Source organism: Sulfitobacter sp. AS92, assembly GCF_038900015.1.
GTDB lineage: Bacteria > Pseudomonadota > Alphaproteobacteria > Rhodobacterales > Rhodobacteraceae > Sulfitobacter.
Genome location: NZ_JBBMQL010000020.1, coordinates 1 through 51,258 on the forward strand (window position 1 = coordinate 1; position 51,258 = coordinate 51,258).

Genomic DNA, 51,258 nt, shown 5'->3' on the forward strand with positions numbered 1-51,258 from the left:
ACTGTTTTCACGGCATAAGGCCGAGGCTTTTACGGTACTCGATTGGGCTTCTGCCACCAAGGGACATCTTGATGCGCGTTTCGTTATACCAATGGATGTAGGCGTCAACCTCGTCAATAAACTGGGCCACGGTGAACGCCCGCCAATCGCGAGGATAGAAGAACTCAGTCTTCAGGCGTCCGAAGAAGCCTTCACATGCGGCATTGTCCTGCGAGCTCGCCTTTCGTGACATCGAGCGAACGAGCTTCGCTGCGTCGATACGTTCCAGCCAGCCAGGCCAGCGATAGTGGCCTCCGCGATCGCTGTGGACGATGGGCCGCGCTTCGCTGTCAGCGATGGTCTCTACCGCTGCTTCAAGCATGGTATTTACAAGGTCGGCATCCGGTCTGGTCCCTATGGTCCAACTTATGACGAGGCCGTCGAAGCAATCGATGATTGGGGAAAGATAGACTTTTCCCGCTCGGATGTGGAACTCGGTGATATCGGTCAGCCACTTCTCGTTTGGCGCTGCCGCCTGGAATTTTCGGTTGATGATATTCTCCGGCGCAGGACTAATCTCACCCAGATATGAGCTGTAACGTCGGCGCTTCGGCTTTGGGACGATCAAAGCTTCCTGTTTCATCAGGCGCCGCACCACTTTTTCGGAGATCGAGATGGATTCCCGCGTCATATATGCTTTGAGGCGGCGGTACCCGTAGCAGCGATGATTGCTTTCGAAAGCCTCCTTCATGGCGTATCGAATGGGAAGATACTTATCTTCCAGATTCATGCGAGCGCGGTGGTAAAAATAAGAGCTGCGCGCGAGACCGAGCCGAGCCAACAGCGCTGGTGTCTTATACCGGTTTTTTAGGGCGACGATGAGCATGGTCTTTTCCCGATTGCTCAGGCTCCGCAAATCGCCGCCAAGTTCCTTTTTTATCATTTCACTCGCAGTCTTGAGCAGATCATGCTCAATCTGGAGCTCGCGGATGTCGCGCTGCAGGGCTTCACGCTGACGCTCCAACTCTTCAAGCTCTGGGGGAAGGGCACTCTTCTTGCGTTTCATCATGGCAGGAGCCTCCGGGCCAAGGATCTGTGTTTTCCAAGCATAGAGCGTCGGCCGACTAACTCCGAACTTTTCGGCCAGGGCCTGGGCACTTTCTTGACGGCTATATAGCCCGACCACAGCAGCCTGCTTCACGGCGTCAGAGTGGTTGCCAGGGCCATATGCCGCGTTGGAGGCCGGCTTCATGTCAGGAAAGGCCTCGCGTACCCAAGCCGTCATTGTGGCTCGGCCTGGATAGCCTAAAGCACTCAGCGTCCATGAGATGCAGCGGCCATGGGTTGCATAATGTTCTAACGCCACCTGCTTTTGCGCCAATGAGAATTTAGGCGGGCGCGGCACCGACCGTATCGGCAAGTCCTGCAGACGTTGGTATTCTCGATGCCACCCTTTCAGGGCGTTCTTCGTTGGATACCCCAACTCACGGATGGTGGCCTGCACGCGCTTGCCGAGCTTGATATAAAGCTTAACCGCGCGCAGTCGTTCTTCGTAGCTGTACATGGACTATCTCCAAGATAGTCCAAGTTTTCGTCCGCACCCCCGCCGGGTCAGTTCTCGGTGACAATCAACAGCATTGGCCTGCCCGCGCTATTGGGTCTTGTCTCAGAAAGCGGCCGAGCGAACGGTCGGGGTCGGCTGTCTTATCATGTCGGTTTTCGTATTACTGCCCATTCCATTCGCCAATGCCTTGCCGGCTCTCTCGGTCATTATGCTGGCTTTTAGCCTAGGCGAGCGCGATGGCCTTTGGCTTCTCGGCGGCGTGCTTATCGGGCTCGTTTCGATTACATTGGTCTTTGCTATCTTTGCGGCAGGCGCCTTTACCGTACTCAGCTTTTCTTGAACCGTCACAGTGTTTTCAAGACCCACACGTCTTGGGCTAAGGGACAGTCCCGCGGTGCTAGAAAAAACTATGCCCTACCAGATGTGTTGCATAGGCGAGCAAACGACGCGGGGCGTCCCGCTTGGAGACAAGAACGCCCGCGCAGAGTGTTGCGAGTGCGTTGATGCCTGTGTCCACTCAGCTCAGCGAAGTTGGCATTCTCAGTAAGGTTTTGTGCGCGATAACCCCTTTGGCCGGGCGGCTTGGCCAAACTCAGGGCGCAGCGCGAAGGGCGGTTTCAATCGCAGCGATGTCGATCTTTTTCATCTTCATCATGGCCGCTTGGGCACGTGCTGAGGCCGCGCGGTCTGGGTCCGAAAGCGCTTCCATAAGCACGCGTGGCGTGATCTGCCACCGATAACCCCAACGGTCCTTGCACCAGCCGCACATGATTTCCGCGCCCCCGTTGCCGACGATCGCGGTCCAAAGCCGGTCTGTCTCCGCTTGGTCCTCAGTGTAGACCTGCAACGAGTAGGCGTCATTCGGCTGCACCTGCGGCCCGGCGTTGAGAAGCGCATAGGGGAGGCCAAGGAGGGTCATCTCGACCACTTGAACCGTGCCCGCGGGGATGCCGGGAACGCCCTCGGGCACGCGGGTGATATTTTCTATTTCGGTGTCGGGAAAGGTAGCGGCATAGAACTCCGCAGCCTGTTCGGCCTCAGTATCGAACCAGAGGAAAACGGCGGCCTTGCGTTTGGTCATCGGCATTCTCCTTGCGGCGGGTGGCGAATCATTCGGCGGAATTTGTGCTGGCTTCGAAGACGGGGTTGAAGCCGCCCCAAACCATCCGCTTGCCATCGAAAGGCATGGAAAGCTCCTGCCAGCGGGGGTCCGTTTCCATAGAGGCCCCACAGCGGTCATGGCTCTCCTTGTCTGGCCAGACGACCCACGAAAAGCAAACGCTCTCGCCCTCTTCCAAGGCCACAGCGCGCTTGAAATCTGTTCGCGTGCCCTCGGGGATTTGGTCGCCCCAGCATTCGATGGTCGACAGCGCGCCGTAGTCGCGAAAAAGCGGCCAGGCTTTGCGGGCGCTTTCGATATAGGCCTCACGATTTCCATCGGGAACGGGGGTGAGGAAGCCAGCTACGTAGGTCATGACAGGTCTCCTGTTTTGCGCCTTAGTCCAATTCCACGTTGGAATTCGGTTCCGGGGGCGTCTAGGGGCTATGATACGTCTAATTAGGGTCGGTGGGTCTGCTTGGGGCGCCGCGATACGTGGTCCAGGCCGCGTCGTCGGCAGATATTATCCAGCATTAACCGAACACCGCACGGGCCATGCCGGGCGTCTTTAACGAGACGGGCCGAATAACCCCTTGGTGCGGATAAATGTATCGTCTCCTACATCGACAAGACCGTACGTCTCCGTCAGAAGAGATTGAGCTTCAGCTACAGAAACATCGCTGACCGTATGAGTGCCTCCCCGCGGGAAGTGCAGGGTGTTTCCTTCCAGCATATAACCGACTTCATAGAACCCACATGCACTGAAGAAGCGGTGTTGCATTTGGCCCTGTTTCGCAACTGGTTCGACCTGCTCATAGGTGCAGGCGGCAGAGGCTGTGCCAGCCCATCCAGCAGCCATGAAAGTAGCGAGTAAGATTTGTCTCATGGGGGGATCCTATGCATAATTCAGAGTGCTATTTTGATCATAACCTTGGTCCGGCGACACGCCTATCAGCTCGTTATTCATCAGCGAGATTTGACTTACACAAAGCGCTCTCAATGCCGTGGCGGTTCCCAAGCCATGCACATACCCCTCCAACGCAAAAGACCTCCACCGTTTCCAGCAGAGGCCCTTCATCAGTTGAGACACTAATGAGATTTACGCCACCAGCTTACTGCCGTAGTTCAATTTTGGCCAGTTTTTCTTGCAAAGCCCGTGCATAGGCATTGCGTGTTGTTTGAGCGATGGCTTTTTGAACAAGGCGCTGAAGCCCCACATCCACAGCTCGAATGTCCGTCAAGCTGTCCTGTCTTAGGATTTACCATCATTATCAATTTCTTGGCCGATCTCCATCTCTGCTTTTCTTACATAGGTAAAGGCCCCGCAATTATAAGATAACGGGACCCTACTTTTGCGGGCGGGCTAGATTTACGATCCTATAATTGCGATCTCGGGGCAGACCCATATACGGTATTCCATGCCCCTGGCGTCACCTGCTCTCGTCGTCATCCACAGAATGACCCATCCCGTGTAGGCGTCAAACCATACAGCGCATCTTCCAGTGATTTTTTTGGAGGTGCCTACCTGAGCGTGACCAGCGTCTCTGTATGATTCCAGGACATCTTGGAATCGCCCCTTATAAGGTTAGGCCAAACCATAGCTGCTCCAAAGCAAAAAGGCCTCCACCGTTTCCAGCAGAGGCCTTCTAGCAGGTAAACCAGGCAACTAAGTCTACAGATGTAACTTACTGTTGCGGCTCAACTTTAGCCAGCTCTTCTTGCAAAGCACGCGCATAAGCATTCCGTGCTGTCTGAGCGATAGCAGTCTGTTGTTGCAGCCGCTTTAGTTCAGCATCCACAGCACCGATATTCCCCAGTTGGCTCTTGGCTTCGTCTGTCAGCTTGTCCAGCTCATAGGACTTACCGTCGATGTCGATTGTTTGGCTGTTTGCCATGATTGCTCTCCTTACGTTTTCTGCAGAACCAGGTGGGGCAAGGGCTGGATTGAACCAACCCGGTGTTCAGAACTTCAAATACCAAAAGAGGGGACCCGAAGGCCCCCTCTCTGTCCAATCCGAGGATCGGTATTTAAGCGTCTTAGATGACGAAGTTGCTAGCGTCGAGATCGGACATGGAAATGCCTGTCAGCTCAATCAAACCATCTGTGGCAGAGAATGCACCATCATCGTCAGAGTCTGTGTAAAGGTATGTATTCCCATCAAACTCAAACACAACCGCTTCATCATTGCCGCTCAAGTTGGATGTGAAGGTAGCTGCATCGGTTACCGCGTCGAACAGATCATCGCCAGCGCCGGAACCGATGGTTGCCTGCTGAACGTTGGTCAGAGCGATTTGCGTCAGACCGGCTACATCCAGCGTGTCATCGTCCACGTTGAAATCAGCAATTTTGAAGATGTCGCTCTGGAAGTTTGCTTCAGCAGCGTCTGCGATGTTGGTAGTAGCACTCAGATCAATGAGGTCGTTGCCTGCACCAAGTGTAAGCGAGAGGCCTTGCTCAGCACCAGCGCTAACGAAAGTGTCGTCGCCAGCACCAAGGTCAACAGTCGCATCGTTCTGACCAGCAAGTGTTACCATGTTGTCGCCGGAACCCATGGTGACCGTAAGGTCTTCCACTGTTGCGGAGCTTGCAGTGTCGCCCGAACCTGTGAGGTCAACATCAACATCACCTGTAGCAGCCGATGCATTGAAGACTTCCAGAGTGGCTTCAGCCAGTGCGGTTCCGCCAACAGATTGGATAACGGCGTCGCCAGAGCCAGTAACGTTTACAGTTTGAAGACCATCCAGGTCGGCATCCAGGTTAACTGTGGTGGCACCGCCAGCAGCAGCGTCTACCGCATCAACGGAAACATTAACAGTTTCAACTGCATCAGCATCTGCTGTGATTTCAAAAGTAACCGCACCAGCTGCAGCAAGATCGGCAGCAAAGGTCGCCGCATCGCTATCGCCAGACAGATCATCTGCGAAAGCGATGTTCGCTGTTGAGCCAGCAGTGGAAACGCCGAATGCGGTAGCAAGCATAGCATTGGTGTAGGTACCGGCTGCGCCTGTTGTCCAAATCTGTTTGGCGCCAGTAACGCTCTGCAGATCAATTGTGTCGTCTTCACCATTGTTGATACGTTCAACGTTCTTGATGACCGGTACGACGGTAGTTGCGGCACCCGAAGAGATCGCGTCATCGGCAATGTTCAGCACATCGTTGCCTGCGCCACCGTCAATGATGTCAAAGCTCTCAAGCGAGTCATTAACAACAGCACGGATTGTGTCGTTGTTAGCTGTGCCTGTCAGCTGATCAACACCTGCAGTGAGCGTGAAGATGTCGCCCACAGTACCTGGACCTGGCACTGTGCCATCAGCGACGTACGCGTCTGTAGCTGCTTTAGCTTGAGCGACGGTCGCTTTGTCTTCGGTCACGCCGTTGACTGCGGCAACAGCTGCGGCTTTGGCTGCGGCGTCAAATTCGAAGCCAGCAACATTGCCTGTTTCCAGAGCAAAATCCAAACCAACTTCGACTTTGTTGTCCAGAACGGATTTGTCGAATGTACCGGCGGCTGCATCGTCACGTGCGCCCATGATGATTGCTTCGATCATGTCGGCGACGGAAACGCTACCGTCTTCCAGAACGCCAGTCCAGAATTCCAGACCTTCATCGTCAGGTGTGCGGCCGAACAGGTTCGCGTAGATATTTGTGATGAACGCGGCAGGCGAAGAAACGTCTGGCGTGGTCAAGTAAGGGTACAGCGCCACGGCTTCAGCGGAAGCTGCGAAGTCAGCTGCGATTGTGTTGAACTCACGACCGTTGTCGATTTGGTCAATCCAGAACTGAAGACCTGCTGGATCAGGAGCGCGGTCAAAGTACCCTACGTAGAGGGCTGTAATCGCATTGATTTGCGTAGAAGTTGCCATGTTTGTAATTCCTGCTTTGTGAAGGTTCACGATTTTCTTTTCACGAGCGACCGCGCGGCAAAAATCTTCCAAATAAGGCATTGTCGCCAGATCGCGGAATGATCGCTAATAGCGAACTAGCAAATTATCCGTCATCGAGCAAGCTTTATGTCCAGTAAAAAGTATACCAACTTCTTTCATATGATGTTATGGATACGGACAGGCATAGAACCGCCCAAAAATAACATCGGCAGCTCTTACTTCAGCTGCCGCAAACTTGGCTGGGTCCCCTATATAATGGGGTTTCACCGCGAACAGAAAGCTTCGTATGGCACACGACAAGATCACCCCTGCTGTCTCGCGCGATAAAGATGCGCGTACTGAATTGGGAAGCTGGCTGAGGACTCTGCGCGAAGCGCAGGGCTTATCGCAGCGTCAGCTCGCTGATGTTCTCGACTTGGACTACTACACCTTTATCTCTCAGCTTGAGACAGGCCGCGGCAAAATCCCAAGCGCGCGGTACCGCGATTGGGCAAACGCCCTTGAGCAAGAGCCTAAAGCCTTTATGAAAATTCTGCTGAAGTATTATGAGCCAGAAGCCTATGGGATGCTGTTTGGCGATGCAGAAAACGCCTAAAGGTCCGTTCTGACAGGCGCGGAAACTGTCTCGAGACGCTTTTGCAAACTTGGATGTAAGCCGCGTGCCGTTTGCTGCTCAAACCTCAACCGAAAGGCCAAGTCACGACCGGCGTTCAAAGAGGTTTCTTTGGCCAAAGAGACGATGCCTTGCGCATAGGAAGCGGGGGCATGATGCGCCTCGAAATAGGCCCGGCCTGCGGCACCAATCTCGTCCCCCGCGCGGCGATCAGCGGCAAGTCTCAAAAAGAGCGCGTGCAGTTGAGCGGCTTCATCGTCCACATCTACAAAATAGACCACGTCTTCAGGCAATCCCGCATACCAGCCTTCCCGGGTGACGACCGATGGCGCCCCCGCATTCCAGATGCGCAGCTGGCTGCCAGATGCTTCCCCCATGCTGGGATGGCGCAGGTTCAACACCAGATGGGCCTGGCGTAGCGCATCGTCCAAGACCGGCTCTGGGACAAACCCATGCAGATGTACCCGGCGGGCCAGGTTCAACTGGGTCAGCTTGTCATGTATGATGTCCGGGTTCCAAACCTTGCCCATCACGTCCAGCCGGTAGTCAAAATCCTCCGGCATCTGCGCCAAAACGTCCAAAACTTGCTCGAGCCGCCGGTTGGGGCCGATCCAGCCGAATTGCAAAAGCCGGACCGGGCCGCTTGAAGCCCGGCGCTGCGAGGGCGGGGGGCCTATTTTGAAGGGCAAGGGCAACACTTGGCAGGGCAAGTGAGGCAACCGTTCTTGCACCGCATTCGACGCAAATTGAGTATGTGTTAGCACGCCAAGCGCCTTGTCCAACACCAGCTCAAAGCCCGGCAATTGGGCAGAAATGACAGCCCCTTTTTCTTCTCGTTGCAAGCAGGCCTGGCCCTTGCGCCAGCCTTCCGCTCCATACCACTTTTCCAGCCCGGCCAAGTAGCTCGGCGCATCCCATTCGTATTGCCCGACGGCTTCGATCATCAGTTCTTGAATCGCGAGATCATGTAAGACCACAAAGGTGGGAATGCGTTGCGCGAGGCGCAAAAACCCCGCGTGGAAGACCCAAGAGTTCCCGATGTGCAGAAAGAGGATCTCTGGTCCTGTTCCGCAGCTGGCCGCGGCAAAATCTCTCGGCAAGACCGTATCCGGGTCAAACTTCTTGACCACACAATACCGCTCCAAGGACAGATCCCATTCCTGCGCATCAGTCCACAGAACAACCTCCGCCTTAGCGCTGAGCGCCGGCAGGATGCGTGCGGTGTAATGCGCAATATCGGTTTCAGCCGGGGGAAGGGGGCTGATCCAGTGAATTGTGGGGCGAGGCTCTGCGCTGCTCATCAAAGGGCTCGTTTGACTAAGGCCAAAAAGCTGGCCTCAGAACAAGACAGCTCCAGTGTGTTGGCCCGTCCCGTGCCAGTAAAAGCACCAACACCCGTCTGGAAAAGATGCAGCCGCAGCGTACCAGGGCCCGCCATATCAGGATCCCGGCGGAAGCTGAATGTGGTCTCCGCTCCCGGTGCCACGGCTTCGCTTAGCGGCAGAATGACATTGGTATGAACAAGATAATCCTCACCATTGATCCATTCAGCCAAAAGGGCCGTCGCCTGGTTGCCCGCAGCGGGCCACCATCCTGAAGAGGTGTTTTGGGCGGTGACTTGCGTGAGGCCGGTCTCGGCCTCATCCTTGGTCAAAACCAGTGTGCCCGACAGCCGCGCAGGATCACCATGATAAAGGCCAGCGGGCGGGGCGCTCGGCGCTCCTACTTTCCGCCCAACAAAGACGATCGTTTCTCCGCGCAGATGCAAGTCGTCCTCGCGGGCAATCATGAGGGCCGCAGTCGCCGGGTCCACGTGATCGTCGTAGACATCAGATGTCCCTAGGTAGTGGGTTTCAAAGCCGGCACCATGGGCGAGAGCTTCTACCTCATGTGGGGTGTATTCGCGGTTGTGCCGTCCATAGACCCCGCCCGTCGGGACGAAAAGGCCGAAAGAGTAGGGGGACTCGCGATCAAGCATCTTACGCACACCGCGGTGGCTGCCGACATTGGGTGTGGTGAGGATGATATGCCCTCCGGGTCGCAACACGCGGGCCGCTTGGGACAGGAAGAAATGCGGGTCCAGAGCGAGATGCTCAAAGATCTCCATGCCCAGCACCATGTCGAACTCTGCGTCCCCATAGGGCATAACATCGCGCTCGATGTTGGCGGGGCGCAGCTCGATATCAAAATCAGGGTAGGCTGGGTTCAGGCTTTTGACTGACTGCGCATAGGGATTTGGTCCTTCCCAGACCCCGCTCATTTTGACGTCCTCGAGCGCGTTGACGACCATGGCCTCAAAGGCCAGAGGTGGGAAGACCCCAACATCCAGAATATCGCGCGGGGCACAGTCTACGATATGGTGCAAAGTGGTCAGGTAACGCGTCCAATGCGAGCCCAGATATTGTGCCAATCCAGGCTCAACCGGCGCGGGACCCTCACCATTTTCTTGAGGCATGGTGTCAAAGGCATAGGCTTTCAACACGTCGGTGATAGAGGCAAAAGGCAAGGTCGGCGCTGGCGGCGGAGCCACGGCGGCCTGTACACGGGCCACTGCTTCTTCGGCCGGGGTGGCCGCGGCTTTCGCTTCAAGGGCCGCGATTTGCGCGGGTCCAGGGGCTGGTTTGGCCGTCTCCCCGGTCAGTGTTTCCACCACATGCTCCCAGGAAATGTTCAGACTATGATAGCGCTCGAGCCCGGCCTGGCCCATGGTTTCGGCCAAGGCTGCATCTTCATAAAGCGTGGTGAAAGCCTTTGAGAGCGCCTCCGCATCGGGCGAGGTGATCAATCCTTCTTGTTCGTGAGAAATGAACTCTAGCGGGCCACCGGCGTCGGTGGTGGTGATCACCGGCTTGCCCGAGAGCATGGCCTCCAATGTGATATAGCCCAGATCTTCATCTTGCGGCGTAAAGACGACGCCACGGGCCTGGGCATAGTGGCGGATCATTGTGTCATTATCGATGCCGCCCAGCCAATCGACGCGCCCCGAAATCCCCAAAGCCGCAGCCAGGCTGCGCAAGTCGTCCAGATAGGCAGGGTTCTCTGGCACGCCGGCGATGACCAAGCGCATTGGTCCAGGCGTCATGGCCAATGCGCGCAGCATCAGATCGACCCGCTTGGAGGGGTTCAGACGTCCCGGCGCGAAGAGATAGTCACCAAACGCGCCTTGAGCCATCCGGTCTGCGAGCGGTGGGGGGTGATACAAAGGCGTAGAGGGTAGACCAAGGTAAGTCTCCAACCGTCCGGCGACATTTTTCGAGTTCGCATAAATGGGGCGCGTGCTGCGTGCAAACGCCGCGCGGTCTTCAGCCCGGATCATATCGCGTGCCATCATCCCATCGGGGCTGTCCAGCAAGTCCGACGTGCCAGCATTCCACATGTCATAGGCTTGCCGATGCTGGTGGATCAACCAAAAGACCGGATTTGGGTGCCGCGCGAGATAGGCGGGGAATTTAAGCCCAATCATCATGTCGATGGGCACCCCTTCAGCTTCTGACAGGTCCACCAGCCGTGCTGATAGGATGCTATCGGTCAAGGTCTCAACGGGGTACCACTTGAAGGGCAGGGCGACTTCGCAAGCCTCATGACCATACTGCCGCAGGGCGCTCACCAAGCCAGCAGCATGGCGCTCTGCACCGCCGGTGACGAAGGGGACTTGGGTCCGAACAACACCAACCCGCATCTTAAGTCTCCCGAAGGGGTTTGTGCCCCAAGATGGCAAGATCCTGGGCGCCAAACATCAGATTGGCCAGGTCGGGGTCAAACCCTGGCTTTGCCATAAACTCAGCAAGCCTCTCATGTGGGTGCAGATGGCGCGTTTCGATGGGCTGAAACCCGATCGTTTCAAACAAGACATTCAGCACCGGATCGGTCATAGGACGCAGGTGCGTGGGATCGTTGTGAAAGGAAGTCGATCCTACCAGAACGTTGCGTGTATTGGGGGTTTCGAACAAGAGCACCCCGCCTGGGGCCAGCACGCGCATGGCTTCCCGGGTAATCCAGAGAACCTCTTCAAAAGGCAGATGCTCGATCAGATGGTGCGCGGTAATACAGGCTAAAGAATCGTCTTTGGCCTCAGTGAGCGCGCTGCGGGCGTCCCCGTAACGCGCATCCAGTCCTTCGCTCTGCACGTCTTCAATTTGTACAGGATTGGTATCAATGCCAATGGCGGTGATGCCTACATCATTCAGCAGGCCGAGCCATTCCCCGCGGCCGCAGCCGATGTCCATAACAGGTTTGCCGCCGGTGCGGATAACCGCGCTCTCAACATCGGGCAGATAGACGCGTAACCTGTTGCGGATGTCGGATGTGGTGCCGCGGTATTTGTTTTCCAGCCGGTGATAGAAACTGTCCATGACGGCCCCGAGCCCCCCCGCGTCCTTGGCGGCCGGGTCCGGCGGTGGGGGCTGTGTTTGCGTCCCTTGGGATGCGAGCAAGACCTGATCCAAGCGCCGGGAGAGTCCGACAAAATTACGCGCGAGCTCTGCATTGCGGGCCATTAGAACCTGGGTCTCGCCCTGAACCATTTGTTTGATTCCATTCCTCAACTGGCGCTCGCGGGTTTCCAAAGCATTGAAGCGCTCCTCGGTGGCTCGCATGTTGCGGTGCGCTTCTTTGGCCAAGCGCTCTGTGCGCCCGAGCTTGAAAAACGCAGCTATGTAGTCGCCAAAACGCTTGACCTTGCTCACATTATCTCCCATCGGATCTTCGGATTTTTCACCATGCCTACAGTCTATCTAGGTGTTTACTCTTCGCGCAAGCTCTTGAAAATTGCTTCGGACAGGGGGTCTAGCATGTACTGCAATACGGTCCTCTCACCTGTCAGGATCACCACATCTGCCGGCATGCCTGCGGTCAAACCCTCACGGATCTCATCCGTGAGATTTTCGTCCGGTACTTTGATACGTGCGAGGTAATAGGGCGCCTCGTTGGGGTCCTGGGTGGTCACCACATCTGTTGAGATCGATAGAACTTCGCCCAACACTACCTTTGACAGGCGGGCTTTGAAGGCCGAAAACCGTACTTCGGTTTCAAGCCCGGGGCGTACGTTATCCACATCCACGGGCGCGATCTTCGCATCAATAAGAAGCGTCTCATCGCTGGGGACGATCTCCATCAGGATTTCGCCAGAACGGATCACGGAGCCGCGGGTGGTGACGGCGAGGCTTTGCACCTTGCCGGTCGTGGGGGCCAGAATGGTTGTGCGCCGCATCTGATCGGCGGCTACCGTTAACTTTTCATTGATCTCGGAAATCTCGGAGCGCGCGGTCTTAAGCTCGCTGTTGGCACGTTCGCTATATTCTTGCTTGAGCTTGAGAATATTGAGCTGCGCCTCTCCGGCGGCGGCTTTTACTTGGGCGATATCGGACATGGCCGTCCCAATGCTGGCCTCGATCTGGATCACCTCATCTTGCATCTCAGAGAGGCGGTTGCTTTCGATCACGCCGCGCTCTTCGCCTGTGCGCATCCGCTCAAAGAGTTCGTTGCGCAGGGTATGGCGTCTTTCCACGGCGGCGAGCTGGACTTCGTAGCCTTCCGCTTGACCGTTCAACTGCTCTGCACGGAACTCGAGGATTTCAGTTTGCGACAAAAAGATTGATCGGCGGTCTTCAAAGATGTTGCGTTGGGCTTGCACCGCACTTTTCACGTAGGGGTCTTCAGCGTTAAGCAGGTCAGGGGAAAACTCGATCTCTTCATCAAAGGCCTGCTCTGCGACCAAACGGGCAATCAAGGCTTCCGAGGCGGCACGGCGCTGCTCGAGCACCCTTATTTCCGAGTTGATCTGGATGTTGTCGAGCACGAGCAGGGGGTCACCTTGCTCCACGAAAGCAGCCTCGCGCACCAAGATATCTTGAACGATACCGCCCTCAAGGTGCTGAACAACTTTGCGGTCGCTTTCCAGCGACACCACCCCAGGCGCCACAACAGCGCTGGCGATGATCGCAAAATAAGCCCAGGTGCCCAGGATGCCGAAGGTAATGAACAAGATAACATACCCTGCAAAGGAGTACTTTCGCGGGTTTGCCATCTTTTTCAGTTGGCCCGCAATCAGGGTTGATTGTGCTGTTGCCACGATTGAATCCTAAATTTCTGGTCGCTTTGTATGAATGAGAACTGTTTTGCCATTTTGACAAGGATCGGACCAGCGCCACATGTGGGTCTCGGTCAGATCCTGCCAAAGTTTACAGCTTGGCCGTGGACAGCGACAACGTTTGGGGCTGCTGCTGCGGCTTTTGTTGTTGAGGTTGCTGCTGGGGCTGCAACAGCTCCTTTGTGGCCACAAACCGCTGAACCGTTCCTTCTCTCAGGATCAAGGTGAAGTCGGTGGCACTCAGAATATTCGCCTTATGGGTCACTAGGACAATCGTCTTACCTTCACTCTTCAGTTGGGTGAGGCAACGTGCCAAGGCTTCTTCGCCTTCACTGTCCAAGTTTGCATTGGGCTCATCAAGCACCACCAGAGAGGGGTTGCCGAAAAGCGCCCGGGCCAATCCAACCCGCTGCCGTTGACCGCCAGACAAACGGCCGCCGCCGCTTCCAATTTGGGTGGCATAGCCGTCGTTCAGCCCGGAAATCATTTCGTGGGCCCCGGCAAGCTTGGCGGCTGCAATAATATCGTCGTCGGTGGCGTCGTCTATAAAGCGGGAAATGTTCTCGGCGACGGTACCCGCGAACAGTTTTACGTCCTGCGGCAGATAGCCGATGGTTTTGCCAAGCTGATTACGGTCCCAATGGGAAAGTTCCACCTGATCAAGGCGGATCGCGCCATTGATTGGGTCGCCCACACCGACCAGATGACGCGCAAGCGTAGACTTTCCCGACCCACTGGGACCAATAAGAGCCAATGTCTTTCCGGCTGGCAGATCAAAACTGACGCCCCGTAGGATCGTATCGCGGGTGCCGGGGACAACAGTCGTGACACCTTCGGCGCTGAGATGACCTTTAGGCTGGGGCTGTTGAAGACGCGTAGGCTCTTCTGCAACAGCTTCAAAGAGCTTTTTCAGGCGTGCATTGGATTGGCGCGCTGCAACAAATTCTTTCCACTGTCCGACGGCCTGCTCAACCGGAGCCAGAGCACGGCCCATCACGATAGAGGCCGCGATCATGACGCCTGCGGAGATCTCCCCTTTCATAGCGAGATAGGCACCCGTGCCGAGGATCGCGACCTGAAGGGCCATTCTGACGAATTTTGAGCTCGACATGACAGCACCGGCCCAGTCACTGGCGGTGGCTTGCGAAACGAGCATGCCATTGCGCTTGACCTGCCAACGTTGCGCCAGAGCATCTTGCATCCCCATTGCACGAATGACTTCCGCATTCTGCATCGTGGCCCCGGCAAATTCGGACGCTTGCTGGCCCTCGTTGTTGGCCGACTGCAGCGCATTGCGGGTCAAATATTCGTTGAGAAGCGCGAGGGTGAAGATGACGACCGTACCGGCCGTGGCCACCCATCCCAACCAAGGATGGAAAGCAAAGCAGAGCGCGAGAAAGATCGGGGTCCAGGGCACATCAAAAAAGGCCAACACACCTTGTCCGGTAATAAAACTGCGGACTTTATCTGCATCTCCCAGAGCGGTGCGCGCGCCACCGTTGGGATTGACTAGCTGCATCCGTGCCACGCGGTCAAACAGGGGCCGTGAGAGGATGCTGTCAAACTGCAAACCTGCCCGTACCAGCATACGCGAGCGAACAAACTCTAGCGTGCCATAGGTGATGAGAAGGGCCACTGCGACCACCGTGATCACCGCGAGCGTCATCTCGTTTCGGCTGGAAAGCACCCGATCATAGATCTGGAGCATATAAAGAGGACCTACGAACATCAGCAAATTCACAAAGAAGCTGAACAGGATCGTCGCCCCGAAAATGGAGCGAAACTTCTGGTAGGCCTGCTGGAGCGGGTTACTGGCACTCATTGGGTAAATATCTTTCACAGCCAAACATGGTCGCCTCGCTATAAACGCTTTTTTACTGAAGGTCACGCCCAGTATACGCAGGTTCAATTGCTAGGAAAGACTTCAATGTTTCGGTGGCAGATCGTCTTCAATGTCGTTTGCGAGCTCCATGGCAACCGCTTCTTTTTGAAACATGCGCGCAGATGGCCTTGCGGTCAAAATAGCCTCCGTGACGAACCAAGTGATCATGATCAGACTCGACACTGCGCGCATCAAAAGTATGCTTATGTATGACATATCTTGAAAGGACATGCCATGCCTTCAGCTGAACGAATGACAATTACGATGCCAACAGACATGGCAGAGGCACTGCGCCAGACCGTAGCTGGTGGCGAGTATGCCTCAACCAGTGAAGTTGTCCGCGAGGCGTTGCGCGACTGGACACGCAGCCGCAATGCCGAGCTGCGCGATCTTGAGGTCTTACGGAACGCGATCAAAGCTGGGCTGGACAGCGGACCGGGCATTCCGGCCGACCAGGTGTTTGTCGAGCTGCGTGCGCGTTACGCCGACAAGTCCTGATCGTGGCAAACGTCGTTATCCTGCCCGCTGCACGGGCAGACCTCATGGAGTTGGCGACTTCATCGCGCTCGACAATCGCCCTCGCGCCGCATCGTTCGTGGCCGAGATCGAGGCGAAGATTGTTGAAGTAGGCGAGCGCCCCGGCAGCTTCCAGAAGCGCGACGATCTGCACAAAGGGCTGCGTCACGTGCGGCATGGGCGTTACCTGATATTCTTCATCAAGGTAGGTGATGAAGTGCAGATCGTGCGGGTGATAGAAGGGTCGCGAGATCTGCCGGGTTTGTTTGAGCTTTAGATTACGAGACCCGTGATAGTCGTTCAAAAACGGTTCTTTGTTTGCGGCTCTGTTAAGCGGGATTGCGATATATCCGTCCGGGGTCATGGTTCTCTCCGAGGTCACGATCATCGTGTTTGTCCGCTTTCGGCTTTCCACCTGTTCCAATAGGCTCAAGCTGAACCCTCCTCACACGAGCCACTTCAAGGACCCACTATGCGTGATCCGCGTTACGATATTCTCTTTAAGCCTCTCAAGATTGGTCCTGTCACTACCCGCAACCGGTTTTACCAAGTGCCACATTGCACGGGTATGGGGCATCGATACCCGAAAGCTGAGGCGCGTCTGCGCGGGGTAAAAGCGGAAGGCGGATGGGGTGTGGTATCCACGCAAGAGGCTGAAATACATGCAAGCTCAGACCTAACCCCTGCAAATGAAGCGCGGATTTGGGAGGCGCAGGACATTCCAGCCCTGCGCCTCGTGACAGATGCAGTTCACGCACATGGCAGCCTGGCAGCGATCCAGCTGGTTCATAATGGACTTCATACAGCAAACCGCTACAGCCGAATTGCCCCCCTTGCGCCATCCGCAGCCGCCGTTGCCAGTGATGACCCGGTCCAGGCCCGGGCCATGGACAAGACCGACATCGCAGCCTTTCGCAAATGGCATGTGGAGGCCGCGCTGCGGGCAAAAGAGGCGGGGTTTGATATCATCTACGCCTATGCGGGCCACGATATGACCTTGCTGCAACATTTTCTGCTGGCGCGCCACAACCACCGTACAGATGAATATGGCGGCTCATTTGCAAACCGTCTGCGGTTGTTCCGAGAAGTGATTGAGGACACGAAAGAAGCTGTGGGTCAGACTTGCGCCGTCGCCGTGCGCTTGGCGGTTGATGAACTGATGGGCCGCGACGGCTTGCAGCACGATGGCGAGGCGCATGACATTATCGAGGCCTTGGCCGAAGAGCCTGATCTTTGGGATGTGAACCTGTCTGGGTGGTCAAACGACAGCCAGACCGCGCGGTTCTCCGACGAAGGGTTTCAAGAGAATTACACAGGCTTTGTGAAATCGGTCACCACAAAGCCTGTCGTGGGCGTGGGCCGCTATACATCGCCCGACACCATGGCGCGGGTGATCAAAAGCGGTCATCTGGACCTGATTGGCGCCGCGCGCCCTTCCATTGCCGATCCATTCCTGCCGAGCAAGATCGAGGCTGGGGAGGTCGAGGCAATCCGGGAGTGCATTGGGTGCAACATCTGCGTGATGGGCGACAACACCAGCGTGCCGATGCGGTGCACCCAAAACCCAACCCTCGGTGAGGAATGGCGGCGTGGCTGGCATCCCGAATTTATCCCGTCTCTTTCGCACCCTGACCCCTACCTAATCGTCGGCGGGGGTCCCGCCGGGCTGGAGGCCGCGCGCGCCTTGGCCCAACGGGGTGCAGAGGTCATCTTGTCTGAGGCAGGGGACACATGGGGAGGGCGTGTCACATTAGAAAGTGCCTTGCCCGGTCTTGCAACATGGGCTCGTGTTCGCGATTGGCGGCTCTGGCAGCTAAACCAAGCGCCGAATGTCGAAATGTACCTTAACAGCCCGCTTCAAGCATCTGATATTCTTGAGTTCGGCATGCCTCATGTCGCCCTTGCCACAGGGTCAACATGGCGGGCGGATGGGGTGGGTCGCGTGCATCGTCGCCCACTTGGTTTTTTGGATCCGGACCGTGTGTTGACGCCAGATGAAATCATGGCCAAAGGCGCATCGGCCGTCACGGATGAGGGGCCTGTCGTCGTCTTTGATGATGACCGTTTTTACATGGCAAGCGTTCTAGCTGAACTCTTGGCGACCGCAGGGCGCGATGTTGTGTTCGTCACACCGGCGCCCGTCGTGTCGCCCTGGTCGGAAACCACTTTGGAGCAGGACCGTATTCAGCGTCGCCTGATCGAAAAGCAAGTGCGCATTATCCCCCTGCACAGCCTTGCCGATATGTCCCCGGAGACGCTGACGCTCAGTTGTGTTTACACGGGAGACACTCAAGAGATTGCCTGCAACACAGTGGTCACTGTCACAACGCGGCGCCCCAACGATGCTCTCTGGGAAAACCTCCTTGCGGCCAAAGGGCAGTGGAGCGATTCCGGTATTCGCTCGGTAAGGCGAATTGGTGATTGTTACGCTCCAAGCCTCATCGCAGGGGCAGTTCAGTCGGGTCATACCTATGCTCGGCATGCCGGGCTTGAGGGAGAACCAGAATCCCTACGGGAAGATTTTGGACACGTGTAAAGGACCATCGGCCCCTAAAGGCCTAATTCGGTAACGCTTCCGAGGTCTTTCAATAGTACATAAGAAGGAGAATGAAGGTGCCCAATGGAGGTGGTTGAACGATGGACATCACCCTGATTAAAACGTTTATCGAAGTTGCGAATACCGGATCGTTTGTCGCTGCGCGCGACAGGCTTTTTGTCACGCAATCCGCGATCAGCCTGCGCATTCAGCGCCTCGAAGACAGCCTGGGGCATCAACTCTTCACCCGCTCGAAGGCCGGAGCTGTGCTCACCGCCGAAGGCCAGCAGTTTGAGCCCTACGCCCTCAGCCTTTTGAAGGTCTGGGAAGAAGCCCGGCAAAAAATCTCAGTTCCTCATGGCTATGAGCGTGCGCTGAGCATCGGCGCACAATATTCGCTCTGGCCGGGTTTGGGGTTTCGCTGGCTCGATGCCCTACAGGTCGAGATGCCGCAATTAAGCGTGCATGCGGAAATGGGCATGCCGGACCGCATCACGCGGTTTCTGGTCGAGGGCGTCGTGCAGGCTGCCCTGCTTTACACACCGCAACTGCGGCCGGGGTTGATCGTAGAGCCCGCCTTAGACGATGAACTGATCCTTGTGGCCTCTTATCCGGACGCAAGCTTGGAAAAGCTGTCGGGGTATGTCTCCGTGAACTGGGGGCCTGAATTCACCCACGCGCTTGCGCTCGCACTCCCGCATTTGACGGATTCAGGCCGCTCCATGGCCTTGGGGGCCCTCACGATGGAATATGTGGTCAACCGGCGATCAGTTGCATTCCTGCCCGCCCGGTCGGTAAGGCGCCATCTGGACGATGGAAAACTCTACATTGTGGCAGATGCGCCACGGTTCGCTTACCCGTCTTGGGTGGTCTGGCGTGAAGATTTGGATGAGGACCTGGCCGCGCTGGCCCGCAAGACGTTGAAGACCGTCGTACAGAAGGCTGAAAAATCTCAAGAAACTCTCGTGGGCGATTTGGGGGTCATGGCGGACTACGAGGCGGCCTCGGAGGGCGAAGCCAAAGATGAGTAATAATCTCTTTATCTATAATTCATTCGAATTATCCTCACGCTCCATGAGTCGGTAAATTGCACCCAGCAGAGATGCTTTCGGACCAGCCGCGGTTCAGATCACTTCTTTTGGGGAAGGATTGACCCATGAACATGCTCGTAAAATTTGCTACCGTTTCGACGCTGGCGCTGATCGTCGCTGCCCCGGCTTCAGCCCAAAGCACCCTGACAGGGGTGACCGAACTCAATGATCAAATCGACGACATCACCACAGAGGTAGAGCGCGACCAACGTCGTGGTGAAGACGCAGACCGCTTTGGACCGAATGGTGTGGCACAAGGCTGGCGCGGCTCTTTTGCCCTGACGGCCTCTGGCACTTCTGGCAACACCGACAATGGTGAGCTGGCTGGTGCAGGCCGCCTAACCTACGGGATTGGCGACTGGAACCACCTTATTGGCTTCGCCGTCGAATACGGCGAAGCAAACGGCACGAAGAACGAAGAGAAGTTCTTTGGTACCTATGAGGCCAGCCGCTACTTCACGCCAGAGTTCTACATGTTCGGCATTGGTCGCTTCCAATATGACGGCCTGCTGACCGATAATTCTGGTGCGATCTTGCCCGGCTCGGAAACCGATGCGTTCTTGGGCTTCGGTCCAGGCTACCGTGTCCTGAGCGAGCCGAACCACACATGGCGTGTCCAGGCAGGCCCCGGCGCGCGTTACTACAAAGATGCGGCTGGCGTATCTGACACCGAAGCCGGCTTCATCGTATCTTCGCGTTACTTCTATGCGCTCACCGATACGGTCTCTTTCACCAACGACACTGATGTTCTTGGGTCCGACACCAATACGATTGTGTCGAACGACGCGGGCGTCAATTTCAAGGTGTCCAACAACCTGTCGACCCGTCTAAGCTACCGCACAGACTATAACACAGATCCCACAGCCGGTTTGAAATCGACCGACAACACCATTGGCGTTTCGCTTGTGATGGGGTTTTAAGGACGAACGGATACCTTGGGTGGGATTTTACCTCGTGCCACCCAAGGGCCGTCAGAACAGGGAATGGGAGTCCATTCCCTGTTTTTGTTCTACGCTCTTTTTGACGGCCCGATGGTTTAAGCGATCAGCTCAACAGCGTGGGCGCACCACCTGTAGCGAAGATCTCTGTCAAACTCTCAACCTGTAGAGCCGTGCGGGCGCGGTCATGTTGCGGTTTCTCCCTCAGTCTCGATCTTCAAGGGTTCGCCGCAGTGTTTGCAGTGAATTGCATCTGTCTCATGCCGGTTCAGGCCACATTCAGGACATTTGTACTTAATCTTGGAAGGCTGGAAGATGGCACGCGCCAATTGCACAAAAAGCGCGACCCCCACGACCATGATAAATACCGATAAGAGTTTGCCGCTGGTCGTTGTCATGGTGATGTCACCAAAGCCAGTCGTGGTGAGCGTCGCCACCGTAAAATAGAGCGCGTCCACATATCCCGCGACACCTGTCTCTCCATCAAAGGCCAGCACAAAGACCAATGACGTGGTCACGAAGATGAAGACGAACAAATTGACGGCTGCGAGGATGGCATCTTCATGACGCCGAAAAAACAGACTGTCGCGCCGCAAATCGCGGAGCAGATGATAGGCGTGGATCAGCCGTAGCCCCCTCAGGACGCGGAGGAAGGCAAAGCTCCCAGGAAGAAAGGGGGCGAGCAGCAAAGACAGCGTCACGACCAGATCCGCAAGCGTATAGATGCGTGTTAGTTCCCGGCGCAGGTTGTTCGAAATCCAGAGCCGGGCCGCAAGGTCCAACGCAATGAGCAAGCCGAGCGCGGTGTTCACGCCGGTTATCGTCGGCGTTGCGGGTAGGGCGGCTGTCGCAATGAAATAAAGGATGGTCAGCGCATCAAAAATGATCAGCCCATAGCGAAACCGTCGGGCGCGCTGGCTTTGCCCGGTATAGAGCAGCCGGATTGTGCGGTGAATTTCTTCCATCTGTGCAACCTGCCACAGGTTCTTGACCGGCGCTATGCGCGGGCGCGCTTGGGCAAGCATCAATCACCACGCCCCGTTCTTTTGCGGGCAGCGAAGGGCCTAACTGCAAATGACGCAGCAAGGGCGCATAGGGCCTTTGGCGTCCAGGCAAAGGTGAAACTTTGTCCCTTTTCAGAGTGTTCATTAGGTAAGCGAAGGGGGAGAACATATGAAATACGTCCTATCAGCACTGCTTAACCTGGCCCCTTGATCAAATCCTCCATCAATCAGGACTGTCAGGCCACTCCTTCTCAGTACTGCCGGAGTTCGGCTCGGGCCATTACCCAATCCAAGTGGAGATGTGCAATACGCTTACGGATATGCGACCGCCTGAACTGCGCGCAGATGACATTGCAGAGGCCAAGCACGATATTGATCTCGCCCTGAAATTGGCTGCAGATGAGAAATAGAGAGAGGGTTGGTGCGGCCGTATTGAGATAAAGTCTGCCAAAAAGCGTGCGCCACGTCTGATATGAGATCGAAAATGCCTGATCTTTTAATCGCAAAGATGACTGACGGCTGATTTATACCGCTGCAGGTAAGAAGCACCTATCGAATAAAGCTGTGAGCCATTCGGCAACTGCAAGGCGTAGTGGCGCGTTCACTCCAAACAGAGCGCAGCTTGCGCCTGAAGGAGAAACGATATGGCCAATAAGACATTGAAGGAAGTCGCCGAACTTATGGCGCGGATCGATTTTTGCATGATGGAAACCCATAGTGAGGATGGCCTCATTGCTGCCCGCCCTATGAGCTCGAACGGCGATGTGGAGTATCGAGGACAGAGCTGGTTTTATAGCGATGAAGACAGCCGCAAAATCCGCGACCTAAGGAGCAATAACCGTGTTGGGTTGTCGTTCCAAGGTTCGGGCGGGGTGATGGGGCTTGTCGGCAAACCGGGCGCGATGGTCCACGTGCAGGGCCATGCGAGCTTGATCGACGATCACGCAACCTTTGAAGAGCACTGGGTGCCGGAACTCGAGTATTGGTTTAAAGAAGGGATAGACACCCCCGGGGATGATCATGATCCAGGTCCATGCCGACCGGAACCATTATTGGGACGGGATGGAGGCGGGAGAGGTCAGGCCGTAAGGCGCCAGCCGCCGCATTTCTTAGCCTGCATGGAAATGTGGGGCGTGGCCTTCAAAATGGCCATTACAGGTGCTGGCAGCAGGCCCGCGCGCAGAAGATTGATGTCTCTTTGCAAAATACAGGACGCGCTAAGGGCCCCCAAGTTCACTCTTTAGCCGTACAAAAGACTGGCATCGGGGGGCGATCTCGCTGTTGCAGAGGGGCGCGGGGTCTGACTTGCCACGCACGGCCACTTTGATGAACCCTCCTTCAACCGGCAGTTTTGCGAAGACAAGAAGCACCGTCGCTTCCCCGCCTACGCCTCTGCAATGGTTGAGAAAGAAACTGATCTGAACGGGTTCTCCGCAAACCGCGCGTCTCGAAGAGTTGGCAGTTATAACACCTTGGACTTTGCCCTCAAAATGATATGGTGGCGCAAAGGATTTGCTTGATGTCTGATGTTATTCGGTTTCCACGGTCTATTAGGTCGAGTGCTCTGGCCGTCTCTGGTCTGACTGAGGCAGAGGATGCGCCCGGCAGCTTCAAGATGTCAGACCTCTACGGCAGAGTAAGAGAAGATGAAGCTGTCGCTGATGGCCACTCTGAGGCTGACACCAACGTTTCCTTTCTCCAACAGCCCAGCAGCCTGCCTGCACCGGTCACAGGGTGGTCCAACCAGGAGTTGGCGGATCTTTACCGCACGCAACGGATCCTGGCGCTGGCCGGTGTGACGACCCAAGTGGATCGCGGGGTCACCGATGAAGGAGACCCGTGGTTTGTCTTCATGGACAGCCAAGACGAGGTGCTGGTGCACTTCAGCCGTTTTGACGGGGCCTATATGGTCACCAGTCAAATGCAGGACGCCCCCATCAAAGGCGACAGCTTGCAAGATCTGGTTGCTGAATTCTCACGCCGTGTGAAACCGGTAACGCAAGCCGGACAATCGGGGCAAAACGTTGTCTCGATCGCAAAGCGCAACCGCGATGTGGTCTTCATACACCCCGCAGCGGCTTTGGCAGCATTGGTGTGGTCGATCTATCTGATGTCAGATGAGCTCATCGCAGCCACCCCTATGATTGCTGCAGGAGAGGCTGAAGGCACAGGACCCACTTCCGTGGAAAAAAACGCAGTCGGCGACATCGACCCTGCGACAGATCACGCAGATGAGCTACCGCTCGTGGCGCAAAAAACGCCCCCGCTCCCCGCGGACCAGGACCTGACAAAACAGGGGGCAATCGCGTCCCCCAGCCGTGAAGGTTTGGCTCTGGGCTTCTCTGGACATGGCGCTAAAGTCGTAGGAGCCAGCTTGAGCCTTGTTGCTCTTGCCGCAGGCTTGCCCCTGCCTGCGGGCAATGCACTTGAAGCTGCAGATGAGAATGGCTCCTTGCAAAAGCTAAGCTTGGCAAGCCTGTCCGCAGCACTCACCCAAGTTAAAGAAAAAGAAGCTGCCCTTTTGATGGCCTCGGAGATCACCAAACTACAGCAGCGACAGATCGATGCGACGGCACCGTCTGATGAAGAAGGGCCAGCCGAGACGCCCACTATGGAGACGACCGCAGAGACGCCTGCGGCTTTTGAGATCGTACAACCAACGCATAGCACTGAAATTGCAATTCTTTCCACTCATGTACCGGAGGCATCCCCGAGTTCTATGGCGCGCGATGACGTTTCAGAGAGCGCCAAGAAAGTAAAAGAGGCCCCATCGGCATCTTCTGCAGATGCCGCGTCTGAGACCGCTAAAGAAATCAGTTTTCTGCAGAGCTTTGACGCAGCATTCGAGAGCTTCGAAATCACCAGCCTCGACAAAATTGCTGAAACTGAACTCACTCAATTGTTGGACCCTGGAGACACAAAGGATGTGCCAAATCCGCTAAGCCCGATCCAAGGCGTCCATGGCATTGAGACTTTTGATCAAGATGCGCGGGTTTTCCTAGATTTCTTGCTACACACCTATAGCAATATCAAAGTCGTCAACTTGGCCACAGAGATCATATTTATCCATATGGATGCCTTTGATGGAAACGACAGCGCGCATGAAATCTACGCCAAAAGCTGGTCGTTTGATGATGGCGGCACAATTTCCACCATCGGTTTCAAGAGTGACATGGCTCAATTTGATCTCATCGCCTGAGGGTCTCAGGCCCGCGGTTCCTGCCGAGTAAGGAACGGAAAGGGGCGTTGTCCCACTTTCTGTTTCTTTGGGCGGGTTCTACCTATCTTGTTTACGCGCCACAGCTGCCCTTCCTAGTTTGGTCAATTCTTGCGATGCTGGCCTTCACGGACATGTTTCGAGTCCGAACGATGAAGTGCATAGACAGTGGGTTTCCATAGGAGGGGGTCACGGTTTATCAGTTTCTTTCAAAGAGACGTAGAAAAGGCGCGCCCTCGCATGTCCAAGACTAAAATTGCCGTGGCCGGGATTGGCTATGTAGGACTGTCCAACGCCGTTTTGTTGGCCCAGCACAATGATGTAACAGCAGTGGATCTGAACCCGGATCGCGTAGCAGAAGTGAATGCGGGCCGTTCACCGATCGTGGATCCCGAGATTGAACGCTATCTGGCAGAAACACCCTTAAGCCTGCGCGCCACGACTGTTGCTGCTGAGGCTTACAGTGAGGCAGAGTTCGTCCTCATCGCCACGCCTACGAACTACGATCCGCAGACGAACGTCTTTGATACGTCCAGTGTCGAAGCGGTGGTGCGCGAAGTCATGGCTCTCAACACGAAGGCAACCATTGTCATCAAATCCACCGTGCCGGTGGGCTATACTGCAGCCCTTTGCGCAAAGCTTCAGACCGACCAGCTGATCTTCAGCCCCGAGTTTCTGCGCGAGGGCCGTGCTCTATATGACAACCTGCACCCGTCGCGGATCGTGGTGGGCGAAGACAGTGTTCGTGCGCGCCGTTTTGCAGCGCTTCTGGCCGAGGCAGCGCGCGCTCGCGATATCCCTATGCTCTTCACCGGCGCGGCCGAAGCTGAGGCAGTAAAGCTTTTTGCCAATACTTTCTTGGCCATGCGCGTCGCCTATTTTAACGAGATGGACAGCTATGCGCTGTCCAATGGGCTCGATACACGCCAAGTCATCGACGGCGTCTGTCTCGATCCGCGCATTGGCCAGCAATACAATAACCCTTCTTTCGGGTATGGGGGCTATTGCCTGCCCAAAGATACAAAGCAGTTGCTGGCCAATTATTCGGATGTTCCGCAAAATCTGATCCACGCGATCGTAGAGGCCAACCGCACCCGCAAAGACTTCATTGCCGAACGGATCCTTGCGTTAAACCCGCGCAAAGTCGGCATCTACCGGCTGGTGATGAAAACCGGATCTGATAATTTCCGTCAAAGTTCGGTGCAAGGGATCATGAAGCGACTGAAAGCCAAGGGCATCGAGGTTCTCGTCTATGAACCAGCGCTGCAGGAAGACAGCTTCTTTGGGTCCGCCGTGATCGAAGATCTCGATGCATTCAAGATGCAGGTGGATGTGATCGTAGCAAACCGCCGTCATACCGATCTTGAAGATGTCAGCGAGAAGGTTTTTACCCGAGATCTGTTTGGTGCTGACTGATGTGCGAGGGCAGGGCGCCTTCAGATCAAATCGCCCGCTTCAGCCGTTTTTCGCAGTCTTGTAGCGTTGTGCAGTAGGTAAGGCGTGTGCTTAATTTTGGCTTAAGCGACCACCAAGATCGGTGCTCATACGCTTGCAAACCTTTTCTGTCAGTCTCACCCTTTGTGCTTTGCTAAGCCCGAGCGCTGACCCTCGGGAAGTTGGACAAAGTACGTTTCATTAAATTACATCAGTGCTGCACGAACGTGTGCTTTTTAACGACCCCAAAAAAGCTGCAGGTAGGGCCATTAAACTTGGAGCAATTCTGTTGAGGCATGATCTTTATCAGCCCCTGAGTTGAATCGCGTAGCACAAGCGCGCAGTGATTACCGTCTAGGTTTTGACTGAAGGTAAGTTGCCCGTCCGATAAGGGCCTCAATTCCCCTGCAACTTCGCCAGAGCACTCCTTCCCTTTAATGCGCAGTACCGCTTGGCCTTGGAAAACCTTCAGCGTTCCTGTGCCGCCGTCCTGATCGGTTTCATAGCTGCCGTCGGAAAGTTCAAACGCCTGAAGGTCTTGGGGCGTGTTCAAAAATACGCAGGCTGCTGCCAGCAGCCCAATGTAGGAAGCTTTAATCTTCATGGTTCACCTTTATTTATGTCCATTAAAGGGGTGAACCCCTTTAATGAATCTCCTGCTGCTCTTTTATTAGGTGAGCGGCCTGCTAGGTCGTATCGGCCGCATCACGGTTGGCCCCCATGTGGGTTTCAGGATGGTGGACAGGCCCGCGCTCTGACAAGCCCTACATAAACAAAGTTTCCATATATTCCATTGAGCGAAGCGCCAAGGACACAGTTTTATCTTTCAAATTTTGAAGTTCTTCGCCCGGCATACGATTAAAAAATCTTAGGTTGGACCGATATTTTGCATTTAAATTCAATGCGCTGTCGAGATGCCAGTGCTCAACCTGCCATCTCGACTAATTCGTCTTAGACGAAAACACCGTCAGAATAGGTGGTTCCAACCAATCCTGCGAACTCATCCGACTGCATCATATAGGCAAGGGCCTCATCGACAGTATCGACAATCCCGTTTGCGTCGAGGTATTCTTTCCAGAATGTCAGACCTGCTGCATCCGCTTCCCGATCAAATAGGTTATTGTATCGCGGAGCGCGCCAACATTTTACTCAACGGCCTTGCCGAACAAGATCCAGATGCGATCAAGTGGGCGCGGGTGCGTTCCGACGCCGTCCCTTGACCGAGCTTTTGTCTACTCGTTCAGGAAACAGGGTCCAAGCCTGAATATATGACTAGTAAGGGGATGAAGGCCCTCGCAGTCGCGAGGGCCAAAGCTTCATTAGTCTGCAATGCGCATTGTCTCAGGCGTGGTTCCCGCCGCAATTTGCTCACGGTACCAGTTGGGCTGCCGTCCCTTTCCAGTCCAAGTTTGCGTCTTATCGGAAGGATTGGAAAAGACAGGTTTCGACGGCTTTTTAGCAGCTTTTGCTTTGCGCTTCGTCTTCGCAGGCACCGGGCTTGCGAGTTCTGCAATTTCACCTAGCGAAAAGCCAAACTCGGCAGCTGCTTTGGAAGCCGCCTTCTTCGCCTCACGATGATCCTTCGCTATTGCAGATGCTAACGCTTTTTGGACATCATTCAAAAGCTTTTCGAGCTCTTTGCGAGACATTGTCTTCAGTTCACTTTTATCGATCATATATGGTTTCCATTTTTCTTACGAAGCTGAATCTCTACCGAACCTTAATATGCAGGGGATTAAACCTGTTCAAGTTATGTCAGTAAATTAAATGCCTTAGGTATCGTGTTTGTGATTTTTACGGGTACTGAAAAAGCAGGGCTTTTGCCCGTTTTCCGTTCACGAAGCACGTATCATGTGCAAGACTGTTCGAGTAAAAATCCTGCGGGATAAACGTTGACATGAGACCATAAATCCGCTGAGCATATTCTTCACAGTTCCTTCTATGGAAAGGGTTCTCTCATGTTTTGTCGAAAATCTTGGCTTGTTTGTTATCTTATTGCGGCTCTTCCGGTCGGCGCGATGGCAGATCCTTTGCCTTATAAGGCTAAGACCCCCGCACCCAGCCAAGTCATTGCAGCCTATATTGGCAAAACAGAACAATGGGACGCAGACTGTGACGGCGGCATCTATTTTGGTCCGAACAATCAAGCTCGAGCATGGTGCGCGCAGAGCAGCGACAGCCTAGGCGCGGGTACATGGACCGTCGATAGCTATGGACGCATGTGTCATAACCTCACATGGTACTGGCCCAATAACGGTCGCGCCGGCAGCTCCCCGGGAGAAAAAAGCTGTATCCAGCATGTAGTTGACCGTTTTGACCGCGTCTGGCGCAGCTATCCAGGACAGTCAGAATGGTGGCCCGTTAAGGGGGACGCAAGTTTGACCCGCGGCTACATATACCAAAATGAAGTCGCCGGGCTCAAAAAGAAGCTTGGAATATAAGGCCTCGGTGAGCGGTAGTCTTCTACTGTCGCCTTCGTGGGAAAAACTCGGGCACGGCTGGTGCAAGCGGGTTTGAAGTAATTCACATCGAGATCTCAAAAACTCAATGTAGATCATTGTGGCCCTTGGAAAAGAGCGCCTACCTGACAGAAATAAAAAACGGCTACAACCGAAGCTGCAGCCGTTACTGGGCAACCGTGTGCTGTAGGGTACACGATTGATCCTATGTTGTTTCAAGAGGGTATTGTAGTCAAGGATTCTTAAGGCTTTGTGGCAAAAAATGGGCGACCATCTGCCATAGGGAGGTGCGAATCGCCTGGGTGCTAAACTTTTGAATCACCTACCTTTTTAAGCCTTTAAATGACCAATCCGGCTTTCTTTGCGTCAGCGTTTAGTAAACAGAAACAATAGATCAACCCAAGATTGCAAAATGGGCATAAATTGGGCAATGAGATGACATACTTCTGCCTTCATTTATAATCGACGCAGTATAGGCTTTGCAGCCACATAAAGTATTTGGATTTCGAACGGGTTCGCGCGCGCCGATGATATATAGGTGAGCGCAAGTTAATCAGGATAGCGCCCAACTTGGTCGTGCTTCTTTAACTTTTAAACTCTGACCCGACCGCTCCTGCTTTAGCGCCGGACTTCACTGCTACGCCGCAAACGCCCCTATACGACAGGTTGTAGATGCGAAGGCGTAAATGCGGAATATTGGGCGACCAAAGAAAAGCGCTGACAAAGCAACGGGGGGTGAGCGGGGGTACCATGAGCCTCGCACCAGCCGTGGGCTGTCAGATCGCGTCTTTCTGGACCCTAGCCGCCGAAGAAAAACGCGTGTTCTTTTGTCGGCCGGGACTGTCGCCATTGGAGCCATTGTTTGGCTGATGCTTTTTGCCATGACGGTGGGCTCGGATGGCGGCTTGGAAGCGGCACTGCCTGAACCTATTAGCGTGTTAAAAGAGCAAAGCATGCGGTCTGACCCGCGACGTCTCCCCATGCAGGGGGACAATGAACCGCCAAACCTTGCAGCGATCGATCTTCATGCGCAGCAAGAAGGTCTGAGATACCAGTGTTTGACAGGAGATGTCCCGGCGCAAAGGCAAAAGGTTTATGCGGTTGTCCCTGCCAAGCTCCCTTGGGCGGCAAAATCTCTCCAGCAAAGCTGTGATACTCTTCATGTGGTCTTGCCCACCTGGTTTCATATCACGGTGGCCGAGGGGGAGGCACAAGTTGTTGGCGTAAGCTCAGGCACCCGTGATCCGCTGTTGGAGTATGTTGAAAAGAGCCCCAGAGTGGGCATCATGCCTCTGCTTCAGTTGGACGCCACCGCAACGAGGTTTTTAACGGCCTCGAACGGGCCCACACAAGTGGCGGCGGTTCTGTCCGATTTTTTTGACCGCCCCTCTCAGGATGATGCCGTGACGGGGTATTGTCTGGACGCAAGCCCTTTGGTTCCTTTGACCATCGAAACCTTCAGCACCTTAGGTCGACAAGTAGCGACTGCATTGAGCACGCAAGGCCTTACATCTTGCGTGAAGCTTCCAAGCAGCACCCCGAACAGTCTTTTGGTCCTAGCGAACCGGTTCTTTGATACGGTTATCGTCAATGGCTACCAGGAGTATTGGATCGGTTCCGCACCTCAGCCACTGGCAGATAAAAATTGGTTTGAAGCGCATGTGACGTCCCTTCAAGAGCATGTAGCACCTGAGAAGCTGGTCATTGAGTTGGGGACCCACGCCGTCGATTGGGTCTCAGGCCAACCTCGGCCGGAAATCCAGTCTTTTGCGCAAACCATGTCTGCGCTCGCGGAAGAGGGGGGGAATGCAGAGTTCGCCCCCCAGGCCGGAAACACCCGGGCAAGCTATATAGATGCCAAGGGAATGCAGCACCGGGTTTGGATGCTTGACGCCGCTTCAACGCAAAATCAAATTCTCACGTTGCAAAATAAAGGTATTGCCGCGATCGGCCTCAGTGGGCTCGGGTATGAGGACCCAGGAATTTGGGCCGTTCTCGACCAGACCACGCGCGACGCGGCACTCTCCGGCGAAAGCCTCAAAAACATCGTTCTATCAGACTACGTTGAGCTTTTCGGGGAAGGCCCCTTTGTCGCGCCGATTTCCATGCCAGGTGTAGGCAAACGTACCGTGCTGGTTGACCCCACCACCCATGAAGTCACTTCTGTAAGTTATAGCGAGATGCCGCGGGCGGGGGCCGTGCGGCTTTACGGCGCTGGCGCGCTCAATAAGGTGGTTCTGACCTTTGATGATGGCCCCCATCCTCAGCATACCCCTGCCGCTTTGGATATTTTGCGCGAAACCCAAACGCCCGGCGCATTTTTTGTTTTGGGCAACAGCGCGATCGCCGCCCCGAATTTGGTGAAACGCATTCTTGCGGAAGGCCATGAGCTGGGCTCGCATACCTATTCACACCCAAATATGGGAGAGGTCTCCGCCTCCCGGGCCCGGGTTGAAGTCAACTCTACGCAGCTGTTGATCAACGGCATAACGGGCAAAAACATGCGGCTCTATCGTGAACCCTATATGCGCAGCGGGGGCCCTATCACATCCAAGGAAGTCGCATCTCTTCTTCCCCTTGAGGATGCGGGATACATCATTGCCGGGATGGACGTCGTGCCGCGCGACTGGACCACTCAAACCGCCGATGAGCTGGCAGATGAGATCATCAGACAGGTAGAGCTCAATGCCGGGGGCGTCGTGCTGCTCCATGATGGGGGCGGGGATCAGAGCCAGACCGTTGCGGCTCTCCCGCGGGTGATCTCTGAATTGCGGCTCAAAGGCTACACCTTTACCACCCTTGCTGACCTTCTAGGGGTTTCATCAGACATGCTGATGCCAGATGGAGATCGCGTGACATCCACCTTCGGCAGCATGTCCTTTCTGGCCGTGGGCAACAGCTGGTCTCTTCTCCAGATTGCTTTCTGGACCGTGTTCGCGATCGGCATTTGCCGCTCAATCAGTCTTCTTTTCTGGGCGGCAAGGCGCCGGCGCCATGCACCGCCCCTTTCAAAGCACGAGCCCTCGGTCACAATCGTGATCCCTGCCTACAATGAGGCGCGCGTGATTGAAAAATGCATCCGCAAAGCCCTCTACTCTGAGTATGGAGATTTTGATATCATCGTGGTGGACGATGGGTCGACCGATGACACCTACGAGAAAGCGATCAGCTTTGCGTATCACCCGCTGGTGACCGTCCTAAGACAGCCCAACCGCGGCAAGGCTGCGGCGCTCAATGCCGCACTTGATGAAGCACAAAGTGAAATCTTGATCTGCATTGATGCAGATTCCCAAATTGCCCCTGATGCCGTGGGCTTGCTGGCCGCGCACTTTAAAGACCCTAAAGTAGGGGCCGTGGCCGGTCGGGTGGTGGTGGGCAATCGAGACAACCTTCTCACCCGCCTCCAAGCGCTTGAATATATCACGGCTCAAGCTGTTGAGCGCCGGGCCAAAGAGCATCTGAATGCCATCACCGTTGTACCTGGAGCGATTGGAGCATGGCGCACGACAGCTCTAATGGAAGCGGGCATTTTCTCCACTGAAACGCTTACAGAAGACGCCGACATGACGATGGCAATGATACGATCAGACTATCAGGTAATCTATGAAGATCGCGCCGTTGCAACAACCGAAACGCCAAGGTCTCTTAGTGCATTGATGACGCAGCGGCTGCGCTGGTCGCTCGGTATGATGCAAGCTGGCTGGAAACATCTCGGTGCGACGGTTGAGCGCCGCAACTTAGGTCTCGTAGCCTTACCGGATTTGGTGGTTTTTGGGTATTTGATGCCGCTCATCGCGCCTTTGGCAGACCTATTTTTGGTGCTCCTGATGATAGAGTTTTTTACAAACTTTGGCGGGACGGATCAGGATTTCGCAAGCGTCATAACCAATCCTTTAATCATCGCCTATCTGGCCCTGCCGGCATTGGAAATCGCGAGTGCCGTCATCGCCTTTCGATTGGACTCTACAGAGGATCGACGCTTGTTGCTTTTGCTTCCGGTGCAGCGGATCTTCTACCGTCAGGTCTTGTATGTTTCAGTCATCCGGGCGCTCTGGCGGGCAGTAACGGGGTCTTTGACCAGTTGGGGGCGGATGACGCGCGTGGGCTTTCACTTCGATCAAGCAAAGCTGACATGATCGAGCGCCGAACTTTTTTAAGGTGGGGCACAGCAGCACCGCTTTTGCTTGCGCATCCGTCCCTAGGTCGTGGTGCGCCCGCCACCCCTCAAAACACTCTCGTCGTGATTGATGATGTGAATAGCACCACCGATCCTGAGCGCATCGCGATTGTTTTGGACGCCTTTGCCCGCAAAGGGTTGCCTGTGAGTTGTCTGATTGATCCAGCCCCCCTCAACGCAGGGCCCTTGGAGCCAGGCACTGCGCTTTCTCAGGGCCTGAGAGCACGGCTGCAAAGAACACCCGGTTTGCTTCAGATCGTGCCCCTGGTGAAAAATCTTGCGGGCATGACCCCCTATTTCCAAGCGCGTGCGGTTCACGACACGCGCCGCGCTTTGCACGCCGCTGTGTGGGGCACTACGGAAGCCCCCCCCTATGCAGACGAAAGCCAAACCATCGCCTGCGATATGATGCCCACAACCGTGGCTCCCTCGGGCGTTCGGGCTTCTGGCATTCGTAATGTCTTGATGCGCCCTCAGGTGAGCCGTGAAGTCAGGCCTGAGGCTTGGGAGGACGGTGTTGTCAGACTGGTCGGTGGTCAGCGCGTACAACTGCAGCCTGCGCGGAAAGCCTATAGTTTCCCCCAGCCCCGGGCGGTGGAACACGTCCTCTACCTTTCCGCACGAGACTTTTTGACCATCCCCCTGGCAGGGCTTGAGCCCGCAGCCTCTGCTTTTGCTGCTCAAGTTTTGGTTCAGACGGGCGACCACTGGGTCAGCCCCATCCTTGCTTCCGATCTCCAGTTTCGGGACGCCTATGCCTATAAAAGGCATGTGGGGCTGCATTTTGTCTTGAAGGGGAATGCGACAGCAGAAGACCAAGCCGCCTTAGCTGATTTCCAGCGCGAACTGGAGGCTGAAGGACTGCCCTCAAGCTCTGGGCCCGACACAGCCTCAGACGCCGCTTTGGGGTACTGGATTTCTTTGAAGGAGGGGAAACCTTCATCTGGATCCTTGGATGCTGTCGCGCTCTTCGACAAAGGCCAGCATTTGTCCTCTCAGGCTCCCGCCGATGGCGGCTATGGGATTGTAACTGAACTTACCGAGAAAACCAGCGCAGGGCTAAATTCAAAGAACATCTTGGGTCTGCCGACAGTGCGCCTTCAAGATGTCGGATCAGCACAGGAAACCTTGGAAAGGTCCCTTGGAACGACGGACTGTGTCCTTGCTGTTTCCACGGAGCTTTTGCAGAACGAATCCTACAGGCGTGTTTTCAAAAACGCTCTATACGCGATCGAGAATGACGGCATTTCCCGGATCGTATCACTGCCAGACTATGTAAAGCGCCTCGTTCCCCAAGGACCTTACATCACGCATTTTCGCAGAACGCAGACTTATCAGGCGCAACTATCAAAGACACCCCTTGACCCGAGTGCCGAAAGCCGCGCCCAGTTGCTGGCGGATGCCAAGATTGCCTGGTCGTATTTCGAACGATGGACCAATCCGAAAACAGGCCTTTGCCCCGCCACCGTGAACTTTGCTACTGGCCACCAAAGGTTGCATGAAACCGTGACAATGTGGGATGTGGGCAGCCATATCTTTGCACTCATAGCGGCGGTAGATCTTGAACTCATCTCGCCCCAGAAGTTCCAAAGGGCGATTGGGCGTATTTTGCCCAACATTGCTGGCCGACGCTCCCAAGGACGGCTGTTGCCCCAAGGATGGATTGCAACTGACAAGTTCAAATGGGGCAATCGAAACTTTGATGGCTGTGATGCCGGACGGCTGCTGGCGGCTTTGTACAACCTCGATCTGCACCCTTTGGTAAAGGATCGCGCGGCGCCCACCGTGGCGAGTTGGGACCTGAAAGACATCGTTCAAAATGGAGTCGTCTACTCCGTAGAGGACGGCATACTGGAAACGACCTTTAGATCACATTGCGCACATTATGCCGCCTGGGCCTTTCGGACCTGGGGGATTGAAGTGAAATCACCCTACGAAGTGTTCCAAGGCAAAAGCAGCCCTGATGGTCAGATGGCCTTGCTGGAAGTCTGTGGGCGCATTGGGCCTCTTGGGGCGGAACCTCTGCTAATGGAGGCGCTAGAGTTCGGCATGTCTCCTGAATCAGCGTATCTCGCTGATGTCTTGTTGGCCGCTCAAATCGAAGAGCATGAGGAAACCGGAAGGCTCATCGGCGTCTCAGAAGGGCCTATCAACAACGCGCCCTGGTTCTTGTACCAGGGATTGCAATTTGATGCGCAGGGGCGCGTTTGGGCAACTGACACAGTGGCGGGTTTGGACGCTCATCGCACGAAAGCCTTCCGCGATGAGCATCTCTCGATCAGCTCAAAAGCGGCCTACTTGTGGTCCGCATATAAAGACCATCCGTTTTGCGACAGGCTGCTCACCGTAGTAAGAGACAAGGCCAAGACCTCTAATGGCTTTGCATCCAGCATCAACCAAAGGACCGGAGAGGCAAGCAAAACCTATAGCGATATCAATACAAACGCAGTCATCCTTCAATCTATCGCGCATATGCTGAAAGAGAATGGCTGACCCGCATATGTCGCAAAGCGCAGTCCGCTTGTGCAAAGCTCCCCACCAGTTTGAGCGACGCATTCCGTGCAGGGGAAGACTTGAGCACACGGTTCCGCTGTGTGGTATAGCAGATTTCTACATGGTAGCGCTCAATGTTTTTGCTCAGATGCCGCCACTTTTCCGTCTGCATTGCGTATGTAATACTCACGCGCTTCATCTATAAACCCGTATAGCTCAACATATTTTATCAGTGCTTTCTCAAGCAGCTTTATCCGTTCAGGATCGCTCATAGCCCTTTGCCTTTCTGTTCGCGTCCGTTCTTTTATCGTTACCAAGAATGGCATGTTTGGATAAAGCGCGCATAGCTGCGAATGCAAAGAAGCCCTTCTTTTGGAAGGACCACCTCACCAGTCTGCTTACTTCCGCCGACGCGCGCGCTGGCTTCGAAGCTTTGCTCCCGGTCACTGAGGCGGCCGGTCTTGAGGATCTCAACAAGCCGGTGAGGCAAGAGCGGCCCGTACTGCAGAGGTTTGTGACCGTGGCCCACCCCCTTCACATCGCGATTACCTTCAACCCAAGAGATGTCCACTCTGTAGTGCAGATCGCGAGACAGCGGCATTTCATCCGGTCAGACAGCGCCGGTCCCAGCAACACCCAAGACACCGAGACACTCTCCGTGACTGGTTTTGCGCGCGCTTTGCGCGTGGCCCAGTCACTGTTCGCGAAAGGCGCGGATCATACTGTCAGTAACAGGCTTCATGAGATACTGAATAAAGGTACGATCTTGCGTTGTAATCATGATCTCGGCCGGCATGCCTGGCGTCGGGGTAAAGCCCCGAACGCGGTCGAGTTCTCTGGGAGGCACCGACACGCGCGCGACATAAATTTCTTGGGGAACGTCATTTGCCCGATCCAAGATTGCGTCGGCCGATACATAGTAGACCTGACCTTCCAGGATCGGTGTGGTGCGTTGGTTTAGCGCTGTCAGACGCACCGTTGCCTCCTGGCCTTTGCGTACGACATCAATCTCAGCCCGCGGGATCTGAACCTCGATGATCAGCGGCTCGCCGGTCGGGAGGATCTCTAATATTGCCTTCCCGCTTTCAATGACACCCCCAGCCGTATGATAGTGCAGGCGCACCACGGTGCCCGACACGGGTGCCACTATTTCAGCCCGGTGCAGAATACCCTGGGCCTTGCGCGTTTGCTCTCGAATACTTTCAAGCTCTGATTGCACCACCTGAAGTTCATCGAGAGCCGTCGCTTGCCGCTCATCGATGGTCTGTTCTATTTGAGACTCATAGCGCATGGAAAGCGCTTGAGTTTCCTTGATTTCAGATTCGAGCCGCCCGATTTGGCCTGTGGCTTCCGCCATAGCACGTCGCAATGTGTTGTACTCCGTGCGCCGGATGAGGCCTTTATTCAAAAGGATCTCTTTGGCTTCAGAATCCTCGATCAGGATCTCAAGCTGTATCTTCGTCGCATTGAGCTGTTGCTCGTAGCCCTGCGCGCGCTCTTTCAGGCCATTTATGCTCTGTTGAAGCAGATTGACGTCATTTTGCAACTGACGTGTGGCCGCATCAAATACAATTTCCTGTCCGTCAAGCATCGAGGCGATGTTGAAATCGCTCCGGAGTTTCTCGAGATGCAGAGGGTAGGCTAGCACGTCCTTTTGACTGTATTCAGCAAGAATGCGCGCTTCCATCGCCTCAAGCCGCACCTGGCGCAAAAACAGCTCTCTTTCCGTAGCCAAGGCAGACGTTTCATCCAAAAGCAGAAGGGGTTGGCCTGCCTCGACATCTTGACCTTCCTCAACGAGGATCTCCTTAATGATGCCCCCCTCCAAGTGCTGCACGATCTTGTTGCTTCCGGTAGCAACAAAGCTGCCTTGGGAAATAACAGCGGCCGCCAAAGGCGCCTTGAAGGCCCAGAGCCCAAATCCTCCGAAGGCAAAGACAAGCAGGCTAATCCCAAAGGTTACCTGTCGCGTAATGGAGCGTGGTACCTCATCATACCATTCGGGTGGCTCTGAATAGACTACCAATTCACCCATTGTTCGGTCCTCCCTGATGGGGTGCTGGGGGATTGCCGTTGTTGCTCCGCTGGGACAGTTGCTGGAGCACCTGCTGGCGCTCGCCGAAAAGTGCAATATTGCCGTCAGCCAAAAGCATGATCTTGTCGACCACACTCAGCAAAGACGGCTTTTGCGTAATGACCACCACCGTAATACCTGCCTCGCCGGCGCGATGAATGGCATTGGCCAGTGCGCGGTCACCAGCAGTGTCAAGGTTGGAGTTGGGCTCATCCAGCACCAAAAAGCGTGGGTTCCCGTAGAAGGCACGCGCAAGAGCAATGCGTTGCTTTTGGCCTCCAGAGAGCGGAGAACCATCTGCTGCGACCATCGTCTCATAGCCGTGGGGAAGGGAAGCGATCATGTCATGCACATCTGCCAAGACGGCGGCGCGGTGGATGTCCTCGTCGCGCGCATCAGACCGCATCCGCGCAATGTTGTTTTTGATGGTGCCGGGAAACAGCTGCACGTCTTGGGGAAGGTATCCGAGGTTCTCGCCGAGCTGGCGGGTATCCCAGTTGCGCAGATCCATAAGGTCGAGCCGCACATTCCCTGATGTCGGCAAGATTGATCCAACCAACATCTTGCCCAAAGTAGTCTTGCCCGCCCCGGAGTTACCGATTACCGCCAGCGAGTCCCCAGGCTGCAAAGAAAAGGTAAGGCCATTAAGGACGACTTGCTTTGTGCCTGTAGGCACATAGAGCAGGCGCTCCACATTCAACCGGCCTTCCGGCTGGGGCAGGCGTAACTTTTCAAACTTCTGAACGGCCGTCATCATCAGGTTCTCCACCCGCTGATATGCAGAGCGTGATTGGGAAAAACCGTTCCACCCTTCAATGGAGCCTTCGATCGGTGAGAGCGCGCGCCCCGCGATGATGGAGGCCGCAATGACCATGCCCCCGGTAATTTCACCTTGAATGGCAAGGAAAGCGCCCCAACCCAACATTGCGATCTGAGTAAGCAAGCGGGCCCCGCGGGACACTGCAGCCCACATGATATTGCGGTCCTGAGCGATAACCTGAGACCGAAGAGAGGTTGCCGTATCACGTCCCCAGAGCGTGACAGCCTCAGGAACCATGGCAAGGGCGTTGATAATCTGGCTGTTGCGGGACATGGAATCGAGATGCATGTTGGCGCGCGCCTGAGCCATATTAGCTTCAGCAAAAGGTTTGGATGTCGCCTTTTGGTTGATTAACGCGATCACCATCAAGACCATGGCCGTTGCCACCACGATCATACCTAGATGTGGGTGCACAAGAAAAATTGCCGCGATGAACAAAGGGGCAAAAGGGACGTCGAGAAACGAGATCAGCGTGCCAGAAACAAGAAAGCTGCGCAGCAATTGGAGATCCCCAAGGGTCTGATACTGCCGCCCATTGTCATGCAGCGACGAATGGGCCGCGGCACTCAATACCGGTCCACCGAGACGTACCGCAACCTCTACGGCTGTGCGCATCAAAATGAAGCGACGTACCGCATCAAAAATAGACTGCAAAATCACGGCACCGGCGATGACCACCGTGAGCATAATTAAAGTATCAATAGAGCGACTGGTCAGCACGCGGTCAGATATCTGAAACAGATAAATGGGGATCGACAGGACCAAGACGTTGGTGGCGCAAGTCAAGATCATCACAAAGCCCATATTGCGCCGGACGATCTGTTTGCCTTTGCTTAGTTGTGCGGCAAATTGATCGGGTGCGCCACGCTTGTGAAAAGTGGGCTTGCCCCCATTCCCGCCACCGCCGCCACCACCCCCGGTCCCACTGGGCGGCTTATTGCCATCACCGGACTTCAAGATCGGGCCAGTATCCCCTTCGATTTGGATTCCACCAAGTATGGTTTTGCTTGGCTCTGCATGTTTGGCTTTTGCTTCGGTTGGCTGTTCGGGGGCAACCTTTGCCTCAGTCCCTTGCGCCTCTCCCTGAGGCGCCTTGGGATGACTTTGGTTATGATTTTGCGCGGAGCTTTGGCCGGCGGCGTCTTTTACGGGCGGGGCGTTTCCAGAACTCTGCAAAGCGTCGGGGAGGGCCTCCACCTGTGGTGCAGGCGAAGGAGCTTCTGTTTTTGTCTGCGCGCCCGCATGCATCCTTTTGGCAGGCTCCGGCAGGGGACCCGCACATCGCATCCAAGGTGTCAAAAGAAATGCATTTCTGAACTCTTGCCCTGCAGGGAGTGCCGCCGAATAGCGCGAACGACTATTTGTTTTTAAAGTTTTTGAAGAGAAGGGGGGGACTGGAAAAGGATTGCGGTAATTCATATGCGCTCTGCTCTATCAGGCCAGCATTGTTTGCATCAGATCGGAGGATGCCATGCTTTCCGGTGAGGTTGGAACGATGCCGTGATCGTCCGATGAATGAGAGGGGTTGGTGATCATACCATCGGCGAGAAATAGGACCGCTTCATTTGCCAACGCGGGCATGTAGACCCCAGTGGGGTTAGAAGTCGTATCGATCAGATCAGCCTGATAGAGCAGGGCGTCGCTGTAAACATCGCCCTGCACGCGCACTTCGGAATCAGCACCATAAACGTTTATCGCGGCAGAGTTGATTTCGGCATTTGACCCAGTATAGAGTTTGGCGGGCATGCCAGCCTTCGCTGTAAAGGCATCAAGAGCTAAATGAACCTGATCACTGTCGCCCATAATATTGGTCTGCTCGACCCAGTTGATGGTTTTGAAATCACCCGCGATATAAAGCACGGTCAGCAGGTCATCGCCGGCAAATACACCGTCATGGGCGACATCACGGTCAATGGTCTGCGCACCATCTGCAAAAGCCTTGCCCGCGGCCGCGAAGTTTTCGGTCATCGCCCCGTAAGTATTGATGCCCACCGTGGAGATAGATGCGCCATTAAACAGCAAGTTACCACTTACTGAGATCCCGAACGGGGTAGCGCCTGCAGCGGTGATGCTGTCATAATCCAACATCACGTTCATCTGACTGATCTGGTTGACCGTAATCAGATTGCCGCCGATCATGATGAGATCATAGCCGTATCCGATCTCTGCAAGACTGGCCAAGTTAACGATGAGGTTCTCGCCTAAACTGATGTAGGTATTGGCGCCAGAAATTTGCACGTCCGCGCGATCATTGTCTGTCATGAAGCTGTATTGCTGCACCCAGTTTACAGTCAGCACATCGCCTTCAATTCGCGTAATCGCCCAGTTCTTGGGCAATCCAGTGTAGATGTCGTCGTTGTTTTCACCTGCATTTTCGGACGCACCTTCGGAGGTCTCGGCGCCAGCAAACTGGGAGGTGTAGGACATCATCGCGATGTTGAATGTGGCTGAAAGACTGTCCTGTATCACACCGTTAAAAGTGGCATGTTCCGCGAGCACATTGACCTGGCTGATCAAGTTCAGCTCTACCACATCTCCCATGACAGATATAACGGGAGCATCGAGCCAAGAGACATTCATGACCACTTCATTGAGCATCATATTACCGCCGGTCACCACTTGGTGGCCGTCGTCGAGGCCAAAAAATTCAGCTTCACCGGAGGGTCCATTTAAACCCTCAAACGGGTCTTTATCTTGAATCCGCTCGCCATCATCCGGCGCTTGCGTATTCACTTCTGGTGGCAGATCGAGATCGCTTGTGCGAACATTCGATGAGGTACCGCTATCTTCATCCTCGGCATCGTCATCGGCCCGTAAAAGCTCAGGCATAACGTCTTCCAGCAAAGGCAGGGCGTCGACGGGCTCCCCCCCGACGAACATGCCGTAGGCCTCCGATCCATGCAGCACCACCACTTTTTCCCCAAGGCGGGACGTGTCGTCTGTCTGCGCCATAAGACCATGCAATGTTTTAAAGGACGCAGCATCGCTGCCGTTGAATTCCAAGGTTGCTTCTACTGTTAAGACACCCAAGATCTGTGCAGCTTCCTGAAGACCAGCCAAAGCGGCAATGTATACCGACGGATCATTGAACTCGGCATAGACACTGTTCATCCGAAGAAGGTCATTATCTTCCATCCAAGCGCTTTGTGCGCTTACTGTGACCACGCTTCCTGGAGGCTCAAGGACGAGTAAGGGGCGCGCCACGGGAAAGAAGGAAGAGTACCCTTGTTCGACATAGAGCTCAGGAAAGGCGTTCATCTGCCCCGCAACATACGGGTCCCGCAGATTGATCGGGTCCGCATTTGCCAGCCAAATTTTGAACGGGGTTTCATAAGAAGGTGGAGTGTATTTTAACTCAGGATCAAAGTCCTTGAGCGTGTAGCGCAAATCAAAGTCGACAGGCGAAGCCTCAAGGTCATCCAGCTCAGAGTGAAGCTGTTGATACTTAAAGTCTTCATAAGCGTCGCGCAATCTTTCCGCTTCGACAGTGGTATGGAAAATACCAATCAGATGAGAAATGATTTCGGTAAATTTGTCTAACATCCTGCCAGTTCCATTTCTGTCATGTAAACAGTTGCGACACTGGGTTCCTTGCTAGCGTGGCAAGATGACGGAATGCGCAGCCATCATCTTGAGATTAAAAAACCGGGGCCCAGCGAACGCTGGGCCCCGGAACCGTTATTTAAACCTATGCCCCATCGCCATCGTCGCCGATGTAGCTGGAGCTGAAGCCGCCGCCGACAACGGTCATATCAACAGTGTTGCCAAGCACGTTGGCACCCTGAACGATCGACATGTTGAAGGCTGTGGTGTCGATCTGCGAGGCAGCCGAGGCAAAAGATTCACCAGTCACGAAGCCGTCGTCACCGTTGCCCGAGCCCCATTGGCCTGCGTTGCCACCAGCACCGCCGGCACCGCTGTACGCGTTTCCGCCAGCACCACCGGTACCGCCACCAGCTTGAACACCACCGACGATTGCTTGACCACCGAAGGCATCACCAGTGTCGCCACCCCAGGAGTGACCACCGTAGCCATCACCGCCGTCACCGGCTCCCGCAATGTTCATGCCGCCATTGCCCTGAGCATTGTTCAACGCCGCAGACCATGCACCTGCGTCACCACCGTCACCACCGTTGGCATTGCCACCGGCACCGTTACCGGTACCTGCACCGTTGGCGAGGCCTATTGAACCGGCGTCGCCGCCGTCTCCGCTATGACCAAGGCCTAGACCAATGCCGCCCCCGAATGCATCCGCATCCGAATCTCCAGTGGTACCGCCACCGGCAATGGGAATACCAAAGAAGCTTCCGGCGGAGCCGCCATCAGCATCGCTGGAATCTGCACCAGCACCTCCTAGGCCGACGCCGACGCCAATGCCGCCTGCATCACCGGAGTCACCTCCGGTCGCACCAGAGCTTACACCGGCCAATCCGAGACCGAGGCCCGCACCAATCGAGGTTGCAGCCTCGCCGTCGCCGCCGTCAGCGTCAGCATCTGACTCTGCACTGCCAAGCCCAAGCCCAAGGCCAACGGCTGCAGCATCGCCGCCATCTGCGCCAGCACCACCGGCTGCAGAAGACGCACCGCCGGCACCGCCTTGACCACCACCGGCAATTGCTGCACCTCCGACACCAAAGCCACCCAGGGCTCCAGCGCCGTTTGCTGCGCCACCTTGACCACTATTGCCACCAGCAGCCCCTGCATCAATACCATCATCAGCAGTTGCTGTGCCGCCCGTCGAAGTATTGGTTTGGCTGATTGTACCACTGTTGTGAACATCGCTCAGGTTGTCGTTGTCATTGAGGTTGTTTGACTGGGCATTGACCGTACCCGCGTCATTCCCCTCACCATTCAGGGCGTCATTGAGAATATCATCTAGGTCAAGATCATTGCCTGGATTATAGTCAATGTCTCCCTTGGCCATGATGAAATCATTCGCCGATGCATGGTGCAGGTCGATGTCAGCAAAATCGTCATCGTTGGGCATATACCCTTCCATGTTCATGCCAACGTCGACCCCAACAGTTGTCGTGCTGTTGTTGGTCATACCAGTGGTATTGGTTGTCGCGCTGTTGTTACTGGTCGCGCTGTTGTTACTGGTCGTGCTGTTGTTATTGGTATTGCTGTTGTTGCTGGTGTCGCTGTCGTTCGTCATCTTGTTGTCTGAATGATTACCATTATGGTTGCCGTTCAGACCGAGGTTGGCGTTTAGGTTCCCATTCCCATTCCCATTGCCATTCCAGTTCTCAGATGACTGATCCTGCGTTGAAGATTGATCTTGTTCCTGATCGGAATGCTGACCTTGCGCTTGTAGCTCAAGCTGCGCTTGACCTTGACCTTGTAGCTGATCCTGGTCCTGATCTTGATTTCCGTTCCCCGGATGGAACATGGTTCCGAAGTTTGTGCGATTACCACCTGGCATTGTATTTCTCCTATAAGGCACATGCCGGATCGCTGCTCATTTCAAAAGCGACCATAAAGCTGTGCGTTTCTGTTGGATTGAAGTTTAAAGCGCGCAAAATACCCAAACAGGGATTGCTAGAGCGCAGTGTTATTTTGATTTTGAATGATAAGAGCGCCTCCCTTATTTGCTTTAATTGCAAGTTGACGGGAACGAGAGAAGCTCCAGAAAAAGAACTTCAGACCTCCAGACCCGCCAACGCACTCTGGCTGCAGAGCACGCCATCACGACAAGGTGACAAGCCTGAATATCTCGAAAATCGGCAGGAAAACCTATCTGACCATTAGGGCTAGGTGGCGCCAAAGACACCTATACTACTGAAATATTTATAAATTTAAAAAGTCGAAAGTCAGAATAGGAAGACCTGCGCTATTTTTCGATCTATAGGCCTACACCTTTCGATCTGAGAAAATAAAAACAACACCACCCAAGGTTGAAAGAATGAGCTCTTGATAATATTATGACAAAAAGTGGGCCGTTTGTGTTATTATCTAGTCATAAAGGCGTAGAATCTCTACCCGTTAAAAACACATTTTGTTAACATGCAAATAAAGATTGCTGACTTATCACAGCATGAAATATAAGCGATGAGGCAGACAGGCATAGAACGTTGTAGCCAAAGTTAGGGACAATGCTATGCACAAATATGAACATTTTAGCTCTGATAAAGTCTCCTGTTTTTTTGTAGGAAACTCTCATGACTTCTCGGACACATTACTTAAATTGGCTCAAACGAGCTTTGAAAATATAGCCTTTTGTCGTTTGCCCTCTGTCGAATCCCTTCTCGATTTAACAGTCTGTCGCCCCGATAGAGTTCGAAGCATCATTTTAAATCAGTCTATGGCTGTTGGCTTAAAAACTACGCTTCCGGTCTTGCTCGAGCAATTTTCCAATGCCACCGTAGCTTTATCTTACCGACAGCCGAAGCTAGTCCGGAATATCCTGAACGATATGAGGACGACCCAACCCCCACTCAACTTAGCCTTCCTACCAATGAACCGAGACGTAGATCGTTGGCTGACCCTCCTGCAGCTTTTGATCTGCGGGGAAAACTACATCCCCTCAGAGCTCTACACCCCTGCAGACGCCCAAATACCAGAACCGATAGAGATTTGCGCTAAGCCAAAATCTTTGCTCGACCCCGCTGTGCAAGCCTCCTTAAGCTTGCATGATCCGGCCCTTAAAGTTGCCAAGGACGAGCTGACAAACCGAGAGATGCAGGTACTGACCTGTGTCGCTGAAGGTAAGCAGAACAAGGTTATTGCCAATAGCCTGGGCCTCTCTGAGCATACTGTAAAGCTGCACATCCATCACGTAATATCCAAGCTTGGCGTTAATAACCGTACAGAAGCAGCCGTTTGGTTCTTGGAAAAATCCAGAACAGAGATTAGGTCAGTATGAACGAAAATGGTGGCCCGCATCTGCAGTTTGATGATTTCCTCCTGCTCATAGGCAAGCTCAACTATACTTGGACCAACACCGAAAGCCTGTTGATCCATTTCATTGCAGGCTTATCAGAAGTGGACAAAGAGATGGCAACTGTCATCTTCTTGACCTTAAACACCACGCGTGCACGGATCGACCTCGTTGAGCGGCTAGCAAAGCTTGACAGGGTCCCATCAGATCAAAGAACCGCGATACTCGACATCACAGGCCGCATTTTGGGACAAGCCAAGCTACGCAACCGCTACAATCACTGCATCTATGCTTTTGATGCGGATGGCGATAATCCCCGCACCATTCTGATGCGGATCGCCGACCGCAAGGACACGCTAAAGATGGGGCAATCGCACCCCCTCAACGATGCTGCGGCCGAAGATATTGAAGCAGCCATCAAAGCGTTGGCCCTTATCAACCATGCGATCTGGAAAATTATTCAGCAGTTCGACTTCCCGCGCTGACCGGCTCAAAGCTTAAGCTTGGCCAGGCTAACCTTATTGTTAGCTTCACAGGTAAGATTTTGATTTTAAACTAGTATCACAGACACATAGCCGACGCTGAATTGTCGCGAGCTACAAAGTCGTCGCAGCACAGTTTGGACGCAGCCTCGATCGACATCCTTCGTTCCGCAGCCCGAGCTAATGGTCTGATACTGGAGGAAATCCTATGAATGCGCACTTACCCAAATTGCACTCAGTTCGGGCCAGCACATCTAGAAATACCGATGCTCGCCGCCGCATTTTGGTTGCAGGCGGCGCTGGCTTTCTCGGGAGCCATTTGTGTCATACGCTTTTGCATGACGAACATATCGTCATTTGCATGGATAACTTTGAAACTGGCAGGATGTCCAATATTGGGATCTTGCTCAGTGATCCCAATTTCATCTTGATGCGGCATGACATCATCGATCCCCTACCAGACATTGGCCCTGTCGATGAAATCTACAATCTTGCCTGTGCAGCCTCACCACAAAAATATCAAATCGATCCCGTCCATACGCTCAAGACCAACATTTGGGGCGCCCTAAACCTTCTAGAACTTGCGGTTTCCTGTGATGCGAAAATTTTGCAATCGTCCACTTCAGAGGTCTACGGCGATCCGGAAACGTCGCCTCAATCGGAAGACTACAGGGGCTGTGTGAATACAATGGGCCCTCGGGCCTGCTATGATGAAGGCAAGCGCGCCGCCGAAACCCTGTTTTACGACTACTATAAGACAAAGGGGGCTCGGATACGGGTCGCACGGATCTTTAACACTTATGGCCCTGCGATGTGCCCGGCCGATGGGCGGGTCATCTCAAACTTCATGGTGCAAGCCCTGTCCGGCGCGCCCCTTACGATCTACGGAGATGGCCACCAAACCCGGTCATTTTGCTATGCTACCGACATGATCGCAGGTCTTATGGCTTTGATGGCGGCACCAGACAGCGCGGTTGGCCCCTACAACCTCGGCAACCCAGAAGAATTCACCATAGGGGCCCTTGCCCATAGCATCCTTGAGATCCTCGGCCTCCCTCCCATCATACACTATCTGGACCTGCCACAAGACGATCCCAGACAACGTTGCCCCAACATTACAAAAGCCAACAGGGACCTGAACTGGATGCCGCGCATTCCTTTGGCTGAAGGGCTGCGCCACACAATGCCCTATTTTGAGACTGAGCTGCGACAGATGAAACCTGCGCTGATCGCGGAATGAGCGCCTCGACTGGCATATGTGTGACAGGCGGCGCAGGCTATATCGGCAGCCACGCCTGCTATGCTCTTGGCGTTGAGGGGCGCACCCCATTGGTTGTCGACAACTTGGTAACCGGTCATCGCGCCGCCGTTCGATGGGGGCCGTTCGCCCATATAGATCTGCGTGATACGACACAGCTCACACACGCTTTATGCCAGCATAACACCAGAACGGTTCTGCATTTTGCCGCCTCAGCCTATGTGGGGGACTCGATGCAGGACCCGATCAGCTACTACGAAAACAACGTCTGCGGGATGATTTCTCTGCTTCAGGCCTGCTTAGCTGCCGGCGTGCGCCACTTCATCCTGTCCAGCAGCTGTGCCACCTATGGCATCCCACAAACCATTCCTATTACGGAAACAACCTCGCAACGTCCGATCAGCCCCTATGGACAGAGCAAGTTGATCTGCGAAAACATATTGCGCGATGTCGCAGGGCAAGCGGGCATGGACTTTGCAATACTGCGGTATTTTAACGCTGCCGGAGCGGACCCAAGCGGCGCTCTGTGCGAGGAACACTCCCCCGAAACCCATCTTATACCGCGGGCCCTTGCTGCCACGCGCCCGCAGGGGGAAGCGCTGGCTCTGTTCGGGACAGATTACGACACAGCCGACGGCACCTGTGTGCGCGATTACATCCATGTGAGCGATCTGGTGCGTGGGCATCTTATGGTATTGGCACATTTGGAAAAATTCGGCGGCAGCTTGGTGTTGAACCTTGGCAGTGGAAGGGGCGTGTCAAACATGCAGATCATTCAGGTGGTCGAGGACGTGACAGGCGCCAAAGTAAAGGTGCGTAGAGCGTCTCGGCGCCAGGGGGATCCGCCCAGTTTGATCGCCGACATCAGCCAAGCCCGGGAAATTCTAGGCTTTGAGCCAAGCCACTCCGACATCCATACCATCATAGCAGATGCGGCGCGCAGTTTTGGCCTATTGAAGGTACAAAATGCAAAATCTGCCTGATCATAAGCCGAAGCTTTTCCGCCAGCCTCTCCTGAAAGGGAAGGTGAAAAGGCGCTATGTTCTGTTGGCCAGCCTATGGCTGCTCACCGTCGTCTTCTTTTGGCACTGGTGGTTGCAGTCAGAGCACGCCACCGCTTGGTACCTCTATGTCCCGGTCACGCTTTGTGTCGCTTGGGTCTTTTTTGTCCAAGCCTATTTTCTTAACCTTTTCTTGCGGTCACATCATACGACCGGCACACTTGCTGAGCTGGGTCCATGCCGGGTCGCCATGGTGGTTACGAAAGCGCCGGCAGAACCCTTTGAAGTCGTTAAGGCAACGCTTAAGGCCATGCTGGCCCAAACAGTGGCCCACGATACTTGGCTGGCCGACGAAGACCCTGACCGTGAGACCCGAGACTGGTGCTGCGCGCATGGTGTTCATGTCTCCACGCGCAAAGGGGTCGCAGCATATCACAACAAAAGCTGGCCCCGCCGGACGCGGTGTAAAGAAGGTAACCTCGCCTATTTTTACGACCACTACGGCTATGAGCACTATGACATCGTGTCCCAGCTTGACGCTGACCATGTGCCCGAACCCGACTATTTACACGAGATGCTTCGCCCCTTCGCAGATCCGGATGTCGGCTATGTCACAGCACCAAGCATCTGTTCGCGCAACGCGCCCAACAGTTGGGCCGCACGGAGCCGGCTGCATACAGAAGCCGTCTTTCACGGCGTCGTACAGGCGGGATATGCAAACGGCTGGGCGCCCATGTGTATTGGCTCCCATTATGCCGTACGAACGAAGGCGCTGCATGCAGTCGGCGGGCTCGGACCTGAGCTTGCCGAAGACCATTCAACCTCCATGATCCTCAACGCGGGAGGGTGGAAAGGCATGCATGCAATCAATGCTATTGCTGAGGGAGAAGGCCCCCCCACGGTGGCAGATCTGATCGTGCAGGAGTTTCAGTGGTCGCGGAGCCTGATGACCATTCTGCTCCAGCATACACCGCGCTATCTTGCCGGTCTGTCACCGGGCCGTAAGCTGCAGTTTGTTTTCTGCCAATTATGGTATCCACTGCTGGCCGGCTTCATGGCCCTGATGTTTATATTGCCCATCGCAGCACTCATTTTCGACGTGCGCTATGCCAACCTTACCTTCCCCGCATTCCTGCTTCATGTTTGGCCCTCCATCGCTGTCATGATCATCCTTGTCTTATGTATGCGGACCGATGGGTTCTTCCGACCCTATGATGCCAAGGTGCTAGGATGGGAAAAAATGCTCTTTGCACTGGTGCAGTGGCCATGGGTGATCTTGGGAAGCCTCATGGCAGTGCGAGATACGCTCACGGGAAACTTTGTCGACTTTCGCGTGACGCCAAAAGGCCAGCGGGACGTGCAGATGCTGGGATGGAAGGTCCTATCCCCCTACCTAGTCTTGGCGCTGTTTTCCCTCTTCCCAGTGCTATGGGTGGAACGGGCAGAACAGGCTGCTGGTTTTTATATTTTCGCTCTCGTTAACGCTACACTCTACACCACGGTCTTCGTAGTTATTGTTGTCAAACATCTGAGCGAAAACCAATTGGGCGCTGCAGTATGGAAACCACGAACCGTCGCGCAATTTGCCTGTGTGGGATTATCGGCAGCCTGCATTGTTATCGCAGCAGGAGAGCGGGGCCATGCAGGCCTAGTCGCGCTTACCGAAACACGCAGCACAGTCCGCATCTTCATACCTACCTATGTTGTGACAGGCGCAGGGCAGGGCGGTCAAAGCTCCCCTTATGTCATGGTCTATAATCCCCACTGGTGGTCGCAGTGGCTCAATGCAGTCCCCCTGAAAGGAGGCACAAAATGAAACCCCTTCATATGTTCACCCCCAAGCGGACATTTGCGCCTGGAGCTGTATCGCTTCTCTGCGCTCTTGCTTTGGGAACTACGTTGCCCGCACAATCCGTCCCTCCGGGGGACCTCCCGTTTGGCGTCTATGACCCAAATGGCGACTTTTCGGATTTGAAGGGGGTGTCGATCGAACATCTGTTTCTTCCTTGGGAAGATGTGCTGCTGCCCAGTTTGTTCGAGGCAGAAACCTATGCAAAAGAACGCAACCGGACTCTGTTGGTCACAATTGAGCCTTGGACATGGTCGCGCGACGACCGCAACAGCCCGACAGTTCTGCGCGAAGGCATCCAAAATGGCACCTATGATGCCACCATGCAGAACGTCTGCTCTGCCTTAGGTCAGCTTGATATTCCGATGACAATCCGGTGGGCACAGGAAATGGAAGACCCCAGTGGTCAGTTCATTTGGTCTAATTGGCGCCCGGAAGACTATATCTCCGCGTTCCGCCGGATGAACGCCATTTGCCGCACCAATGCGCCCACCGCACGCTACATGTGGTCCCCGCTCGGATATGAAAACCTCGCAGACTATTATCCCGGTGACGATGTCGTGGATGTCGTGGGGCTCTCCGTGTTCAGCTTCGAGCCCTGGGAAGAGGCAATACTCGACCAAGCGCAAACCTTTGAGGAAATCTTCGGTCCTCGGTATGAGCGTGCTGTGACCTTTAACAAACCTATCATGGTCGCAGAGCTTGGATTTTCTGGTGATGCTGAGCATGTCGCCAAGTGGAATGCCGATATCCGAACGATGAGTGCGTCTTATCCCGAACTCGAAGCGGTGGTCTATTTTGCGCAAAAGGAAGTTTATCCATGGCCAGACGGATTTGGATATCCGAACTGGCGGCAAACCGCCCACGTTCTGCCTGATGCTCGCTAAGTGATTCAGGAAATACTCTTCTTACAGAGGCTTGGTGGCATTTGCTGTGAAAGCCTAAGCCACCTGAAAGCTCATCTGGCACCCGTGAAATGCCCCACCTCAAGTATTTGAGGGATGGGCTAGGCGCATGGGTGCCTTGACCGTAAACGCCGTATTCGCATAGTTGCTCCACTGTCATCGAGGCAAGCCAACATCAGAAAGGCTTGCCCGAGTCTGAGGAGAGCAGTTGTGAACAAGAACCTGGCACGCCGGTCCCGGCGCGGTATTTTTGCATTTTCAGCGATGTTAGTGGTCGTCTCCGGAGCTGCTTTTTCCGAGCAGGCAATGGCGCAATCGACCAAGACTGCGTCCGCTGGATCCGGTACGGGTGGCTATATTTGCACCCCCGCAGGTTTCGGTCAAAAATCGAAATGCTATCGCCGCTAGACGATCTTGGGTCAGGATACGCGGCAGATTAAAAAAGGGCCCGGACCCTCATTTCTGAGGAGCGCTTAAGCTTTTTAGACTCTCCGCGTTTCTCCGCCTCAGCTGGCGGCTTTTCCAATTGGCAAAGCCCTTGGGCAAGCCTGCGATGGCCTGTTCTACCAACCGGTCATGCCTCTTGGCGCTCGCGCGCACCATGAGACGGAACACACAAACGGGCGCTCTCCTCCTTGCAATATCCCCTCTGAAGTGGCCCACCCGCTGGGATATGATTATCCCGTTTTCAGGAGGACCAGAGCATGGCTGAAAAGCGAGAGAAGCCCGAAGATATTGTGCTGAAGCTGCGGCAAGTTGAAGTTCTAGCCATGGCCGAAAAACAAAGTTCGCCATTCCTTGGGACACTATCAACTCCTCGGAACAAACCGATCATGAAAAATAGGGATAGATTACAGGTTTCCGGGGGGGGGGGGGGCGTTGACAGACCTCTCAACTTTTGGTATGACTTATTCATACCTTTTTTTTTGGGGGGGGGGGTCACATAATGACCGTAAAAACTACGCTTAGCTTCACTGATCGCCACCACGATTTTCTTAAGTCCAAGGTTGAGCAAGG

At 54.7% G+C, this 51,258-nt stretch carries 40 protein-coding genes; 21 read left to right on the plus strand and 19 right to left on the minus strand.

The features are described from left to right. Positions 1-7: 7 nt before the first annotated feature. Positions 8-1,543 carry an IS3 family transposase gene (locus WNY61_RS19140; protein WP_342853039.1) on the minus strand — a complete coding sequence of 512 codons (1,536 nt, stop codon included), beginning with the start codon at positions 1,541-1,543 and terminating at the stop codon, positions 8-10. 73 nt (positions 1,544-1,616) lie between these two features. Between WNY61_RS19140 and WNY61_RS19145 the strand changes: the two genes are divergently transcribed. After that, the gene (locus WNY61_RS19145; protein ID WP_342853040.1) at positions 1,617-1,883 is read left to right on the plus strand and encodes an exopolysaccharide biosynthesis protein; all 267 of its coding nucleotides are present in this window, start codon (positions 1,617-1,619) and stop codon (positions 1,881-1,883) included. Positions 1,884-2,135: 252 nt separating this feature from the next. On the opposite strand, the gene WNY61_RS19150 is transcribed toward WNY61_RS19145, so the two are convergent. The 5 genes from WNY61_RS19150 to WNY61_RS19170 form a co-directional block, all read right to left on the minus strand. Then, on the minus strand, positions 2,136-2,624 hold the full coding sequence (locus WNY61_RS19150) for a VOC family protein (protein WP_342853041.1): 489 nt from the start codon (positions 2,622-2,624) through the stop codon (positions 2,136-2,138). A gap of 28 nt (positions 2,625-2,652) precedes the next feature. Next, positions 2,653-3,018: a DUF1428 domain-containing protein gene (locus tag WNY61_RS19155; RefSeq protein WP_342853042.1), complete on the minus strand. Its 366-nt coding sequence runs from the start codon at positions 3,016-3,018 to the stop codon at positions 2,653-2,655. 192 nt (positions 3,019-3,210) lie between these two features. Beyond that, positions 3,211-3,528: a hypothetical protein gene (locus WNY61_RS19160; RefSeq protein WP_342853043.1), complete on the minus strand. Its 318-nt coding sequence runs from the start codon at positions 3,526-3,528 to the stop codon at positions 3,211-3,213. Between the two features lie 799 nt (positions 3,529-4,327). Next, positions 4,328-4,537: a hypothetical protein gene (locus tag WNY61_RS19165; protein ID WP_342853044.1), complete on the minus strand. Its 210-nt coding sequence runs from the start codon at positions 4,535-4,537 to the stop codon at positions 4,328-4,330. Positions 4,538-4,679: 142 nt separating this feature from the next. Continuing rightward, positions 4,680-6,587 (minus strand): DUF4214 domain-containing protein, encoded by a 1,908-nt coding sequence (locus tag WNY61_RS19170; RefSeq protein WP_342853045.1) that lies wholly within the window; start codon positions 6,585-6,587, stop codon positions 4,680-4,682. Positions 6,588-6,813: 226 nt separating this feature from the next. On the opposite strand from WNY61_RS19170, the gene WNY61_RS19175 reads away from it, so the two are divergent. Continuing rightward, entirely contained in the window at positions 6,814-7,122 is a 309-nt protein-coding gene (locus WNY61_RS19175) for a helix-turn-helix transcriptional regulator (RefSeq protein WP_342853046.1), read from the plus strand. On the opposite strand, the gene WNY61_RS19180 is transcribed toward WNY61_RS19175, so the two are convergent. From WNY61_RS19180 to WNY61_RS19200, 5 genes are all read right to left on the minus strand, one after another. After that, on the minus strand, positions 7,119-8,441 hold the full coding sequence (locus WNY61_RS19180) for a glycosyltransferase family 1 protein (protein WP_342853047.1): 1,323 nt from the start codon (positions 8,439-8,441) through the stop codon (positions 7,119-7,121). The two genes, WNY61_RS19175 and WNY61_RS19180, sit on opposite strands and share 4 nt — an antisense overlap. Beyond that, entirely contained in the window at positions 8,441-10,819 is a 2,379-nt protein-coding gene (locus tag WNY61_RS19185) for a glycosyltransferase (protein ID WP_342853048.1), read from the minus strand. The genes WNY61_RS19180 and WNY61_RS19185 overlap by 1 nt, the downstream gene beginning before the upstream one ends. Before the next feature lies 1 nt (position 10,820). Next, positions 10,821-11,825, minus strand: coding sequence for a class I SAM-dependent methyltransferase (locus WNY61_RS19190; protein ID WP_113075756.1), 1,005 nt, complete (start codon positions 11,823-11,825; stop codon positions 10,821-10,823). A 56-nt stretch (positions 11,826-11,881) separates the two neighbouring features. Beyond that, a complete protein-coding gene (locus WNY61_RS19195) occupies positions 11,882-13,210 on the minus strand; it encodes an HlyD family type I secretion periplasmic adaptor subunit (RefSeq protein ID WP_342853049.1) in 1,329 nt (442 codons plus the stop codon). A gap of 109 nt (positions 13,211-13,319) precedes the next feature. Continuing rightward, positions 13,320-15,050, minus strand: coding sequence for a type I secretion system permease/ATPase (locus tag WNY61_RS19200; RefSeq protein WP_342853050.1), 1,731 nt, complete (start codon positions 15,048-15,050; stop codon positions 13,320-13,322). Between the two features lie 324 nt (positions 15,051-15,374). Here WNY61_RS19200 and WNY61_RS19205 point away from each other — a divergent pair, with 324 nt between their 5' ends. The 5 genes from WNY61_RS19205 (at position 15,375) to WNY61_RS19225 (ending at position 20,173) form a co-directional block, all read left to right on the plus strand. After that, positions 15,375-15,608: a type II toxin-antitoxin system ParD family antitoxin gene (locus WNY61_RS19205; RefSeq protein ID WP_342853051.1), complete on the plus strand. Its 234-nt coding sequence runs from the start codon at positions 15,375-15,377 to the stop codon at positions 15,606-15,608. Then, positions 15,583-15,903 (plus strand): type II toxin-antitoxin system RelE/ParE family toxin, encoded by a 321-nt coding sequence (locus WNY61_RS19210; protein WP_342853052.1) that lies wholly within the window; start codon positions 15,583-15,585, stop codon positions 15,901-15,903. The genes WNY61_RS19205 and WNY61_RS19210 overlap by 26 nt, the downstream gene beginning before the upstream one ends. 195 nt (positions 15,904-16,098) lie before the next feature. Beyond that, complete coding sequence (locus tag WNY61_RS19215; RefSeq protein ID WP_342853053.1) at positions 16,099-18,162, plus strand: FAD-dependent oxidoreductase; 2,064 nt, start codon at positions 16,099-16,101, stop codon at positions 18,160-18,162. 101 nt (positions 18,163-18,263) lie between these two features. Beyond that, on the plus strand, positions 18,264-19,193 hold the full coding sequence (locus tag WNY61_RS19220) for a LysR family transcriptional regulator (protein WP_342853054.1): 930 nt from the start codon (positions 18,264-18,266) through the stop codon (positions 19,191-19,193). A gap of 125 nt (positions 19,194-19,318) precedes the next feature. Further along, the gene (locus WNY61_RS19225) at positions 19,319-20,173 is read left to right on the plus strand and encodes a DUF481 domain-containing protein (RefSeq protein WP_342853055.1); all 855 of its coding nucleotides are present in this window, start codon (positions 19,319-19,321) and stop codon (positions 20,171-20,173) included. A 203-nt stretch (positions 20,174-20,376) separates the two neighbouring features. Here WNY61_RS19225 and WNY61_RS19230 read toward each other — a convergent pair whose 3' ends face one another. Continuing rightward, positions 20,377-21,216, minus strand: coding sequence for an ion channel (locus WNY61_RS19230; protein ID WP_342853056.1), 840 nt, complete (start codon positions 21,214-21,216; stop codon positions 20,377-20,379). A gap of 623 nt (positions 21,217-21,839) precedes the next feature. On the opposite strand from WNY61_RS19230, the gene WNY61_RS19235 reads away from it, so the two are divergent. From WNY61_RS19235 to WNY61_RS19245, 3 genes are all read left to right on the plus strand, one after another. Then, complete coding sequence (locus tag WNY61_RS19235; protein ID WP_342853057.1) at positions 21,840-22,439, plus strand: pyridoxamine 5'-phosphate oxidase family protein; 600 nt, start codon at positions 21,840-21,842, stop codon at positions 22,437-22,439. Positions 22,440-23,101: 662 nt separating this feature from the next. Beyond that, positions 23,102-24,394 carry a hypothetical protein gene (locus WNY61_RS19240; RefSeq protein ID WP_342853058.1) on the plus strand — a complete coding sequence of 431 codons (1,293 nt, stop codon included), beginning with the start codon at positions 23,102-23,104 and terminating at the stop codon, positions 24,392-24,394. A gap of 258 nt (positions 24,395-24,652) precedes the next feature. Continuing rightward, positions 24,653-25,828 carry a nucleotide sugar dehydrogenase gene (locus tag WNY61_RS19245; protein ID WP_342853059.1) on the plus strand — a complete coding sequence of 392 codons (1,176 nt, stop codon included), beginning with the start codon at positions 24,653-24,655 and terminating at the stop codon, positions 25,826-25,828. Positions 25,829-26,057: 229 nt separating this feature from the next. On the opposite strand, the gene WNY61_RS19250 is transcribed toward WNY61_RS19245, so the two are convergent. Then, complete coding sequence (locus tag WNY61_RS19250; protein WP_342853060.1) at positions 26,058-26,450, minus strand: hypothetical protein; 393 nt, start codon at positions 26,448-26,450, stop codon at positions 26,058-26,060. Between the two features lie 475 nt (positions 26,451-26,925). Here WNY61_RS19250 and WNY61_RS19255 point away from each other — a divergent pair, with 475 nt between their 5' ends. After that, positions 26,926-27,066, plus strand: a complete 141-nt coding sequence (locus WNY61_RS19255) for a hypothetical protein (RefSeq protein WP_342853061.1) — start codon at positions 26,926-26,928, stop codon at positions 27,064-27,066. 99 nt (positions 27,067-27,165) lie between these two features. Here WNY61_RS19255 and WNY61_RS19260 read toward each other — a convergent pair whose 3' ends face one another. Further along, positions 27,166-27,522: an H-NS histone family protein gene (locus WNY61_RS19260; RefSeq protein ID WP_342853062.1), complete on the minus strand. Its 357-nt coding sequence runs from the start codon at positions 27,520-27,522 to the stop codon at positions 27,166-27,168. Between the two features lie 282 nt (positions 27,523-27,804). On the opposite strand from WNY61_RS19260, the gene WNY61_RS19265 reads away from it, so the two are divergent. The 3 genes from WNY61_RS19265 (at position 27,805) to WNY61_RS19275 (ending at position 34,975) form a co-directional block, all read left to right on the plus strand. Continuing rightward, positions 27,805-28,287, plus strand: coding sequence for a DUF995 domain-containing protein (locus tag WNY61_RS19265; protein ID WP_342853063.1), 483 nt, complete (start codon positions 27,805-27,807; stop codon positions 28,285-28,287). Positions 28,288-29,174: 887 nt separating this feature from the next. Beyond that, on the plus strand, positions 29,175-32,441 hold the full coding sequence (locus WNY61_RS19270) for a glycosyltransferase (protein WP_342853064.1): 3,267 nt from the start codon (positions 29,175-29,177) through the stop codon (positions 32,439-32,441). A 104-nt stretch (positions 32,442-32,545) separates the two neighbouring features. Further along, entirely contained in the window at positions 32,546-34,975 is a 2,430-nt protein-coding gene (locus WNY61_RS19275) for a DUF3131 domain-containing protein (RefSeq protein ID WP_342853065.1), read from the plus strand. Between the two features lie 131 nt (positions 34,976-35,106). Here WNY61_RS19275 and WNY61_RS19280 read toward each other — a convergent pair whose 3' ends face one another. The 5 genes from WNY61_RS19280 to WNY61_RS19300 form a co-directional block, all read right to left on the minus strand. After that, entirely contained in the window at positions 35,107-35,247 is a 141-nt protein-coding gene (locus WNY61_RS19280; protein WP_007121074.1) for a hypothetical protein, read from the minus strand. Between the two features lie 422 nt (positions 35,248-35,669). Next, entirely contained in the window at positions 35,670-37,010 is a 1,341-nt protein-coding gene (locus tag WNY61_RS19285; protein ID WP_342853066.1) for an HlyD family type I secretion periplasmic adaptor subunit, read from the minus strand. Beyond that, on the minus strand, positions 37,003-39,156 hold the full coding sequence (locus tag WNY61_RS19290) for a type I secretion system permease/ATPase (RefSeq protein ID WP_342853076.1): 2,154 nt from the start codon (positions 39,154-39,156) through the stop codon (positions 37,003-37,005). The genes WNY61_RS19285 and WNY61_RS19290 overlap by 8 nt, the downstream gene beginning before the upstream one ends. 147 nt (positions 39,157-39,303) lie before the next feature. Next, positions 39,304-41,412 carry a type I secretion protein ATPase gene (locus WNY61_RS19295; RefSeq protein ID WP_342853067.1) on the minus strand — a complete coding sequence of 703 codons (2,109 nt, stop codon included), beginning with the start codon at positions 41,410-41,412 and terminating at the stop codon, positions 39,304-39,306. A 145-nt stretch (positions 41,413-41,557) separates the two neighbouring features. After that, the gene (locus WNY61_RS19300) at positions 41,558-43,291 is read right to left on the minus strand and encodes a hypothetical protein (RefSeq protein WP_342853068.1); all 1,734 of its coding nucleotides are present in this window, start codon (positions 43,289-43,291) and stop codon (positions 41,558-41,560) included. Between the two features lie 675 nt (positions 43,292-43,966). Between WNY61_RS19300 and WNY61_RS19305 the strand changes: the two genes are divergently transcribed. From WNY61_RS19305 to WNY61_RS19335, 7 genes are all read left to right on the plus strand, one after another. Continuing rightward, complete coding sequence (locus tag WNY61_RS19305; RefSeq protein WP_342853069.1) at positions 43,967-44,731, plus strand: response regulator transcription factor; 765 nt, start codon at positions 43,967-43,969, stop codon at positions 44,729-44,731. After that, a complete protein-coding gene (locus WNY61_RS19310; protein WP_342853070.1) occupies positions 44,728-45,231 on the plus strand; it encodes a hypothetical protein in 504 nt (167 codons plus the stop codon). Before WNY61_RS19305 ends, WNY61_RS19310 begins: the two co-directional genes overlap by 4 nt. 205 nt (positions 45,232-45,436) lie before the next feature. Next, positions 45,437-46,468, plus strand: coding sequence for a UDP-glucuronic acid decarboxylase family protein (locus tag WNY61_RS19315; RefSeq protein WP_342853071.1), 1,032 nt, complete (start codon positions 45,437-45,439; stop codon positions 46,466-46,468). Next, the gene (gene galE / locus WNY61_RS19320; protein WP_342853072.1) at positions 46,465-47,469 is read left to right on the plus strand and encodes a UDP-glucose 4-epimerase GalE; all 1,005 of its coding nucleotides are present in this window, start codon (positions 46,465-46,467) and stop codon (positions 47,467-47,469) included. The genes WNY61_RS19315 and galE overlap by 4 nt, the downstream gene beginning before the upstream one ends. A gap of 43 nt (positions 47,470-47,512) precedes the next feature. After that, complete coding sequence (locus WNY61_RS19325) at positions 47,513-49,303, plus strand: glycosyltransferase family 2 protein (protein ID WP_342853073.1); 1,791 nt, start codon at positions 47,513-47,515, stop codon at positions 49,301-49,303. Beyond that, positions 49,300-50,223, plus strand: coding sequence for a beta-mannosidase (locus WNY61_RS19330; RefSeq protein WP_342853074.1), 924 nt, complete (start codon positions 49,300-49,302; stop codon positions 50,221-50,223). The genes WNY61_RS19325 and WNY61_RS19330 overlap by 4 nt, the downstream gene beginning before the upstream one ends. Before the next feature lie 228 nt (positions 50,224-50,451). Further along, a complete protein-coding gene (locus WNY61_RS19335) occupies positions 50,452-50,649 on the plus strand; it encodes a hypothetical protein (protein ID WP_342853075.1) in 198 nt (65 codons plus the stop codon). Positions 50,650-51,258: the final 609 nt, after the last annotated feature.

Coding starts and splice junctions, on each gene's coding strand:
- WNY61_RS19215 (WP_342853053.1), top strand. CDS start 16,099: ATGCGTGATCCGCGTTACGATATTCTCTTTAAGCCTCTCAAGATTGGT.
- WNY61_RS19260 (WP_342853062.1), bottom strand. CDS start 27,522: ATGATCGATAAAAGTGAACTGAAGACAATGTCTCGCAAAGAGCTCGAA.
- WNY61_RS19225 (WP_342853055.1), top strand. CDS start 19,319: ATGAACATGCTCGTAAAATTTGCTACCGTTTCGACGCTGGCGCTGATC.
- WNY61_RS19305 (WP_342853069.1), top strand. CDS start 43,967: ATGCACAAATATGAACATTTTAGCTCTGATAAAGTCTCCTGTTTTTTT.
- WNY61_RS19200 (WP_342853050.1), bottom strand. CDS start 15,050: ATGAGTGCCAGTAACCCGCTCCAGCAGGCCTACCAGAAGTTTCGCTCC.
- WNY61_RS19300 (WP_342853068.1), bottom strand. CDS start 43,291: ATGCCAGGTGGTAATCGCACAAACTTCGGAACCATGTTCCATCCGGGG.
- WNY61_RS19175 (WP_342853046.1), top strand. CDS start 6,814: ATGGCACACGACAAGATCACCCCTGCTGTCTCGCGCGATAAAGATGCG.
- WNY61_RS19205 (WP_342853051.1), top strand. CDS start 15,375: ATGCCAACAGACATGGCAGAGGCACTGCGCCAGACCGTAGCTGGTGGC.
- WNY61_RS19235 (WP_342853057.1), top strand. CDS start 21,840: ATGGCCAATAAGACATTGAAGGAAGTCGCCGAACTTATGGCGCGGATC.
- WNY61_RS19245 (WP_342853059.1), top strand. CDS start 24,653: ATGTCCAAGACTAAAATTGCCGTGGCCGGGATTGGCTATGTAGGACTG.
- WNY61_RS19315 (WP_342853071.1), top strand. CDS start 45,437: ATGAATGCGCACTTACCCAAATTGCACTCAGTTCGGGCCAGCACATCT.
- galE (WP_342853072.1), top strand. CDS start 46,465: ATGAGCGCCTCGACTGGCATATGTGTGACAGGCGGCGCAGGCTATATC.
- WNY61_RS19240 (WP_342853058.1), top strand. CDS start 23,102: ATGGTCACCAGTCAAATGCAGGACGCCCCCATCAAAGGCGACAGCTTG.
- WNY61_RS19250 (WP_342853060.1), bottom strand. CDS start 26,450: ATGAAGATTAAAGCTTCCTACATTGGGCTGCTGGCAGCAGCCTGCGTA.
- WNY61_RS19170 (WP_342853045.1), bottom strand. CDS start 6,587: ATGCCTTATTTGGAAGATTTTTGCCGCGCGGTCGCTCGTGAAAAGAAA.
- WNY61_RS19160 (WP_342853043.1), bottom strand. CDS start 3,528: ATGAGACAAATCTTACTCGCTACTTTCATGGCTGCTGGATGGGCTGGC.
- WNY61_RS19150 (WP_342853041.1), bottom strand. CDS start 2,624: ATGACCAAACGCAAGGCCGCCGTTTTCCTCTGGTTCGATACTGAGGCC.
- WNY61_RS19310 (WP_342853070.1), top strand. CDS start 44,728: ATGAACGAAAATGGTGGCCCGCATCTGCAGTTTGATGATTTCCTCCTG.
- WNY61_RS19295 (WP_342853067.1), bottom strand. CDS start 41,412: ATGTTAGACAAATTTACCGAAATCATTTCTCATCTGATTGGTATTTTC.
- WNY61_RS19265 (WP_342853063.1), top strand. CDS start 27,805: ATGTTTTGTCGAAAATCTTGGCTTGTTTGTTATCTTATTGCGGCTCTT.
- WNY61_RS19230 (WP_342853056.1), bottom strand. CDS start 21,216: ATGCTTGCCCAAGCGCGCCCGCGCATAGCGCCGGTCAAGAACCTGTGG.
- WNY61_RS19255 (WP_342853061.1), top strand. CDS start 26,926: ATGTCAGACCTGCTGCATCCGCTTCCCGATCAAATAGGTTATTGTATC.
- WNY61_RS19290 (WP_342853076.1), bottom strand. CDS start 39,156: ATGCGATGTGCGGGTCCCCTGCCGGAGCCTGCCAAAAGGATGCATGCG.
- WNY61_RS19270 (WP_342853064.1), top strand. CDS start 29,175: ATGCTTTTTGCCATGACGGTGGGCTCGGATGGCGGCTTGGAAGCGGCA.
- WNY61_RS19285 (WP_342853066.1), bottom strand. CDS start 37,010: ATGGGTGAATTGGTAGTCTATTCAGAGCCACCCGAATGGTATGATGAG.
- WNY61_RS19220 (WP_342853054.1), top strand. CDS start 18,264: ATGGACATCACCCTGATTAAAACGTTTATCGAAGTTGCGAATACCGGA.
- WNY61_RS19330 (WP_342853074.1), top strand. CDS start 49,300: ATGAAACCCCTTCATATGTTCACCCCCAAGCGGACATTTGCGCCTGGA.
- WNY61_RS19140 (WP_342853039.1), bottom strand. CDS start 1,543: ATGTACAGCTACGAAGAACGACTGCGCGCGGTTAAGCTTTATATCAAG.
- WNY61_RS19280 (WP_007121074.1), bottom strand. CDS start 35,247: ATGAGCGATCCTGAACGGATAAAGCTGCTTGAGAAAGCACTGATAAAA.
- WNY61_RS19165 (WP_342853044.1), bottom strand. CDS start 4,537: ATGGCAAACAGCCAAACAATCGACATCGACGGTAAGTCCTATGAGCTG.
- WNY61_RS19155 (WP_342853042.1), bottom strand. CDS start 3,018: ATGACCTACGTAGCTGGCTTCCTCACCCCCGTTCCCGATGGAAATCGT.
- WNY61_RS19185 (WP_342853048.1), bottom strand. CDS start 10,819: ATGCGGGTTGGTGTTGTTCGGACCCAAGTCCCCTTCGTCACCGGCGGT.
- WNY61_RS19180 (WP_342853047.1), bottom strand. CDS start 8,441: ATGAGCAGCGCAGAGCCTCGCCCCACAATTCACTGGATCAGCCCCCTT.